This window comes from Paenibacillus dendritiformis (genome assembly GCF_945605565.1).
Lineage (GTDB): Bacteria > Bacillota > Bacilli > Paenibacillales > Paenibacillaceae > Paenibacillus_B > Paenibacillus_B dendritiformis_A.
Map to the genome: position 1 here is coordinate 3,903,610 of NZ_OX216966.1, position 57,671 is coordinate 3,961,280.

A 57,671-nucleotide genomic window follows, 5' to 3' on the forward strand; every position below is an offset into this window, starting at 1 on the left:
TAGCCTCTAGAAGCGAAATTCCGAGAAAATCCTGCAAAACTACATCATTTAGCCGTTTTGAACGCTATCTGTGCCTTACCGTAGGGTAATTGATGTATTTTTGCAGCATTCCTATTTTCGCTACCTCGTGCCAATGAAATTGCTGCATTCTTGCAGTATTGGTGGAGCAGATGCCGAAAATGATGGAGAGATACTGCAGCATTAGCGGAGTGGATAACCGAGGTGCGGATCATACTGCAGCATTAGCGGAGTGGATAACCGAGGTGCGGATCATACCGCAGCATTAGCGGAGTGGATGACCGAGGTGGGGATTATACTGCACATTAACGAAGTGAACGAGCGGAGGCGCGGATGATACTGCGGCTTTGGTGGAGCGCATGACCGGGTACGGGAGATTACTGCGGAATAGTGAAACGGGTGCGAAAGCCATTGGCAACCAATGAGTCTGCTGCGGCTACCGTTGCATCCGAATCGCGGAATATTGGAGAAGTTCAGGGGGGCTCTCCCGAATCCGGATGATTTGAAGGACATGCTTGCGCGGGTGATGAGGCTGCTGGCCAGGCAAGGCCTGTCCGACAAGGAATTGGTGCATACGGAATGGAATCCGACCGCCTATCATCGGGAATTGACGAACATGGAAATGTGACCTATACCCTTCCTCAAAACGTAAGAGAGCTTCGTTAAAAAGCATGAATACGTGTACGATGAGCATGATGACGGTTACCTATGTCCAGCAAATGCGGTACTGTATTACAAAACTGCGAACCGTGATGGTTATAAAATGTATCGCTCGAACCCGGCAATCTGCAGAGCTTGTCCGTTCCCGGCCCAATGGACAGAGAGTAAGAATGCAGCAAAGCGTATTAGTCGACATGTTTGGGCTGAATGCTGAATCGGGTGAAGAGGCGGAGCAGCTTCGCCATACAGAAGAAAACAAACGGATCTATGCGCATTGGAAAGAAACAATAGATCGTGTTTTGCTGATGCAAAGGAGAAGCATGGTATGCGGTGGACGACCATACGAGGGTTAAAAAGAAGGTCCGCGCAGGCCGATGCTTGTTATTGCTGCCATGAACCTCCAACAAATGGCGACCTGGCTCTGGAAGACCGGTCGCACCTCTCCTATCTTCACTTTCGAGTTTGTAAATATGGTTAAAAAACGTCGAGAACTCCCGCGGTTGCAGTATTTCGCGGGAGTTTGCCTTCAATCTGAGGCTGCCGGAATGTCCTGCAGTCTTTTGCGCGCATGGACGCCGAGCGGCCTCGGGCGAGTCGCGGGTCTGATCGGTCGCATTCCGGAGATTTCTTGATATCGTTCCTCGCAAGCGCAGCTCCGAGTCTTTCATTTCCGTCACATTGATAGCGGACAAGCCAGTTATCCTGTAATATGATCATGGACGACTCGATCACCAAGCGGCCATACGCTTTGTTCCGCCTGGTGGCATCGAGCTTGTCCCAAGGTTAGATCATGGTTTCAGTGACCGCCAATAACGTTGTGGAGACGGTGAGAAGATGGAAGAGATTCGCGTGCTTATAGCCGATGATGAAAAAGAAATTCGGGATTTGGTGAAAAAGTATCTGGAACGAGAAAGGTATCAGGTCGATACGGCGGTCGATGGAGAGGAAGCCCTTCGCCTGTTCGAGAGCCATAAATATAATTTAATCCTGCTGGATCTGATGATGCCGAAGATCGACGGCATTGAAGTGTGCAGGAGACTGCGCAATATGACGAATATTCCGATCCTGATGCTGACGGCCAAGGACCAGGAGATCGATAAGATTTTGGGGCTGGGCATCGGAGCGGATGATTATATGACGAAGCCGTTCAGCATCAACGAATTGGTTGCGAGAATCAAGGCCCATTTGAGACGGTTTTTGGTGCTGGGCAGCGAGGCCGGCAGCAGCGAGGCCCAGGAGGAGGCGCTCATTCGCTATAAAGGCTTGACTGTCGATCTGAAAAAATATTCGGCGGCGATAGAAGGAGAAGAGATTGCGCTGACAGCCAAAGAATTTGAGCTGTTGAAGTTTTTGGCCTCCCATCCGGAGCAAGTATTTACGAAGACGCAAATCTTTCGCCAGGTGTGGGGCAGCGCCTATGTGGAAGACGACAATACGGTGATGGTCCATATCCGCAAGCTCCGCAAAAAGATCGAAGCCGATCCGTCCGATCCGAAATGGATCCAGACCGTGTGGGGAATCGGGTACAAGTTTGCAGGTGAAAGAGATGAAGCGTGACAAAACGATCCTTCTTCTCGGCGCGCAATTATTGCTGATGACCGGTCTTATTGCGATAGAGGCAACGAACCAGCCCCAACGATTCCTGCGCGGGGCTTTATTTATTGCGCTTGCGGCGATCACGGTCATTCTGCTGCTCATGCGATTCCGATTCAGGACCAGGCTGACCGGCATGGCCGCGGCGCTGAAGCGGGCGGGAAGCGGTAATGTGAATACCCGCCTGCTGGCGAATGACGAGCCGTTCATCAATGAAGTCATATTCGCGATCAATGAGCTGATCGAGCAATTGGATAAAATCCGGGTGCAGACGATTAAGTCCGAGGCGGCGAGAAAAAGTCTGTTATCCAACATTTCCCATGATATTCGGACGCCGCTGACCTCGATTATCGGATATGTGGATGCCCTGAGCGACGAGATTGCGGCCTCCCGCGAAGAAAAGCAAGAATATGTCGGCATCATCTCGAGGAAGGCAACGGCCTTGAAGCAATTGATCGATGAAATCTTCCATCTGGCCAAGCTGGATGCCGATGAAGTTCCGCTGCAGCCGGAGAAGCTCGATTTGGCTGAAATGGCGCGCGAGGCAGTCATCGCGTTTTTGCCCGAGCTGAAGCAGGCGGACATGAAGCTGACCGCATCCATTCCGGAGGAGAGATGCTTGGTTACGGCGGACCGGCTCAGCCTGCAGCGAATCATGAACAATATGATAAAAAATGCGGTCCAGCACGGACGCGAAGGACAAGCACTGGGCATCGAGCTGACAGAGCATGCCGGCTCGTATCATCTGACCATCTGGGATAAGGGGCAGGGCATCCCGGAAGATGAATTGGCCAAAGTGTTCGAACGGATGTACCGGACTGAGCGGTCGCGCAACCCGATGTACGGAGGAAGCGGCCTGGGACTTGCCATCGCGAAGGCGCTGGTCGAGAAGAACGGCGGGAAAATATGGGCGGAAAGCGAGCCGGGACAAAGGACCTCGTTCACCTTTTCCATTCCGAAACACAGTTAAGATTTAATTAAGAACGGATTAAGAGGCATTTAAAATCGCCCGCTTATTATAGAGCTATGGGCTGGCGAGCACATCGCGCCACAGCAGGAGGTGCAGCAATGACCGCAATTATCAAAACGACCCAGTTAACGAAAACCTATAACGAACAAATCGCGGTGGACAACCTGAACATGACGGTAAAGCAAGGTCAGATTTACGGCTTTCTCGGCCAGAATGGCGCAGGCAAAACAACGACCATTCGCATGCTGCTCGGCTTAATCAAGCCGACGCGCGGGGAGATCGAAATGTTCGGAGAACATCTGTACGCCAAGCAGAAAGAGATATTGAGGAGGGTGGGCTCTATCGTCGAGTTTTCAGGCTTCTATGAAAATTTGACGGCCCGGGAAAATCTGCTCATCAATGCCAAGCTCATGGGCGTTCATAAAAAGAATGCCATCGAAGAAGCGCTCGAGATCGTCGGGCTGCAGCATGAGCCTGCCAAGCTGGTCGGCAAATATTCCTTGGGAATGAAGCAGCGGCTGGGCATCGCCCGCGCCATCCTTCATCATCCGGAGCTGCTCATACTGGATGAACCAACTAACGGCCTGGATCCGATCGGCATCAAGGAGATTCGGAAGCTCATAAAGTCGCTGGCCGAAGAACGAAACATAACGATTCTGATTTCGAGCCATATTTTATCCGAAGTCGAGCAATTGGCGGACGAGATCGGGATTATTCATCAAGGGAAGCTGCTCGAGGAGATCTCCTTCGCCGAGCTTCGGCGGCGGAACCGCAAATTTCTGGAATTCCAGGTCTCGAATGATAATCGGGCGGCCATGCTCATGGAACAGCATTTCGCCATTTCCGACTACGAGGTGCATGACGGGGGGATCATCCGTGTGTACTCGCATATCGGTCAACAGGGGCAGATCAATAAGATGCTGGTTGATCATCAGATCGAAGTCACGCGAATTGCGCTGAGCGAAGATGGATTGGAAGATTATTTCATTCAACTGATAGGGGGCGGGACGATTGGTTAATCTGGTGTACACCGAGCTTCTGAAGCTGAAGCGGGCCAAAATGTTCATGGTCAGCCTGATTGGTGCGGCCGCGGCCCCAATTATGGTCTTTATCGGATATCTGGATTACATGGCCAAAAAGCCCGGCATGCCCGTCTTATTCAGCGAGGCATGGTCGGAGACCAATCTGTATACGACCCTGCTTATCGGGACGCTGCTGTACGGAGTCATCACGGCTTATCTGTTCAACCGCGAATATGCGGAAGACACCTTGAAAAATCTGTTGACTATCCCGGTGTCCAGAACCGGTCTCATTGCCAGCAAGCTGGTGCTGCTGTTCCTGTGGATCATGGTATTGACCTTTACGTCGTGGGGGCTGACATTCATCTTCGGATTGCTCGCGCAGTATGAAGGCTTGACTGCCGGCGTCGTGCTGCAATCGCTGAAGAAGTTTTTGATCGGGGGCAGCCTGCTGTTTCTCTTGTCGACTCCGACGATGTTCGTCTCTTTTCTGTTCAAAAACTATGTGCCGACCATTATTTTTACGGCTGTGATCACGATGGGGAACGTGGCGCTGGCCAATCGGGATTATAAGGCGATCTTTCCGTGGTCGGCGGTCCATGTTATCGCAGAGAACGGCTTCGTTCCCGCTTATCCTCCGCTGTATTCCTATACGGTGATTATAGCTGCCGCGGTCATCGGACTGGCTGCCACGATCGTGTACTTCAAGAAAACGGATATTCATTGAAGTCGAGCTGTTGATTCTGTCGTCTTATAGAAATAGAAATACATTTAGAGGAGGAATGTCATCTTGTCTCAATGGAATATAGATATCTTTCGCGCCATTAATGATCTGGGCAAGCAGTTCGCTTCCCTCAACCCTGCCGCCGTCTTCGTGGCGGAATATATGCTGTATGTGCTCGCCTTGGCCATGCTTGTCTATTGGTTCACCCGCAGCGGCCGGAACCGAATGATGGTCATCCAGGCTGGACTTGCTTTTATCTTGGCGGAAATCATGGGCAAAGCGGCCGGCAAGCTCTACTCGCATCATCAGCCGTTCGCGGAGCTTCCGGAGGTCAACAAGCTGATCGACCATGCTATCGATAACTCGTTTCCGAGCGATCATACGATTCTCTTCTTCTCCGTCTGTGTCTCCTTCTGGCTCGTGCGCAGGAAGGAAGGGTGGATCTGGCTTGCGCTCGCATGCTGCGTAGCCGTCTCCCGGATCTGGGTAGGGGTTCATTATCCTGTAGATATCGCGGCGGGAGCGCTTCTAGGCATTGTATCCGCCTTAGTCATGTACTGGCTTGTGCCGAAGCTCGGGTTCATAAAGCGATTGCTAGCTCTGTATGAACGAGCGGAACGGCGCATCCTGCCGAGCAACAGCAAATCCGATAGCTTTTGAGATTCAAGACCCCCTTGCTTATTGAGCAGGGGGGTCTTCGCGTTCCTGGGCAGCAGAACTATATAACATTCAAAAACAGGCATCAACGCAGAACTGTTTAAAGGTATCTATAAAGCATTCATTATATAAAATGTATCTCTCCTCATCTATTGGGTTAAAAGTGGGTTAAATCGGCTCGTAGAGCGTTATAATAGTGTGAAAATTATGTGTTCACCATCAATTTCAAATATGATATAGTGGGGAAAATGAATTCAATAGCAAAATATGGGGAAGAGAGGGGAGGAGGGGAAGTTGTTTCAGCGGATAGAACGAGACGAATAACAGAAGGAAGGTAGCAATGAAACAGGATATGAACGACCGCTTTGCGAATGAGCGCATTCCAAAATTGATCCTGTCGCTGAGCATGCCTGCCATAGCAGCACAGATGATCAATGCCTTGTATAACGTAATCGACCGCATGTATATCGGGCGGATGCCTGATACAGGCACGCTAGCGCTTACCGGGATTGGCGTCACCTTCCCGATTATTATGATTATTTCCGCTTTTGCCGCATTGATCGGCTTTGGAGGCGCTCCGCTCGCTTCCATTAAGATGGGAGAGGGGAAGCAGGACCAAGCGGAGCAATTATTGGGCAGCTGCTTTTGCATGCTGCTGATTGGTTCCGTCGTCTTGACGGTCACTTTTGGGGCGATCAAATCTCCGCTGCTCGTATTATTCGGGGCCAGTCCCGACACACTGCCGTATGCGGATTCTTATACAGGCATCTACTTGATCGGCACGATCAGCGTGCTCCTCTCATTGGGTTTGAATCCGTTTATCGCTGCACAGGGCTTTGCCAAGACCGCGATGGCTACGATAGGAGCAGGCGCTGCGCTTAATATAATCCTCGACCCGATTTTTATCTTCGGGATGGGCATGGGAGTTCATGGCGCGGCCATTGCTACGGTAATGTCGCAGACCGTATCAGCGATATGGGTACTTTGGTTTCTCGTATCGAAGCATAGCCGTCTGCGCCTGAGGTGGAAGAACATCCGCGTCGGACCCAAGACAGCCTGCAGTGTGCTTGCATTGGGGCTATCACCTTTTATTATGCAATCAACCGAGAGTTTGATTCAGATTGTCTTCAACACTTCCCTTGCACGCTACGGTGGAGATCTATATGTCGGCGCCATGGTGATTATGAGCAGTCTTATGCAGCTTTTTTCACTGCCGCTGCAAAGCTTTGCCCAAGGGGTGCAGCCCATTATCGGATACAACTATGGATCCGGCGACTATGGGCGAGTCAAGGCAACAATCAAATACTGTACGATTTTCTGCGGGATGTTGGGCTTGTCGATGTGGGGCGTGGCCATGTTTCTCCCCCGGCTTCCGATTATGATTTTTACCGATAACCCCGAACTGATCGATCAGACGATGCGTCTGATGCCGATATTTTTCCTGGGCACGTGCATCTACGGGTTTCAGCTGGCGTTTCAACAAATATTTATCGCCTTGGGACAAGCAAAGGTATCGATTTTTATTGCTGTACTCCGAAAAATCATATTGCTCATTCCGTTAGTGTATCTTCTGCCGATATTTATCTCGCCGCAGGCCACGGCCGTTATTGTTGCGGAACCGATCGCGGATATTTGTGCGGCGGCGACCTGCTGTGTTCTATTTGCCTATACAATAAACAAGCTTCTATCGGTGAAAATAGAGGAACATAAAACCTCTCTATAGCCGCAGCAACTAAGCCGATCTTCCCAGGAGGAAAATCGGCTTTTATCATTATATTTTCCTAGTCTACAGCAAGGAGCTCTATGATAAAATTACCTTCAATGAGCATTTTTCAACATTGGGGAGGACACTGCGTGCATAACCGACAAGTGAAACTGCTAGCTAGCGGCAAATATTTGCCAAGACGAAAACTGACATCCGCCGATATGGATCGGCTTCTTGGCGTGCCGGACGGCTGGGTGCAGAAAAAATCCGACGTAGTGGTCCGCCATTTCATTGAAGATGAAACGGCTTCTTATATGGGGGCACAAGCCGCCCGGGAGGCGATGCGCCAGGCCGGACTTCGTCCGGGCGACATCGATTGCATTGTATGCGCGAGCGGCACCCAGGAACAGCCGATTCCTTGCAATGCAGCTCTGCTGCAAAAAGAGCTGGGACCTGAATGGTCCGGCATACCGGCTTTTGATATGAATTCGACTTGTCTGAGCTTCCTCGTCGCTCTGGATGTTATATCTTATATGATCGAAGCTTCCCGCTACCGCCGGGTGCTGATCGTCTCGTCGGAGATTGCTTCCACCGGCCTCAATTGGCAAGACAAACAGAGCGCCGCCCTGTTCGGAGACGGGGCCGCGGCGGTGATTGCCGTCAGGGCGGAGGAGACGGAATCGTCCCGGATCGCGCATACCGCGATCCGCACTTACGCGGACGGTGCCGAGCTGTCGGAAATACGCGGCGGCGGCTCAAGGCTGCATGCGACGGCCTGCAATGGGGATAATCGGGAGGATTTTTTGTTCCGGATGGACGGGCAGGCCATATATCGGATGGCTTCGAAGCTGCTGCCGGATTTCACGAAGGAGCTGCTGGACGCGGCCGGCACGCGCATGGCTGACTTCCGGCTTGTCATCCCGCATCAAGGCAGCGCGATGGCGATGAGGCTGCTGCGCCGTAAGCTCGGAATCGCCGAGGAACAGCTTCTGTACATTACGCCGAATCACGGCAATACGATTGCCGCTTCGATCCCGATGGGCCTGCATGAAGCGATGACGCAGGGGCGCATTCGGCGCGGGGACCGCATCCTGCTGCTCGGGACGTCGGCGGGGATGACGCTTGGAGGAATGATTATTGACTACTGAGGCGGAGCCAACCGCCGTTCTCATCACCGGAGCAAGGGCGCCGGCCGCGCTGGAGTGGGCCCGTCTGCTTCATGCGGCGGATTGCCGGGTCTATGTCTGCGACAGCCTGCCCGCATATGTGAGCCGCTTCTCGCGCGCGGCAGCAGGCGCCTTCACCGTGCCCGCGCCGAGAGACGGTGGGGAAGCTTTTGCCGATGCCATTGCAGAAGCGGTTGCGAAGCATTGCATTGCGCTTGTCGTTCCGACATGCGAGGAGATTTTTTATTTGGCCCGATACCGCGAACGGCTGGAGGAGGCCGGCGCCGCTTTGTTCGCGGACAGCCTGCCGGCATTGCTGCGGCTTCATCATAAGCTGGACTTTATCCGGACGGCTGCCTCCCACGGCTTCCGTGTTCCGGATACGCGTCTGATCGAGACGCCGGCCGACTTGAGGGAAGCGCTGTCCGCTTGGTCTGACCGGGAACGGGTCGTGCTGAAGCCGGTCTATTCCCGGTTCGCTTCTCAGGTGCAGATCGGCAGCCCCAGGCCGGGCCGGGCCCAAATTCAAGCGCCCGCGAATCTGTCGCCCGCGAATCCGTGGGTGCTGCAGCAATATATCGAAGGAGCGCCGATCTGCACCTACAGCATCGTGCGCCACGGACACGTGGTGGCGCATGCGGCCTATGAGGCCCGCTATCGGGTCGGGCTCGGAGCGGCCGTGCAGTTCGCTGCGCTCGAACACCCGGGCGCGCTCCGCTGGGTTCGCCGCTTCGCCGAGGCTGAGCGGCTGACGGGCCAGATTGCGTTCGATTTCATAGAGGCGGCCGACGGGATGCTGTTCCCGATCGAATGCAATCCGAGGGCGACGAGCGGAATTCATCTGTTCGCCCCGGAGGACGGGATCGCGGAAGCGGCGCTGCGCCATGCCGATCCGGCTCGCGAACAGGGGCTGATCGCTCCGCCGGACGGACGCCAAGCGATGATCGGGTTCGCGATGGCCGCATGTCTGCTGCGCCGCGGGCTGACGTGGGCGGAGCGCAGGGAAGCGCTTCGCGCGCTGCGCAGGAGCCGGGATGTGCTATTCCGGGCTCGCGATCCTTGGCCTGTCCTGGGGCAAGTCCCGGCGATGTTCGCCCTGCTTCGCCTTGGACGGGAGCATGGCGTGCCGCTGATGGAAGCAAGCACAATCGATCTGGAATGGAATGGTGATGCGATATGAAGGCATTGGTAACAGGGGCGACGGGTTTTCTCGGCATGTGCCTCGCCCGGCGGCTGCATCAGGCGGGCTGGGATGTCACCGCCGTCGGCCGCGACAAGGGGAGGGGGGCGCGGCTGACGGCCGCCGGCATCCGGTTCCTTCCATTGGATCTGGGCGACCAGGATGCCGTGCTGCGCGCGGGCGAACAGCAGCAAGCGGTGTTCCACTGCGCGGGGCTGTCCACCGTGTGGGGCACGTATGCCGACTTCCATGCGGGCAACGTCACGGCCACCGAGCATCTGCTCGAAGCCGCGCAGCGTCACGGGGCGCAGCGGTTCGTATTCGTCTCGACGCCGAGCGTCTACTTCGATTATACCGACCGCCTTGAGGTCGGCGAGGACAGCAAGCTGCCCGCCCGCTTCGCCAACGATTATGTCCGCACGAAATATATGGCGGAGGTACGGGTGCGCGAAGCGATGGACGGCGGACTGTCCGCGATCATTCTGCGCCCGCGCGCACTCTTCGGTCCCGGCGACCGGGCGCTGTTCCCGCGCTTGATGAGGGCGAACCGCGAGCGCGGAATTCCGCTCATCGACGGCGGCCGGGCGCTGCTGGACTTGACCTATGTGGACAATGTCGCGGAGGCGTTGATCTGCTGCGCGAGCGCGCCGGAATCGGCCTGCGGGCAAGTGTACAACATTAGCAACGGCGAGCCGATCCGGTTCATCGACGCGGTGAACCGCTTGTTCGCGGAGATGGGCGAGACGCCGCGGTTTCGCCGCGTTCCGTACCGGGCAGTCATGGGCATGGCTGCGGGAATGGAGGCGGTATACCGGCTGTTCAAGCTGAACGGGGAGCCTCCGATCACGCGCTATTCGGTCGGCGTCGTCAGCCGCAGCCAGACGCTGGATATCCGCAAGGCGAGAGAGCAGCTCGGTTACGAGCCGCAAGTCAGCTTGCAGGAAGGCTTCGCGCGCTTTGCGGCATGGTGGAAGAAGGAGCACGCGTCCCATTGAATGAACGGGATGACCGATTAACCTCATTTTTCAGAATAGACAGGACGGAAGGACAGGATGGAGTGGAAGCCATGAGCAGCATCAATCGCACCGCAGTTCGGCTTACCTGGCTGATGACAGGCTGGTGCACGCACCCGGAGTGGGTGACCATAAGGAACGGATCGCTTCGCAAGGCCGTGTTCCCGGCGGGCTTCGCCGTCATCGAACACCCCGCGAAGGGGATTGTCCTCTTCGATACCGGTTACGCTTCCCGCTTCTTCGAGGCGGCGGCGGGATGGCCTTATCGCTTGTACCGGATGATCACGCCCGTCCGGTTCGAAGAGAGGGAAGGCGCCGCCGCACAGGTGAAGGCACGGTTCGGGTCGGAGGCGGCCGATGTGGGAACGATCATCGTCTCCCACTTCCATGCCGATCATATCGGGGGATTGAAGGATTTCCCGAACGCCCGCTTCCACTGCTTCCGATCCGCATACGAGGCGGTTCGGGGCAAGCGCGGGTGGTCTGCGCTGCGCGCCGGTTTCTTGCCGGAGCTGATGCCGGATGATTTCGAGGCGCGTTCGGTTATGATTGCGGATACGGGCGAAGGAGCAGAACGGATGAAGCTGCCGGACGGGCTGCCATTCGCTTATGGCTTCGACCTGTTCGGGGACGGCAGCGTCGTGGCGGTTGACGTGTCCGGGCATGCGCACGGACAGATGGGGATATTCGTGACGACGGAGCGCGGAACCTTCTTCCTGTGCGCGGACGCTGCCTGGTCCAGCCGGGCCATCCGGGAGCGCCGGCCGCCTCATCTGGCCGCCGGGATCATTATGTCAAGCCGCTCCGATTACCGGGACCGCTTCGAGCGGCTGTGCCGGCTCCATGAAGCGCGCCCGGATATTCGCATCGTGCCGAGCCATTGCCGGGAGGCGGACCGGCATGTCAATCAGGAGGGGAATCCATGAGAGCGACACCGCTCATCGCATTTGCTTCACGTTATCTCCATACGCTGCGCATCGGGAGGATTCGCTCCCGGTCTGCGCTGGAGCGGTGGCAGGAGCGGAAAATCGTGCGCCATATCGCGACAGTGCGCGCGCGATCCTCTTTTTACCGCGAGCTGTGGGAAGGATGGCCCGACACGGAGTGGAGACAATTTCCGATTATCGAGAAAGCGGAGATGATGACGCATTTCGATCGGCTGAACACGGTCGGCGTCTGCAAGGAGGAGGCGCTGGAGATCGCGCTGCGGGCGGAGCGTACCCGGGATTTCCGCTCCGCCATCGGCTCGGTCACGATCGGGCTGTCGTCGGGAACGAGCGGGAACCGCGGCCTGTTCATCGTCAGCGAGCGGGAACATCTCGCCTGGGCGGGAACTGTCCTGGCGAAGCTGCTGCCGGGAGCGCTGCTGCGCGGCGAACGGATCGCCTTCTTCCTCCGGGCGGACAGCAAGCTGTATCAGAGCGTGCGGCAGGGCCGGCTGCAATTCGCCTTTTTCGATCTGCTGTCTTCGTATGACGAGCATATCGAACGGTTGAATGCGTTGCGCCCGACCGTCGTCGTAGGGCCGCCATCCCTGCTGCGGATGCTGGCGGCCTCCCGAAGCGCGGGGGAGCTGCCGATCCGGCCCCGCAAGATCATCTCGGTCGCGGAAGTGCTCGATCCGCTCGACCGCGCCTTCATCGAAGCCGCCTTCGAGCAGCGGCTTCACCAGGTGTACCAATGCACCGAGGGCTTTCTCGCGTCGACCTGCGCTTACGGCACGATTCATATCAATGAGGATATCGTTCACATTGACAAGGAATACGTTGACGCGGCTCACGGCAAATTTGTTCCGATTGTGACCGATTTTTCCCGTCTTGCGCAGCCCATTATCCGCTATCGGCTGAACGATATGCTGACGGAGAAAAAGGACGTTTGCCCGTGCGGATCGCCATTTATGGCCATCGAATCGATCGATGGCCGCTGCGATGATCTGTTCTACGTGCCTGCCGCCGAGGACAGCGGGAAGACGATTCCGTTATTTCCGGACTTCATCTCCCGGGCGATTATCGGGGCGTCGGACCGGATTGAGGAATATGAGGCGGTGCAGTTGTCGCCGGAGCGGATGCGCGTTGCCCTGCGCATCGATCCCGCTTCGCGTCCGCAGGCAGAGGAAGCGGTGCGCGCGATGCTGGGCGACCTGTGCCGGCAAGCGGGCTGCCAGCCAATGGGGATCGAGTTCGCGCCGTATGTGCGAACGGCGGGAGACCGGAAGCTCAGACGAGTGCGGAGGAGTTGGACATGAAGACCGATTCCATTTTGCTCTATGATGCGTCCACGATCTCCGCTCTCGCCTGGCCGGATACCGCGGACGGGCGGTACGCCAAGAGCTTCCTGCTTCCGCTGATGGAACCGGGCGTGTCCGCGTATATCCGCAACGCGAACACGAGACTGATGGCATTGAGCGTGGACGGCATGATTCTGCCCGCCACGGTCGGAGACGGGGAATACGGCGACAATACGTTCGTCTGCTCCCCGTACACCCATTATGTCCGTTATGCGAAGCAGGAGCTCGACAGGCTCCCGAGCCGGCCGCTGCGGGCGGGCCTGTCGGTTCTGTTGAACGGGATCGGCGCCGGGCTGCGAGCCGCGCGGTTCGACTCCTGCGTGATGGTCAACAATTGGCTGTTGTCAACCAATCTGTATCCGGAACGGTTTGCGGCGAGCCATATGCGCGATGTCGTCCGTGTATTGAAGATGCAGTTCCCGCGGCATGCGATTATGCTCCGCTCGCTGACTTCTTCCCTGCATGCCCCTCTGCTGGAGGCTTGCCGCCAAGAAGGCGCCTGCCTCGTGCCGAGCCGGCAGGTATATCTGCTTCGTCCCGCCGATCCCGAATGGCAAAATGCCAAGGCGCGCTGGCTGCTAAAGCGGGATTATGCGCTGATCGAACGGCATGGCTACGCGATCGAAGGTCCCGAGCATATTCAGGAATCGGATGTGCCCCGAATCGAGGAGCTGTACGGCAAGCTCTATCTGGAGAAGTACTCGCGCTTCAACCCGGACTTCTCCGCCGACTTCATTCGCCTTGCCCTGCGGGACGGCATTTTGCAGCTTCACGGCTTGCGCAAAGATGGCCGCTTGGATGCGGTGCTCGGATTTTTCTGCCGAGACGGGGTAATGACGACGCCGTTGTTCGGCTATGATACGGCGCTGCCGCAGCAGCTTGGCCTGTACCGGATGCTGTCGGCGGCTCTTCTGGAGCTGGCGCGGGAAAATGGGCATCTGCTGCACGAGAGCTCGGGAGCGGCGCAGTTCAAGCGGAATCGGGGCGCGCGGGCGGATATCGAGTACAGCGCCGTGTTCTGCGATCATCTGCCGCCAGGCACGAAGCTCGCGTGGAGATCGCTGGCCGGTCTGCTGACACGCGTCGGCATTCCGGTGATGCGCAAATACAAGCTGTAGGGAAGGGGAGACCGATGGAAATGACTAAGCGCGATGCAGGCAAAGCGGCGGATCACCCCGTGGCCTTCGTCACGGGCGCTTCGAGCGGGTTCGGCATGCTGGCCTCCGTGAAGCTGGCGGAGCAGGGATACCGGGTAATTGCGACGATGCGGGGCACGTCCCGGCCGGAGGCATTGGCCGCACTGGCGGCGGCACACGGCGTGGAGTCCCGCTTGGAAGTGCGCCGGGTCGATGTTACGGATGCGGCTTCCATCGAAGCGGCCGTGGCGCATGCGCTCGGGGCCTATGGCCGAATCGACCTGCTCGTCAACAATGCGGGATACGCGCAGGGCGGCTATGTGGAGGACGTGACGATGGAGCAATGGCGGGCGCAATTCGAGACGAACGTGTTCGGTGCGATTGCCGCCGCGAAGGCAGTGCTGCCCCATATGCGGGAGCAAGGCCGCGGCACGATCATCAATATCGGAAGCATCAGCGGCCGGATCGCGTTTCCCGGCTACGCGCCGTATGCCGCGGCCAAGTTCGCGATCGAGGGCTTCAGCGAGTCGCTTCGGTTGGAAATGAAGCCGTATGGCGTCGATGTGGTCCTGATCGAACCTGGCGCGTATCCGACGAATATCTGGGAGAAGGGATTCTCGTCCATGGCGGTAGACGATGCTTCCCCATACCGGAACCGTCTGGAGAACATCCTGCGCTTCTCCAGGCAAAGCGCCTCCTCCAAGGCCGATCCATGGGAAGTCGCCCATCTGATCGCGCGCATCGCGGCGGACAAGCGGCCGCGCTTCCGCTATCCGATCGGGAGCGGGGCGCGCCTTCTCCTTGCGGCGAAGGCGCTTCTGCCATGGGCGCTCATTGAGAAGGCGGTCATGCGCATCCTTCGCTGATCGGGCTTCCGTGGGAGAAGGCGATCAGGGCTCTCTGCCAAAGCTCTCTGCCAAATAATTCGCCGCTCTATGCAACCTTCTGCGAATCATCTCCGTCTGAGAGTGTGAAAAAGCGGTCAACCAATTGCGCAATTGGAGTCCATGATATGACCTGCACTCCAGAGAGGATGACGTCGAATGAACAAAACCATCACCGCTTCTCTCGCTTTGGCGATCGCTCTGATGAGCGCACAATCTTTGGCCGGGCCGGTGAGCGCGATGAACGAACAAGGAACGGCAGTTCCCGTGGCACAAGAACGTAATTTTTATGATGCATATGTGAAGCAGTTCGTCCATAACGATAACGGAGAGATCATCGGCACGACCCGCGAGACGAGCCTCAATCAGGACTGGCTGAAACTCGTCTCCGAGCGGTACAGCTTGACCGTTGACGGCCAGAGCGTCGATGCCGGCGCTGTCCTGGACGGTAACTACCTCCTCATTCCGCTGCGGCCGGTCATGGAGGAGATGGGGTACGAATTGACATGGAACGCCGAGAACAAGTCGGTCGAAGCCGTAAAGGGTGCCCTATGGACGAGCGTGGAGCTGAATAAGGATCAGTACAATTACGCGAAGATTCCGATCCAGCTTGGCAAAGCTCCCGTGATCAAAGAAAATAGGATGTACGTGCCGCTGCAATTTGCAGGCGGAGTACTGAAGGCGGATGTGAGCTTGAATGAGCAAGGCGATATCACGATCCAGAGCCGGCCGGATCAGATCCCGGAAGATTCCTTCGGCGGCATGCATTGGGTGATCGTCGTCAATGGCGAAGGCATCGGCGTCCCGTCTGAGGACGTATTCACGACGGAAGATGACGTGATGGTGCCGGCGGAAGCGATCGGGAAGGCGCTTGGCTATACGGTCGAGAATAACAAGGAGACAGGCGCCTGCGAATTCGTGCGCGGCGCGAAATGGATCGCCTTGAAGGAAGGCGGGACCACGGCCGCCGTCGGCAAAATGAACGTCGAATTGAAAACGGCCCCGATCGTCAAGGACGGCAAGCTGTATCTTCCGTTCAGCTCGCTTGCGGATGTATTCAACGTGAAGACGGGCATCGATCCGACCGGCGTCATTGGAATTCAGGAAGAGTTCTCATCATAGACAACAAGAGATAAACATACTTAAGATATGAAAAAGGAAAAGACATGCTTCGGAGAAAATCCCGGACCAAGGGAAAGCTCCTGGCATGTCTTTTATTGTGCAATGACGAAGGAAGAGCAGCAAATACAACAATCCTGCATCTGCTGCGCTTGAATACACGAATTGAAGTACGTTTTCTAAACCTAGACATATGATGTTATTACAAACGCCTATGAAACGTCTATGGAGGGAATGACCAAAATGTACTATGTTCCTCAAACGTACTTATACCCATATTGCGCGAATCCTGACACATCAATATATCACCCGGACTATACGCTAAGAACTCAACAAGAATACTTTCAACAAGTATTTGATGCTATACTTTCCGGAATACAAAGAGAAGCTTCAGCTATTGATCTTTATCGTCGATTAGCCGATGCGGCGCCAAACTATAACCATAGAAATAACATTCTAAATGCCTTGGAATACAAAAAAATGCATTTAAAACGATTTACAGATCTTTATACCTCGCTTACTGGAAGACAGCCTATCTACCAAATGGATAGAGTGTTTTTTCATAGTTATAGAGAAGGTCTAATGCAGGCCCATGAAGCAGGATTGCAGGGTTATGAAGAATATAGAAAGAACTGTTCGCTTACTCAGTACCCGCTGGTTCAAAATGTCTTTTTACATGCCTCTTCTCGAGAAAAAGAAAATGCTGCCCGATTTGCTTCTTTGCGTGAGGAAGTCTTGAAGGATTATGGATCCACGCCGTTTGTCGTTAATATCGAGAAGGTTACTAAGCAAAATAATACGTACCGTACCGCCTTGTGGACAGGAAACTATTTTCAGGTGACGGTAATGAGTATCAACGTTGGAGATGACATCGGGTTAGAAGTTCATCCGGCAACCGATCAATTCATACGTATTGAAGAAGGACACGGACTTGTTCAAATGGGTGATAGCAAAGACAAGTTGGACTTCGAGCAAGAAGCCTATGATGATTATGCAATCATGATACCTGCTGGAAAATGGCACAATTTGACCAATATAGGCAATAAGCCACTTAAAATTTACGTTATCTATGCGCCGCCTGAGCATCCGTATGGTACAGTTCATGAAACCAAAGCAGTTGCAATGGCTTCTGAAAAAAACCACTAATTAAATTGAATTAATAAAGGGAAGCCATAAGAGTGGCTTCCCCGTTCTATTTTCCCGCCTCTTATGCGCTCTGCTCCTTGCCGGCAGCTCCAGGCTTCGCCGGCGCGAACCGCCGTCCCGACAAGCTGGTCGCCATCATGCCGATAATGACAATGATCATACCCGCCATGGACCAGCCCTGCGGGAATGAGCCGTTCAACAGCAGCACTTCGCCCAGCACGGTAAATACCATCGTGCCGGATTGGGTCGATTCGACCGCGGCCAACAGCATCGCGTTATGCTTCGCCATATCGGTGGCGAGGAAGAACAACAGGCTGGCGATCACGCCGGAGCAGATGGCGAGCAGCAGCGCCTGCAGCAGCTGCGGGCTTGTCGGCCAGCCGACGGTTGCCGTTCCGTACGAGCCAAGCAGGATCGCGATCGGCAGACTGCTGATCGCCATGCCCAGCGTGCGCTGGAAGGTGTCCAGCCTGCCGTGGCACAGCTCCATCATCTTGCGGTTGCCGAGCGGATAGAGGAAGGCGGCGACGAGCACCGGAAGGAAGCCCGCCAGCAGCTCGGACATCGTAATTTGCCCCGCTTCGGTCACTTGCATGAGGATGACCCCGATTAATATAATGACAGATATACGCAAGCTTTTATAGGGAATGGCCTGCCGCACTTGGCGCGGCCCATCCGGCCCAGGCACGGTAACGAAAAAGAGCGGCGACAGCAAGGCTCCCGCCAGTATTGTAATCTGCCACGTTCCGGAAGTGAGCCAGGACGGGGCGTAGACCGCCGCGAAGCTGAGCAGCGAGTAGAAGCCGACGCCGCCAAGGGTGCCCCAGAGCAGCCATTGCAGCGGATGCTTGCGCATCTCGCGGAACAGGCCCGCCAGGTTGCCGCGGAAGGCGACGATGGCGATCAGAAAGGGAAGCGCCAGCAGAAAACGGAGCGACGCGGTCCATGCCCAACTCGTGCCGGACAGGTTCATGGCGCGATTGATGATAAAGGTCGCCGAGAAGAACAGCGACGATAATATGCCAACGATGATGGCTCTCATTTGTCTCACCTCATTGATAATCATTTTCATTTAACTACAGTAAAGAATAATATACTATAATAAACAAAAAGTAAACTATAATATTTAATTAATCTATGGTAAAGGTGTGGTGCGGCATGAAGCCTGTCCATGAAGATGAGACGAAAATGCTGATGCAGTCGGTCGGCTGCAACCTCCGCAAGCTGCGCAAGGAGCGGAAGCTGAGTCTGGAGGAGCTCGCGGCGCTAACCGGGGTAAGCAAATTAACGCTCGGCAATATCGAGCGCGGAGACACGAATCCGACGATCGGGATGATGTGGAAAATTTCCAAGCAGCTTGAGGTCCCGTTAATGGCGCTGTTGAAGCCGGGAAATGCGGTATCGATCTCCCGTGCCGGCGAAGGGCCGAAATATGACAGCGACCATCCAGGCTGGACGCTTGAGCCGATGTTCAGCGATGTCAGGGAGAAGCTGGAGATGCATCGCGCGTATGTACAGCCGCATACCGTCTACATCCCGGAGAACCATCACGCCGGCACGATCGAGATCGTGACGGTTATGGCAGGGTCGATCGAATTAACGATCGGAGAGAAGACGTATTCACTGCAAACCTTTGATTCCATCCAATTCTCGGCGACGGAATCCCACCGCTACCACAATGCCGGCGGGGAAGAAGCGGTATTGCATTTGACGATGTGTTACCCTTGACGGGAGAGGGGAAGCGAAAACAACAGCCTATGAGGTACAGCTTGCTGGGAGCACGGCGTGCGCCCAATACGCAAAAAAAGAAACCGTTTTATCGAGATTCCGGTTGAACTGGGCATTCACATATACACTTTACCCATGACAGTAATACAATGTGGCAAAACCAAGAGGAGGTTTATCATGGCGAGTGTTAGAGCGAGTGCGCAGTTCAGAAGATTATGTAATCAGTTTACCAGAATATTAGGAGGGGTGGGTGAAATTACTCCTGGGCCCGTCTGTTTTGTCAACCGTGCGAGAAGGCTGAGAGTGACAATTCTGGGGAGACGGACAAATTCTCCTTTGGTTGGTCATCAGCTCTTCTCCTTCGAATCGCTGGATCGATCCGGACGCGCCCTTTGTCTAGGTGAAACAGCTGTATTCCAGAATCAGGCGAACCGGTTAATTCGCAATCTTCAACGGAACGGAATTACAGTAACGGCACTCCACAACCACTGGTTAAATGAAAGCCCCCGTTTGATGTACATCCACTGGCAGTCCATTGACAATCCGATCGACTTTGCAAGAAAAACGAAGCGATCGATTGCTTTCTTGGGCTAACCTCAATGTAGGGCCATTCCATGCCTGGGAAGAGGCCGCCTTTCTCCAAGCGTGCCGACCCGCATCCTTGCGGTGCTTGGTGAAGACGGCTCTCCCTCCCAAAGCATTTCGTTTAAACCTCCCGACAGTTCTTTCAGGGGTCTACAGCTGGCCAAGCAGCCGCTCCCATTGCTCCATCACTTCGGCAGTCGGCCGTACATACTGTTCCGGTGTGCCTATTTTGATCATTTGTTCGAGAATGTATGACAGCAGGCAAGGGCAGATGCAGGAGATTAACTAAAACTGGAGAATAAGATAACATGCAGTAGACGCTGCCAGGAAATCGCAAGTTATTCATGGCATTAACTATTTCATTGAAAGGGCATAGGAGAAGATGCGCGATTTGAACACAGATGGTGGTATTAGGGCTAGCTTTCATACCATCAATAACCTTAGACTGTACAGTAAATTTTCACGGAAAGGCAAACCGAGCGTCATCTTCATCGCCGGATTAGGCGATAGCTCCGAGACATGGAACGGGGTCCAGCACCGGATATCGCAGGTAACGTCTACTTTGTCTTACGACAGGGCGGGCGTTGGCAGGAGCGAAGCGGCGCCCGCACCGCGGACTTGCCTGGATCTGGTCGATGAACTGTCCGAGTTATTGCTGGCGCTTGATATGGAGCCGCCTTATCTGCTGGTGGGGCATTCTTTTGGGGGATTGGTCGCCCGATTGTATGCCAGCCTATACCCGCAGACCATATCCGGCATCGTCTTGGTTGATGCTGCGCCCGAATTTAAAGAGCTTGCGTATGAAAACGTGTTGCCAGAGCATCTGATAGCCGGAAACCGCGAATATTACGAAAATCCGATGTTGAACCGGGAGAAGATCGATAAGGTTCAGAGTTACCGGCAGGTCGCCGAGCATGCCCGGACAAGCAGCATTCCTCTCGCCATTATTACAAGGGGCTTGCCGGATGACAGCGGGGAGGACTGGCCATCTCAAGCCATATTGGCTGTTGAGCAGAAGCTGCAAGCCGAATTCATGCGCTGGTCCACGTCAAGCAAGCAGCGAATTGCCGGCCGCAGCGGACATGATATTCATCATGATGAACCGGATGTTGTCATTGAGGAGATCTTGAGTATGTTAAAGGGGTTGGGGAAGTGAGCGAGCAAAGGACGACATTCATGCATGACCTGCAAAGAATTCAGAAGGAGGATTACCGGCTTCGCGAAGGCGAGCGGCTGCAAGAGGTTGCAGATCTGATGCTGCAATATATCGGCGATCCGGACCCGGAATTGCGGGATGATCTTATTTATTCGACATATTATCACTGGATAATCAAGAAGAAATTGTTTACGGAAGCGGAGCTGCGCGGCTTGTTGACTGTGCTTACGGATGACCAGCATTTATTCTATCATATTGGCAGCGAGAACGACCCAACTGTCTTTACAAGGTCATTCTCTGTCTTGCCGATCGCTCTGATTGTACGGCGCCACAGGCAGGAGCCATTCCTTGATCTTGCGGAATTCCAGCATGTGAAGAATTCATTGATACGCTATGTGCAGGAGGAGAAAGATCTGCGCGGCTACGTGCCCGAGGGAGGCTGGGCTCACAGCGCCGCCCACGCGTCGGATGCTTTGACGGAACTGGTGCAGTGTCCGGAATGCGATGCAGCGGCACGGCTTGAGATTCTTCCCGCTGTTCAAGGAATGCTGCATAACGGGAGCCATATTTTCAACGAGGAGGAGGATGAGCGGATTGCCTGCATCGTGGATACAATCATGGACCAAGAGCCTTCCTCAGGAGGAAATAGAACGTTGGATATTCGGCCTGGCCGAATGCGGCACTTGGTCGAGAGCCCGCCATAATAGGTTCGCCCAGGTGAATAGCAAAAACATGGTGCGCTGCCTTTATTTCAGAAGAAAGCAGGAATGCAGGAATGGCCTTGCGCCGGCACTGGTTGCCGCCGAGGCAAAATTGAACTGGTTTGCCGCCGCCGTCCAATAAGGGCGGTGGTTTTTTTCGGCGAGCGATCCCGTCACACATACGGCGCACCCAAAACGTAACCTCGCTTCGTGACAAAACAAAGACTCTGATGGCTACATGGCCGCCAGAGTCTTTGCTTGTTCGATATTCGACGCGGATGATGCGGATGATGCCAACGGCAAGCGATGAATGGTTATTTCAGGCCGGCTGCCTACGCGAATATTCACTCCGGTTTGACCTAAGCCTTCACTGATATAGAATGGTTTGCCGTCATGGACATGCAGCCCTTTAATCATATTCATGCCGACAAGCTCGCCCATGGCCGCTAAATGATACGGTTTCGGCCAATGAATTTGCCCTCCATGAAAATGGCCGCAAAGCAAATAATCAAATGAATAGCGTCTCATCTTCAGCACAATATTCGGATCATGCGTAAGGACAAGACGGTATCCCTGCCCGATTCCATGGAAGGAAGCGGCGAGATCGCTGCGTTCCGTGCTGGAATCATCGATCCCGATAATATTGAGCTGCGTTCCGTTGATGTCAATGACGTCATTCTCGTTCCGCAGCGTTTTACAACCGTTCTCCTCCAATGTTTGTTGTAACAAGGCAAAGTTTTTACCCTTCAGCACATAATCATGATTCCCGAACACCGCGTACATGCCGTATTCCGGTTCCAGACGGTTCAGCACCTTCAGATAGGGAACCAGCTTCGGTATGGAGCGCGTACGGTCGAGAAAATCGCCGGTAAGAGCGATGAGATCAATCTGTTCGTCCTTGAGCCTGTCGAATAATTGATTCGGCGAAATGGAGATGTTCTCCAGATGCATATCCGATAGATGCAGAACATGAATGGCCTCTCCAGACCGATGCTGTGCGCCGCTCTCCAAGCTGATCTTGTTCATATTTACTTGCCGCGTATTGAGATGAGCTTTATATAAAAGGCATGCCAGCATGCCCAACATGATGATTGCGATAAACATAAATAATGTCATGGCCTATTCTCCTTTCTATAGTCCAGTATACAAGGAGCGGCAGGTCCATGTCTGCGGTAATTCATGGAGCGGTGATTGCACTCGGGCTTTGACCCAGGCGCTGTATGTATGACGGCCGGTGATTTCGCGCAAATTAAACATTCAAGAGAAAGCTTTGGTTAGCGGAGGAAATCACATGGCCAAAAAAGTTCTGCTACTGCCCTTTTTGCAAATCAAAATGGGACATCATCAAGCGGCCGATGCGCTGGTGGAGCATTTGATATCGATTGATCCGTCCATCGAATGCGAGATCGTTGATATTTTAGACTACAGCTACGGCAGCCGTGTGGAAGGCTTGGTGTCCTCTACTTATTTGAAATGGATACACTTCCTTCCGGTCACTTACAGCTGGATGTACCGGAAAAACTGCGGCGGCCAGCTCCACAATAACAGGCGCTATCGACTCTATGAGATGATATTTATGAAAACAATGCAAAAATTGATACGGGAAAAGCAGCCGGATTGCATCCTGTGCACTCATTCTCTGCCGTCTTACTTGCTTGATCAATTGAAATGCAAAGGGCTGCTTTCCATACCGGTCATCAATGTGTATACGGATTTTTTTGTCAATGATGTGTGGGGGAGGGACAGAATCGATTATCATTTCGTTCCGGATTCGCATGTCAAGGATTGGTTGACGAGCCGTTCCGTTCAGGCCGAGCATATCTTCGTAACCGGCATTCCGGTCCATCCCCAGTTCACCGCCTCGGGCCCGGAAATGAAGCCAACGAATTCCGAATTCACGGTATTGATTACAGGGGGAAATCTCGGTGCCGGAGTCATGAAATCGATGTGCCGCACCATCGGGAAGACAGAAGGAGTGCGTTATATCGTACTATGCGGGAAAAACAACGCTCTGTATCGCCATCTGAAGAAGAAAAACTGCCCGAGCATCGTTCCGATGCCGTATATTGAATCGAGAGCGGAAATGAATGATTTATATAATCAAGCCGACGCGGTACTGACAAAGCCAGGGGGAGTAACGATTAGCGAATGCCTGTATAAAAAAGTGCCGATCTTCGTCTACCATGCCTTGCCCGGGCAGGAAGAAATCAATCTGCAGCATCTATTGCATCAACAGTTGATCGTGTATGTGAAGGATTGGGCCAAAGAGACGATGGACAAGCAAATGAAGCTGCTGCGGAACAAAACGGTGATGGATCGTCTGGCCGCACAAATGAATGAATACGGCCGGCAAATGTCGGATCTGAGATCAACGCTTAGGCATGTGCTCAAGCTGCAGTAGGAGCAGGAAGCATTCATGAGCGGACAGAAACCGACGGAACAAGTGAGCAAGCTGATTCAGAACAGAGTAATGCCGTTCATATATAGCACAAAGCCGCATTGCTGCGGCTTTTTTTGTGTGTGCATTAGCAGAGCGGCTTGCCGGATCCATCTCCTGGCGCAAGACATGGATTGACGAACGCGACAATACAGCATATAATTTGTTTTAGTGATTTAGTAAATAAGTAATTTACTAAACAATGAATGCAGGGATTATTATTTCGCATTACTCGAAGCGGTTCAAGAGGAGGAGGATTATGAATCACGATGGAGAATTTCGCTTGTCAGCTGCAAGGCATCTGACAGATGCCGAACAAGCGCTTGTCTGGACCAAGCCGCGCTCTCATAAGGAGAGCGAAGAAGAATTGCGGATATGCAAAGAAGTGAAGCGCAACTGGAATCGCGGCGAGATGAAAATCGCCAATATATTGCTGGAGGGCGATGCCGGTTCGGGCAAAACGCAGCTTGCCAAAGCATTGTCGGCTGATTTCGGGCTGCCCTACACGAAGGTGACTTGCTTTGCCGATATGGATAAATCCGATGTGATTGGGGCGATATTGCCGGTGATTGCATCCGAACGAGCAGCAAAGCTGGAACCGGAAGAACAGTTTGTGTTGAACGCCTTGTATGAGAGCGACGGGTTCCGAAGCGCCACGGAAATATTGACGGACGCGCTGGGGGTTACACCCGAACAGGCTGCCGTTAAGATGAAGCAATTGCTGAAGCGGGTTGCGGAACATACCGAGGGTGAGGCGGTGAAATATCGATTTTACCCCTCCGAGATCGTCAGAGCCTATCGGCATGGCTATTTGCTGGAAATCCAGGAGCCGACGGTAATCCGCGACGCCGCCGTGCTCATGGCCTTGAACTCTGCTCTGGAGCTGGATGGGAGCATCAACCTGCCTACAGAGGTGATACGCCGGCATCCCGACTTCATCGCGGTCATTACGACGAACCGGAGCTATGCAGGGACGAGGCCGTTGAACGAAGCGCTGCGCGACCGGGTCCAGCATACCGAGAAGATGGATTTGCCGACCAAGGATGTCATGGTAGGACGCGCCATGGCCAAAACGGGCTATCGAAATCAATCGGTGTTGGATGTATTAGCCGACGTTATCATTGTTCTGGACAAAGCGGCCCGGGCCAATGCCATCAAGGGCGTGGCCGGGATGCGCTCGTTCTTCTACTGGGCGGATGCGGTCGCCGGAGGCGCTTCGGCTCTTGAGTCGCTCTATTATAAAGTCATTTACAAGATGACGACCGATTCCGAAGAAATCAAACTGTTGGAAGACGCGCTGCAAAGGCATGAGTTGTTAGCAAGTCTGGGTGATATGGATGCGGCAGCAAAAAAAAAACGATTCTTGACACCGCTGAGATAAGAACTTGGGCGGCTGCCGGCGATATTGATGCCGCGGATGACAATCCGGCAGAGGAAATGGGCGTCGCCTTCAGCAAAACGGCGGATAGCGACGACAGCGCGATTGACGCAGCGGCTTCCGATGATTCAGCCGATACGGCAAGCCGGGATATGGGAGAGGAGGGCGCTCCCCTGTATCATCAGGCCAATCCGGATACGGTGCCGGACGACGTGAAGGCCCAGAACCGGAATTTCCGAAAAAGACGGAATCAAGAGGCGAGAGAGGTGGCGGCCCAGTCGATTCATAAGGGGATCAGGCTCATCGTCCATCGTCCGGACGTCCTGGAGGAGCATCGACAAGAATATGCCCTTCTGAGCAAGGAACTGATGCCTATCGTGCGGGAAATGGCAAGACAGGCGCTTCCGCTGTTGGAGTACGAGAGTTCTACGGAATGGGCGAGGAATCGGTATTACGGCAGCAAATTTGTGGCAGACAGTATTGCTTATCGGGATTATAAGTATTTTGCCAAGCTGCGTCCTCCGACGGAGTCCCCGTCCCTTGCCGTCGGGCTCAGAGTGGACGAGTCGGCATCGATGTCCGCTTCCGGCAGGCTGGTGGCCGCCAAGCGCGCGGCGCTCGCCGTCTATGAATTTTGCCGGATGTGCGCGATACCTGTCTTGATCTACGGGGATACGGCCGACGCTTCCCGCTTGGAGCAGATGTCGATATTTGCTTACACCGACTTCGATACCGCCGATCCCGAAGATCGGTTCAGGCTGATGGGGATGCGGGCCAGAAGCAATAATCGCGACGGCCTGGCTCTTCGCATCATCGGAGAACGGTTAGCAGCCGCTCCGCAGCAGACCAAGCTGCTGATCAGCATTAGCGACGGCCAACCGAAAGCAATGGATGACTATACCGGTAGCTATGCGATCCAGGATATGCAGCAGACCATCGCCGAGTATGAACGGAAGGGAGTGGCCGTGCTGGCTGCCGCCATCGGTCAGGATAAAGAGGTCATTAGTCAAATCTATGGAGCCGAGCGATTTTTGGATATGACCCATTTGCAAGAGCTTCCGGTCAAGCTGGTCCGCATTATCGCCCGGTACTTGTGATTGCTAAATAATGGTGAATCACCCCGGAAAGGAAGCAAGCCGATGGACAAGAACAAGCCCATGGAGCTGCGGCAAATCGTAAAGCCGTGGCTGGAGAAGCTCCACTCCAGCCTTACGGCGACCGGGGCCGCTGCCGGCAGCGTTCCGGGAATCCGTTCACGCTGTTGGCAGGCTATTTGATGGGGGAATTTGCCGTTATGACGCCATAATGCCGGGTAGACACGGAGCTCTATCGGGAGTGAGCCTCCTGAAGTGCCGCCTTTTCTGTTTGCGGCTTCCGGAATAACTGATACAAGCTGTCCCAATTGACAAGCACGGTGCCCGTAATGACTGCGAGGGCCCCGATTCCTGTAATCCAAGTAACCGACTCTCCATAGAGCAGGACACCGATGACAATGGCGACCAACGGGGATACATACAGCCAGGTAGAGGCGAAGACAGGACCCGTCTTGGCCACCAGCCAGTAGAACAGGCTGTGCCCGATCATCGAACCGATAATGATCAGGTAGAGCAGGGAGCCGAGCGCTTGTGCGGACAGCAGGCTCTGGAAGTGCCACGGTTCTGTGCAAGCAGACAGCAACAGCAGCAGGAGTCCGCCATAGATCATCTGCGCAGCGTTAAGCGCAATTGGCGACACCTCCGGGAAGCGCTGCGTAACGCGCTTGGAGTACACCGCGCCCCATGAATAGAACACTTCGCCAGCAATAATGACAATGCTGCCAATGAGCAGCCCGAGACTGGCGGATAACGTCATGCTTGGCCAGATGATAAGGAAGACGCCGACTAATCCGGCAAGGCAGCCAAGCAGAGAACGGCCGGCCGGCTTTTGGCGCAGCATGATCATTTGCAGCACCAGAATCATCATCGGCCCTGTGGCCGATAAGACGGCAGCGATTCCGGAAGCGACATATTGCTCGCCCCAATACAAGGCGGCAAAGGTGCCGAAAGTGAGCCCGATACCGGTAAGCAGCATATCTTTATGCAGCAGGAGCGAAAAGCTTGCTTTTTTCCTCCACACCATCCAGCCGAATAATAGCACCCCCCGCGATGAAGAATCGGATTCCTGCCGATAAAAACGGCGGGGCAGAGACATCGACACCGATTTTGATGGCGAGAAAGGTCGTGCCAAAGATGAGACAGACAAGTAAGTAATTCAAGATGATCATGAGTGCTCCTCCTTTTCTCATCATGTTATACGGACAGGAATAGAACAGATGCATGCCAATAGAACAGATGGGAGCGGATTAGGGTACAATACGATTGAGAAGTCTTGTTTGAACAGACTTTGGAACAACCTCGACAGGGGGAGCGGCTGCATGCTTTTTAGACAAGTGTATGATCACATCATGACGCGAATGGAACGGGGGGAATGGAACGCAGATGACAAGCTTCCTTCGATTCGCTGCCTTGCCCTTGAATTGGGGGTAAACCGGCTGACGGTATTCAAAGCCTACCAACTGCTGAAACAGAACGGAAAAGCTTATGTCAAGGAGAAATCAGGGTATTATGTCTGCCCCGAAGGCGAAAGCCAGCTTGGTGACAGGCATGATGAACAACAGATGGCCACCTCCTCCGCCGTTCAAATGAACAGTAAGCTGTCCGACATTCACCAGGTAACGGCCGCCTATCGATTTTCCCAAGCGGTGATCGATCCGAATTTACTGCCGAATCTGTTTCTATCCGAGTACGTGAAGAAGGTGTTTGACATCTACCCGAAGCTAATGGGAATCTATTCCACTCCGCAGGGGGATGAAGAGCTGCGTGAAGTCCTTAGCCGGTACCTCATGCGCCATTACCGGGTTCATCTGCATCCAAGCGAGGTGTTGATCACGACTGGAGCGCAGCAGGCGATCGATTTGCTGGCCCGAATCTTTATCCGGCCAATGGATGCCATATTGGTGGAACGCCCGACATACAGCGCGGCGCTTGATATATTCCGGGCGCAGGGAGCCCGATTGATTCCAGTCGCGTTTTCTCCCGCAGGTTATGATATGGACATGGTCGAAATGCTGATGAAGCAGCATCGGCCGCGATTTTTCTATATGAATCCCACGTTCCACAATCCGACGGGCTATACCTTGCCGACCCTGCAGCGCAAGCAGCTCGTCGAGCTGGCCGAACGGTACCGCTGCGTGCTGATTGAAGATGATGCGTTTCACGAAATGTATTTTGAAGAACGTCCGCCGCAGCCTTTATTCACCTATGATACCGAAGGATGGGCAGTCTATCTCCGCAGCTTCAGCAAATATGTGGCGCCGGGCTTGCGGATATGTGCCGTATTTGGCCGCCAGTCGGTCATCGGGCCTCTGATCGCAGCCAAATCGCTGGCTGACAACGGAAACCCGTTAGTGACGCAAAAAATATTTGTGCATTATTTTCAGTCGGAACGGATGCAGCAGCATTTGGAAAAATTGCGCATTGCTCTGCAAATTAGAAGAGATATTATGGAGGAGGAATTGGCAGCCGCGTCTATTGATTGGCGGTGGACCACTCCCAAGGGGGGACTAAATATATGGCTTCGGCTTCCGGATACGGTTTCCGCGTCCGAGCTATTTGACGAGAGCATCCGGCAATCTATTTCCTTCGTTCCCGGTCAAATCTGCGATCCGCTTCATGAGATGCAATCCTGGATTCGGCTGAGCTATTCATTGGTGAATGAAGAGCAATTGCGCGTTGGCGTTCAACGGCTTGCAGACATTGCACAGCGCATTCAGAAGCGATGATCGGCTAATCCATTCTTCTGTGAACAGATTGTCAGTTTCCTGGAATCTTGCTATAATGCTTCATATGCTTTAACCCCCTATAAGATAAAAGGTGAACTGTTATGCTCTCATTTTCCAGATTGTGCAAATGCAAACCCCCTATCCCGTAATTTCTTTGCCGCGAATCGAGATTTTCGAATTTATAGGGGGATATTCGCAGTGCAAAGAAAAATCTCAACACCATCATTATTGTTGCTCATTGTTTTAGTTGGTTTTCCGCAAATTAGCGAAACGATATATACGCCGTCCTTGCCGGATATCGCTAATCATCTGCAGGCAAGCGGCAACATGATTCAACTGACGCTAAGCATATACTTCCTCGGTTTCGCCTGCGGCGTTTTTTGCTGGGGAAGGCTCTCGGATTCCATCGGGCGGCGTCCCGCCTTGCTGTGGGGAATCTTCGTCTATGGGCTGGGAAGCTTGGGCTGTTATCTGTCTCCTTCGGTGGAATGGTTATTGGTAAGCCGTTTCATTCAGGCCTTTGGAGCCAGTACCGGTTCCGTTGTGACGCAGACCATTTTGCGGGAGAGTATCGATGGAGCCAAGCGTCATGCCGTGTTTGCTCAAATTTCCGCAGCGCTTGCCTTCACGCCCGCAATCGGGCCCTTGATTGGCGGATGGATGGATCAAGCGCTTGGTTTCCGGGCGGTGTTCGCCACCCTGGTTGTGATGAGCATTGCTATCTTTATGTACACGCTGGCGGCTCTGCCTGAGACAAGAGTGTCCGCCACGGCGAAGGTCAGCACATTGGCGGTAGCCAAGCGCCTCGCTTCGGACGGCAGAATATGGGCCTTTGGTTTTCTCATTGGCGCCACCAATGGCATCTTGTTCAGCTACTATGCCGAAGCGCCCTTTATTTTTATTGAATTTTTTGAGATGAACCCGGGGATGTTCGGTTTTTTCGGTATTATGGTAGCGATGTCTTCCATAGTCGGGGCGATGTTGTCGAAAAAACTGGTCGCCAGATTTCCGGCAGAACGAATCATCCTGATGGGTTGTAGCGTGACGGCTGTCGGAGCTATATGCCTTACGGCTCTGGCTCTGTACGGAATAAGCCCGTCCGCTATTTACTTGGTTCTTATGGTAGCCTGCATCTTTATCCTCTTGCTGGGGATCGGCATGGCGATTCCGAACTGCCTGAGCTTGGCGCTCGTCCAATATGGCGATGTGCTTGGTACGGCGGGCGCCATTTTCGGATTAGGCTACTATGTGGTGGTCAGCCTGATTACGAGCGGCATGAGTTACTTGCATAATGATTCCTTAGTCACGATGCCCGCTTATTTTCTCGTATTGGCCCTCATGATGCTCCTGGTCAGCCGCAAGGTGGCGAGACCCGTGACGAAGTAAGTTGGGACAATTGAATAAGTAACGAAGAAGGGGCTGTCTCATTAAGTAGTATTTAGCTACAGTGAGACAGCCCTCCTGATTCTCAAGCCTCGACTTTCGAAAAAATGCAAAAAACGCAGTTTTCCCTTATGATGTTTACTCCGTTACAGGCATTCCTGCAAAATCGCATGAATTTCAGCCAATGCAATAGATAGAAAGCAAAAATCTGCGGAAATATTGTACTTTTGCAGGAATTTCGTAAAATATCGGCTCAAATAGCGAAAATTCCTGCTTTGACCAGGCTGTTGGAAAACCCCTGTTTTTTTGCGAAGGGGTGGAGATGGTCCATTTTCCTCATCCAAACTTGGCTCTCAGAGCGTTTTTAAATCGATTTTTTCTACCGGGTGAAGAGATCCATCACAGGTAAAAAGTCCCAAAGACTACTCAATAGCCTGATTTTACGGGATCCAAGCGACCGCGTCGGATGCTGGGGGCATCATCGCCTTCAGGAAGCATTATCGGCCTGCTGGAAGCATCGTTGCCTCCTGGGGCTTGGACGTGCGGAGGAAATTGCTGCTATTTAAGTCAATTTCATAATTCCTTTCGTTCAAAGGGGTTGGACTAAGCCAAAATTGCAGATTCATTTTTTTTTTTGAAGATTACGCAACCTTCTTAGCTTCAAGGATGCTTTTGTTTAGGCGGTCTAACGCAAGTTTGCATAGGGTGTATGTCAGACAACTCAAGTCTAGATCGACAAAAGCACGTTTCTTCAGTTTTCTGCTTGAGCCCAATTCCATGTACAGCTTCAAATAGGCAAAAACACGTTCAATCGCTACTCGCTGCTTGAATAGTTCAGTAAACTTTTTGCTTCCACGTCCGGGTGCAGTGTATTTCCGAACATCTTCATCAATGCGAAATTTGAAAACTTTCTGGCAGCCGTCCGCTTGAAACGGGCAGGAGGCACATTCCTTTGGCCTTGTGAATTTTATGGTATCTCGCTTGGCATCGTAACTGTCGTAGACGTACGCATGACCTTGCTTGCAAGTCTGGCGAAAGTGCTTATCCACCCCTTCAGGTAGCTTGCTGCGATGGATAAGCGGGATGATCGGTAACGCACCAATATCCCGGATTTGGCGGTAAACCGGTTCGCTGTCATACCCCTTATCAGCTAGCACATAGTTTGGTTTGAGAGAGGGAAATCGCTCCTTCATATATTTCAGAAGAACAATCGCCGCTCGCTGATCGTTCACATGAGCAGAACAGGTCACTCCGGCCACAATGTACTGGCTTTGGCAATCCACCAAGAGATTCTGTTTGTAGCCATGCCAATATTTCACCCGGCGCCGCCCTCCCCGTGGGTCACCCTTTGCACCTACACTTGCGTGTTGCGGCATATCAGCGAGAAGCTGCTCGTAAGTGGCGGGCAACATATCGGCGACCTCCCGTTCAAATAGGCTGAGCGAGGCCTCGTACGCTTCAACTTCGGCACGCCAAGCCGCTTCTTCGGCTTTCGGAACGCGTCCACGCTTTGCACGCTTGGGTTTCTCTGGTTTAGGTTTCTCTTCTGCCTTGCTGGCAGACTCGTCCAGAAAAGTAGGTTCGTCGGTTTCGGGCGAGAGCTCCGGTAATGATTTACCGGCGTCCAAATGGGGATTGCGATCAAAGGACTCGATGTGAGAAGAATCTATGGCCAGTACATTTCCCTCAAGAAACCCTTCCGTGATGTTCTCCTGTGTCGTTCGAAAGAAACCGCATTGACTGAGCTTTGTAGTGAGCCGGGAATAGGCTGCTTCGCTGGGCACTCGATCGGAACCGGTAAAACGGCAGCGAGTACGAAATTCAAGACTTTCCTTCAAACGGCTGACCAAATCCTTGGTAAAGCGGATGTGCTCCATTTTGCCGATGACGAGTGAGTAGATCATCGCTCTTGTATTTAAACTTTCAGGACGGCCCCGACGATTGTAGCTGCTAATGGCGTGAAGAATTTTTCCGATCGGCAGATGTTCTAAAACGAAATCCGCTTTAGGGGCAGGCGCCATTTTCATCATTTCCTCAAAGGAAAACAGCTCTTCTTGTCGAATATGATACATGGGAGTACTCCTTTCTCAGTTTTTTGGTTTAGTCACCTATAACTTCGAGAAAATGGGGAGGTACTCCTTTTTTCTGTGCCTAAAACTCCAGCAACCGCAAGGGTTTCGAATTATGAAATTGACTTATTTTACAGGAATTTCGGCTTAATGAGTCCACATCCCGAGGAATTGCTGCAAATCTACATCATTTTAGGCCCTTTTGCTTCAAGCCGAAGCGAAACCGAGGAAATTCCTGTAATTTTGCAGGATTCCCTTTCTGGAAAAGTTGTCCATATCGAATTGCTGTATTTATGCAGGATTTCGCGTACCGAATAGGCGTGTCTTGAGAAATCGTGGAGTTTTGCGGATTTCGCCTGCCGGATGGGCGTGTCTAGGGAAATGGTGCAGTTTTCAGGCCGGTAGAAATATCCATTTCCTACTCAAAACTTCTTTCTCAACAGCCTGATTGCCGCAGGATTTCACTGCCTCATCCATCTTCCGCCGCTTTTCCTTCCATCGTTTTCCCGCCTCTATATTCTCTGTTGCCCCGTCTTGCCCTGCATCCTTGTGCACTTCCAATGGCAGCCTCTTTTATTGGTTTCAGTTATTAACGAAGCTCCGTGCTAATCCTTTCCCTCCATTTCAATAGATTTGCGATTGCATTTTGTTCACCGCCCATGTAGATATCTTCAATGGTCATGGACCAATGTTTATAGCTCCGTTTTCTTTCTTGATTAGGAAGAGGATTGGTGATTTTGCCTGCGTTGCTTACGAGCTCACGATTTCTTTTCAGAATATAGGCCGTGTCCCATTCATTATCATAGGCGTCGATAAATAAACGAACCAGGAGCCGGTAACCTTCCTCTGTAAAATTGGAAGGATGCTGTATCATGTAACAGGCAACAAGCCAAAAATGCAAGGCATATAGTTCCGGATCACGATGCTCCCAAGCAAGAGGGAAACCGAATAGGTCATGGCAAGAAAACCCATCGATTCCTTGCGCCCCGCATTCCACACATCTTCCTGACTCCATCATTGTGCTGTTATCAACCACTATAGAATACACCTCCGATCAAAACTGCTGCTTACCCAAGTTTACAACCATGCCGTTACGTTTGGTCAAGCTCATTTTTGTTTATTGACGCTGGCGTTTCATTTCGACGGAGAAAAGGTTCGGACTCCCGCGATGGAGAACCGCGAACTCCAGATGGAAGACAGCGGACGGAGTACGCGATTTTTACAAGCACGGGCTGCCCTCAAGCAGCAAGGAATGCCTCTCGGTGAAGCGCATCTCTATTTTGGATACAGGAACGAAGCGGATTTTATTTACCGTGGAGAACTCGAGCAATATGAAAGAGAGGGTATCGTCACGCTTCATACCGCTTTTTCCCGTGCGCCCGGGGTATCCAAAACCTATGTGCAGCATTTGATGAACGCAGCGCCGCTGAACTCATTTCTATGCTTACCGGCCAAGGGCGGCTTTATATTTGCGGGGACGGCGGCCATGCTAAGATTGATCGCATATACAGCAGCATCCCAATTTCTCGAACCGAGAGGCTGGGATGCTGCTGTCTTAGGCAAGTCTTATGAATCAGGCTGATCTGCCTGCTTCGGTGTGCGAATCAGGAATGCCAGGATGCTGATGATGGCGGTAAAGACGAAGAGCAGATTGAAGCCATTCTGAATGCCGAACGCTTCCGATACTTGTCCGATCAGAATACCGACAACCGCTCCTCCCAGGCCGGATGCGACATAGATGACGCCCTGCAGGGAGCCCGCCTGCTTCGTCAGCTTGGAGGCGATCCCTTGCGCGGTCGGGAACAGGACGGACATGGCGAGCCCGAATAGCATAATCAAGTAGCTGAAGCTCGTCATGAACATGCGCCCGAGCACGAGGGAGGCAAGCGCGAACAGCGAGAAGGCAACCAAGGTGCGCCGTTCGCCCAACTTGTAGATGATGAACCCGCCGACGAAGCGTCCGATGGTGAACAAAAAGGCGAAGCTGGCAATAATATACCCCGCAGTCGAGGCCTTCTGATCCGCAGTCATTCCTGCGATATCCAGAGAATTGTACAGGATAGGGAAGAAGTTCAGGAACCCGGCTTCCGCCGCGACATAGAACAGAATGAAGAGGATGACGAACAATATCTGGCGATCCTGGAACAGCTGCAAGACCGATGTCAGACTGACTTTATCCTGACCTTGATCTGCGGCTGTCTTCGCTGGCTTGAAGGACAGCAGAGCGAACAAGATGAGAACAATGAGAGCCGATACCCCGATATAGAAATATCGCCAGCTCATATTTTGCGCAAACATGACATTCAATAGAATCGGCGTGACGATCATGCCGACACCGAACAGCGCATTAGCCAGATTGAAGATGACACCCGCGCGTTCCTTGAAGTAGGTAGGGATGATGGTAGCGACCGATACGGTCATGGAACCGATGCCAAGCCCGACAATCAGATAGAAGCCGAGAAAGAATGCGACGGTAAAGGAAGCGCTTGTTCCGATAAGTCCGATGATCATCAGCACGGTGCCGACGCTCATGACGGCTTTGATGCCTTTGCGGTCAGCGAAAATGCCGGCGATGAGGCTGGCCAGCAGAAAGCCGATTTGGAAGATCGATACCATGACACCAACCTGGCTAATATCGAGTTGAATATCATGCTGGACCCGTTCCAAAATAATCCCTTTCGTATTTTGAATGCCGCCCAATACAAACATCGTCGCAAAGATGAGGAAAAAGATGATAGAACGCTGTATTTTTGGCATGATTAGTTCGTTCCCTTCTCTCGATGACTTTGAATCGCTTCGAATAGTTCGCTGGCAGCCCAACCATAGCAATAATAGAGCAGTTCGTCGGCAGCGCTGTTCTCCCCGGCCTTGACGGCCTCGATCAGGTTGTCCGGCGTTATATTCCACATCTGTATGCCACTGAAGATCCGTGTGCCCGGGGCCGACTGAGCCCGTACGATATTATTCTGATCGGCCACGAATTGAATCGGGAAGCCTTCGGTCTTGAACGTCTCATACGACAAATCATATGGCAGCTGGAAAAAGCGCTTGAATGCCCGGAATGCGGCTTCCTGCTCCTCGGGCGTATGGGCCAAATGATGAATCAGCCCTTGCACGTCCGCGCCGCCTCCCAGCTTATGATAAGGAAAATGCTTCAGGGCAGGGGAGAGCTTCGTCAGGCTGGCATAATTCTGGCCAAGCATCCAACTGTATGCGGGCGGCCACAGATCGAGCCAGATCGTGAAGTCTTCATTCACTTGTCTGACCCGGGCGATCAATCGTTCCACGAAGCTGGATACGCTTTCTTGACGGAATGCAATCCATGATTGAAGCCGTTCATTCTGCCCGGCGAATTCGACAGCCTCGTCGAACTGCTTATCCTGCAGCAGCCGGGCCCACGCGCGCAATGCATCCTGAATCGCGCCGGCATCGAGGCCTTGCTGGTTCATTTTCTCCTGGCAATGCGGGCAGAAGCAGGTCAAGAGGCCTCTCGGATTGACATCCTCTCCCGCCCAATCCGGATAGCGGATGCGATCGATCATATAGGAAGTGAAGCCGTAGCGCTTGTACAGATCGACAAATGCCTTCTCCCAAAAGTCAATCACATCGGGAGCGTTCGGGCACAGCCAGTGGGGAATGGCCCGTCCGTCCATGTCGGTGACGAGATTGTTCTCCAGCAGCGCCCCTTCGAAATGGCCGTTCAATATATTGAGCCATGGAATGACTTCGAACTCCTCGTCCTGCAGCGCTTCCTTGATTATGAGAAGCGGATCGCTCTCTTCCGACAGAGACGGCTCCCGATGCTGATCCAGCCCGGATTCGAGATACGAAGGCAGGATGGCATGCATCGTGCCTGTGCCGTAGACGACGTCATGCACGGGATTGCGAGGCAAGATCCCGACCGGATACGGATTGCGTTCGAAGATCGTATTCACTTCAGGGAAGATGTACTTCACATCTTTCAATTTACGAATGTAATCAATGATCTGCGGCATACCTTCATCCAAAATATCATGCGGGTGTAATTGAATGCCTGACATGGTGCTCCACGCTCCTTCGATTAGTAAAGTTGTTTGTCTTGCATAAATTGCAAAGCGGGAAATGCCTGGTTCAAGCCTAATATCGCAATGCCCTGCAGCGCCGAATGATGCTGCATGCCGGATATTTCAATCGATACGTCCGTCACATCGGTCGTATGGAGACGTATTTTGCGATGGAGCCGTTCCAACCGCAGTGACTGGGTCACGCCTCCCATCAGCAATATTTTCTCGGGATTGAGCAGCGCAATAATATTGAGAATGCCAATTGCCAATTGATCCTCGAATTGGTCTACCAGATAGCTGGCTTGCAAGTCGCCCTGTTCCGCGAGCAGGAACACATCCTTGGCGGTTACCGGGCGATGAAATAAAGCGGTTGCAGCCTCTTCCAGTCCGGAGCCGGAGCAGAGCTTCTCGAAATGGCCCTTCGCGGAAGGCGAGTACAGCTGAGGCTTCCGGAACAGCATATAGCCGATTTCGCCCGCCGCGTTGTTGGCCCCTCGAATCACTTTGCCGTCGATGAGCACTGCCGAGCCAAGTCCAGTGCCGATTCCGATCAGCACCGCGGAGTTCAGATGGCGGAACGCCCCGGCGTACATCTCGCCGACAAGGGCGGAGCGTACGTCATTCTCAATCGTGACGGGCACATGGAACCGCTCTTGGAAAAATTGCGCTAACGGCACGTTCGTCCACTCCGGCAGATTGGGAGATCCTTCTAATACGATGCCCGCAATCGGGTCGACGATACCCGGAGTCGCGATGCTGATAAAAGCGAGACGCTCGGCCGGTTGTCCCGAATGCGCAATAAATGCGCTGATATCGTCCGCCATTTGCGATAAAAATTCCCGGCTCGAGGCGAGGCGATAGGTAGCCACCGTCCTGTCCATCATGCATTCGCCAGCAAGATTGTACAGTCCAAGATGGATGGTTGTCCCGCCCAGATCAACGGCGACGCCGAAGGCGGCGTTCTTGGAGAAATGAAGCCGCGTGCCGCGCTTGCTTGCGTCGGCCTCATCCTTCTCGTCGAATATAAGCTTCTCGTCGATAAGCGCCTTCACGATATCGGATACGGTCGCCTTCGTAATTCCTGAATGCTTCGCGATATCCGTCCGGGAGAGGGGGCCTTTGTCCTTAATAATATTGAGGACCAATTCCTTGTTCAGCTTGCGGATCGTACTTGGTAAATTTGCCTGCATCGTTCCTGATCAACTTCTTTCCCGTTGTAGTCCCTTATTCTTTTAAGTTTATAATATAAACTTAAAATGCTTTTAAAAAAGGATTATTGAACTTCTTCGCATAAATGTAAGGGCTTTATTCTCTATATAAGTTTATAATACATCCTTAAATCAGGGATCGTCAATCTCAAAAGGGTTGTCTAAATGTTCCAACAACAGGCCTGAGCATACCGGCCTTGCACAGCATCAACGATAAAATCGGCTGGATAACATGATCCGTGCGCCCTCCGATGATAAAATGGACTGTATTATGATGGCTTGAGAGGAGGATCTTAATGAATCCGATACCAACGATGCTGAAGGCGCATTATGATATCGTCAGGGCGGACGTCTTCCCGCAGCAAGGCGGATGGTCCGCGCTTGCCTATAAAGTAAGTACGGCGGAACGTGCCTATTTCTTGAAAGTGTATGACAAGAGCAGGGCATCGACTCCAAAATGGACGGCTCTGATTGATCACTATGTGCCTATCTTGTTGTGGCTCTTGCAGCATAGCGGCTTGAAGGGGAAAATCCCCGTGCCGCTGCTAACCAATCACGGCCATTATCAATGCGAAAATGAAACTGGGATCTATCTGCTGTATGAATATATTCACGGGGACACCATTGGCGATAACGTGTTGACGAGGGAGCAAGTCAGCCAGCTTGCGGACATCATGGCGGAGCTTCATCGCTACGGCGAAGAAATTCCTATAGATACGGATGCGGTGAAGGAAGATTTTCAGCTTCCGTTTCTGCAGCCGCTGACGAACATGCTGGATAAGGAATGGGCCAAGATTCCTAGCGATGCACGGGAACGGCTCCGTCCTCATATCACGTCTATTCAAGGGCTGGCCTACAATGTTGAGAGGCTATCTGAACACTTGAGACACGGCAAGGTCAACATGGCCCTGTGCCATACCGATCTTCACCCCTGGAATATGATGCAATCCGGGCAGCAGCTGATGTTGATCGACTGGGAAGGCCTGAAGCTGGCGCCCGTGGAGGCAGACATGATGTTTTTAGTTAATGAACCCTTCTTTGAACCATTTATGGGCATATACCGGAAGCGCCATCCCGATTATGCCGTCAACGCCGACGCATTGCAATTCTATCAAGGCAGACGCAAGTTAGAGGATATTTGGGAATTTCTCGAACAGCTTGTGTATGACGTCCAAGAGGCGCCGCAAAGAGAGGCTGCCTTAAACCATTTGTCCCAAGAACTGCAACAGATAAATAGTTGATTTTTTCCGATCCTCTTGATAAGAAGGCGTGCGGGTAACGTTACATCACCTTGTATCGTGGAATGATGTATTTCCATAAACCATGTCCAAATAGTGCGCTTATGAAGCTTGAAGGAATAGAACAGCAGAAGCGGGAGCCCTCCTTTATAACTTCTTCACAACTTGCAAATACGTTCTTCATATCTCTCCTTTATATTATAACCATAAGGAGGAGATACTAATGAAAAAAGTATGGCTAGGCATAGCAACCGTGGTCTTGGTTATGGGAATTGGAACAGCTGGCGCATATGCTGCATCAGGCGACAACAATACCGGCGGCGACCGCAGCTTCTTTGAACAGATGCTGCCGCACGCGAAGCAAATGCATCCCGAGCTCTCCGATCAACAAATTGAGCAGATGTATAATAGCTGCCATAATGGCAATGGCATGGGACGGGGAATGATGAACAATTCTCAATGGCGCGGCAGTATGATGAATTTCAATTAATACTGTGCTATGATAGGCCTCGCGAATATCGCTAGGCCTATCTTTTATATATGGTGAGGTTGATACGTATGGACCGTGCAAAAATATTGATTGTGGATGATGAGGCGGATATCCTTCAGGTGATTAAAGCCTATCTGGAGAAAAATGAGTATCTGGTGTATGAGGCGGATACCGGGAAGGGAGCGCTGAGTCTATGGGAGTATCTGCAGCCAGATCTGATCATATTGGACTTGATGCTGCCTGACATGTCCGGCGAAGAAGTCTGCAGAACTATCCGTAAGACATCCAACGTTCCCATCCTGATGCTGACCGCCAAAAGCAGTGAGGATGATATGGTGAATGGAATTCTGATCGGCGCCGACGATTATATTATGAAGCCGTTCAGCCCGAGAGAGCTGGTTGTGCGCGTGATTAGCTTGTTACGCAGAGCGCAGCTTCCCGTTGCGCCACAGCAAGAAAAGTCTCTTTCCTTCGGCAACAACCATCTGACCATTGATTCCCATCGGCATGAAGTAAAAGTCAGGGGAGAACTTGTCTCACTCACTCCCATTGAATTCAAATTGCTTGAGCTTCTGGCGAAGCATCCCAAGCGAGCGTTCAGCCGCTTGGAACTCGTTAATCTTGTCCAAGGGGACACATTTGAGGGATTTGAGCGCACGATCGATGTTCATATTAAAAACATCCGCCAAAAAATAGGGGATAACCCAAGAAAACCGACATTTATTGCGACGGTTTTTGGCGTCGGTTATAAATTCCAGGTGAATCCGGATGAATAAGGGCGGACTTCGGAAAAAGCTGTTGTTGTCGCATATCGGGGTCGCGCTCACATCGCTGCTTACCATTACGATCCTTGTCTATTTGGTCATGACTTTTGCCTTCGGCCAGTATATGAAGAAGCAGCAGCAAGCAGAAGCCGACATGCTAATTAATGATTTGGAGGCCTCCTATAACGCGGAAGCAGGCGGGTGGGCGATGGGCTCACTCATGCAGATTTCCCATCAAGCCATGCACCGCAATTATAACGTCAAAATCTACGATGCCACGAACCGATTGATCTGGGATACGAGCAAAATGGGAATGATGATGCACACTTCTCCGGGAGCAGGATTCAGCGAGCACGATAATGTCTTTTCCCGAAATATGATGAAAAACGGGCAAAAAATCGGCATGATCGAAATTCAAGGAATCGAGAGCGCCTTTGCCTCGCAAAATCAAGAGTTCCTGCGGTTGTTTAACTCTTTATTATGGGGTGCACTCCTTATTGTGATTGTTGGCGTCTCGCTCTTCAGCGTCCTGATGGCGAACAGCTTAAGCCGGCCTCTCCTGCGAATTAAGCAGATTGCCACCCGAATGAGAACAGGGGACTTGTCTTCACGGGTTGCCCTGGCGAACCCTGCAACCGAAATCGACGAGGTGGGCTTGGCGTTGAATCATCTGGCGGATGCCCTGGAGCAGCAGGATAAGCTGCGCAAAAATTTGACTGCGGATATCGCCCATGAATTGCGCACTCCGTTAGCCACGATTCAAAGCCATATCGAAGCATTCCAGGATGGGGTGTGGCAAGCGACGCCTGACAAGCTGGAAGTATGCCATGAGCAAGTGATCCGATTGGTGAAGCTCATCCATGATCTTGAAAAATTAACGGCGGTTGAGAATCCGATGCTGCAGCTGCAAAAAAATGAAGTGTGCCTGAATGAAGTTATCCGGGATTCCGTAAACACGGTAACCGGGCAGTTTGAAGATAAACATATTTCCATTGATATACAGCAAGACCAAGCTGTCTTTTTGACCGGCGATTATGGAAGGCTCGTTCAAGTTTTTGTGAACCTGCTGAATAACGCCTATAAATATACGAACGAGGGCAGTATCCGTGTCGTTATTTCCGAAGAGCCGTCTTATGCGAAGGTCACCATTACGGATACGGGAACAGGCATCGCTCCAGAGGAGCTGCCGTTTATATTTGAACGATTTTATCGGGGCGAGAAATCCCGAAATCGCAAAACCGGCGGAGCCGGGATCGGGCTGGCCATCGTAAAAGCGATCGTCGAAGCGCATGGAGGGAGTATTGAGGCCGCAAGCGCGGTGGGCCAAGGCAGCGAGTTCTCTGTTCGCCTTCCCAAACAATAGTTAACGGTATAAAGTAACATTTGTGGAGAGAGAATATAGCATGTTTGAACAAACCGTTCTGAAAGGAAATTGTGAAAACATGTTCCCGAAGAAAATGTTGCTGCTCCCCCTCGTTTTCGTCACTTTACTGGTCTTGTCCGGGTACCGTACGGAAGCAGGCCACTTGCCGGAGACTGAGAATCGAGCGATCATAGAGGCACTCCGGAACGGCGGCTACATCCTGTATATGCGGCACGGCGAAGCGACGATGGGCCAAGATTTTCCGCATGTGATCTTTGACGACTGCGGAACGCAAAGAAATTTGAGCGAAGAAGGCAAAAGGCAGGCCCGGGAGATAGGCCAGATGATTAACAAACTAAACATACCGATTCAATATCCCGTATGGACAAGTCCTTATTGCCGTGCTCGAGATACGGCCCGGATTGCATTTGGGAGCCAGAACGTCAAAGTGATTCCCCTTTTGGCTGACATCGTAAAAGTAAGCACTCAAGATGTACCGGTCGAAGAAAAGCAAAACATTGTTGCAAACATTAGTAGAGTTCTGGAAATCGCTCCCGCTCGCGGCTCTAATCAAATCATCATCGGACACAGTTTTCCTGCCGGTACGGCGTTGGGCGAGATTCCGAATATGGGTACGGCCGTAATTAAATCAAGAGGGCAGGGGAATGGTTATGAAGTAGCACGAATAATGAGCCTAGAAGAGTTCATGAAGCTTCAATCATATTGAACTAGACGATACATGTGCAATGCAACCCTCACTTCCGACAAGGTGGGGGCTATTTGCATTCGCAAAAAATCATCCCTATTAAATTGAAGCGTAAATCGTTTATTCGAATCTGGAATCAGGAGTAACGAATAGACAGTATGTATTTGGGCTCCAAATACGAGGGGAAAATGTTCAGCTCGTTCAACCACTGTAATAATATTGCTGGATATGGAGTACACATCTTAATATCACAGAGAGACCATGGTGAAAGGACTCGATAGTTTTGAAAGCGGTACAGTTTAATGTCGGCAAACCACAGTATGTCTTGTGTAAAGCGCTAGGGTCGCTTATTCCATCCATATATATTGGACGATTATCATGCACTCGTTATCGGGACGTCCCTGAACCGAAGCTGCCCGATGAAGAATGGGTACGAGTTAAAGTAAAATACGGCGGAATTTGCGGCAGCGATCTGAACCTTATTTTTCTTCACGACAGCCCGGCAACCTCTCCATTTGCTTCCTTTCCCTTCACCATCGGGCATGAAGTGGTCGGCGTAATCGATGAAGTGGGGCAGAGTGTGTCTGGTATTCAACGAGGGGAACGAGTGATAGTCGATCCGATCTTATCATGTATGGCAAGGGGATTCCATGAACCTTGCCCGGCGTGCCGACGAGGTGACTTGAGTCTCTGCGAACGCATGGCTTCGGGGCCCATCTCTCCCGGACTGCTTATCGGAGCCTGCCGGGATACGGGGGGAAGCTGGAGCCCGTATCTGGTCGCTCACCACAGTCAAATCTTCAAAGTGCCCGCTAATGTCAGTGATCGGAATGCAATCATGACCGATCCGTTTGCTACTGCGTTGCATGCGATAATGCGGGATCCGCCGCGCGAGAATGATACAGTACTCGTGATTGGAGCAGGAGTTATCGGCATTTGCGTGGTAGCAGCCCTGCGTGCCCTTGGTTATTCCAATCGAATCATTGCATTGGCGAAGCATCCTTTTCAGATGAAAATGGCCCGGCTGTATGGAGCCAGCGAGATTTTTCAATTGACATCCGGTTCCGAATGTTATGAACAATTGGCTCAACTCCTCGGCGCTAAGGTATTGACACCTCTCTTCGGCAAACCTGTCATACAGGGAGGGGCAGATATTACCTACGAGTGTGTGGGCAGGGATCGAAGCATTGATGATGCCTTGCGTTTGACGAAGAGCGGCGGGAAGGTAAAGCTCTTGGGAGTGGCGAGTTTCCCTCGTGGCGTCGATTGGACTCCAATCTGGCTGAACGAATTGGAAATCCAAGGGAGCTTCGCCGTCAGTACGGAAAAATTCGGGGAGAAGCGGCCTCGTACTTATGCTCTGGCATTGGACTTGATGAGTTCGGGCAAAATCGACCTTGCTCCCTTGGTAACCCACCAATTCCCGTTGGATCAATATCGACAGGCCATTGCGACTGCTTCAGGCAAAGGAAAATCAAAGGCGATGAAAGTTGTCTTTGAACTATGAAGGGGGAACACATATGAATTTCTCCATTGCAGGTGAATTGAAAAGCCCAGCTTTGAAGTGGTTTGCAGCCGGATTGAAAAGAGAACTGATCGATAATGGATACCATTATTGCAAGGAACCTGTCAATGATATCCGTTTTGTATTGAATTTCGTGGACACCAACCAATTAAAACCTTTTCGCAGAAAAGCACAAGCTACCTACTCCGTAGCGATTGCCGAAACCTATGAGCTTCCCCATGACATTTTGAAGTCAGCTTACCCCATACTCATTCGCACGCTTTCCAATCTGTTGATTTATATCATACATACTCGGGATGGGCAATGTAACACGTATTTCATCACGCTCGAACAAGGATGTTATCTTGTGCCGTTTGAACAAAATAACGATGAATTGTTTTTCGGCAAGGTGATGGAAAGATTACATCCCTTAGCATCCTCCCGGTTAGTCATTAATAATGAGTTCCACCACGATCTCCCTCCAGATTTATGGGATGGGGACGAAATAACGGCCCAGATACACGAAGCAGGCAAAAAATTGGATGCCCTGAACCTTTTACCGGCCCCTTTTCCTCTCGAGGAACTCCTGTCGCCCCAAGATTTACGGCATGTCAAACGGCTATACGGAATCGGCGGATTGAGTTATGGCAATCTGAGCGCACGCAAAGACGGCCAGCAATTCTGGATGAGCGGAAGCGGTGTAAACAAGGGGGATATGAGAATCATCGGACGGGATATCCTCTTGGTCATGGGCTACAATGCCGAACGGACGGCTATGCTGCTAAATGTGCCGCCGAATATAAAGCCTCATCGGGTATCCGTCGATGCCATCGAACACTGGATGATTTATAGGCAGCACCCGGAAGTGGGGGCGATCGTCCATGTTCATGCATGGATTAATGGAATTCCATCCACAGAAATCAATTACCCTTGCGGGACGTGGGAATTGGCACAAGCCGTATCCGATCTGGTGAATCGATCGGAAGATCCGACAAGAGCCATTATCGGGTTGAAGAACCACGGTTTAACGATTACGGGTCCTGATCTTGATGACATTTTTCAACGTATTGAGGGGCGTATCGTCCAACAAGTCCCTATGACATAGGACCATTACGGTTCATCCCGATCCATGAGAACAAGCTTCTCATGGTTTTTTGTGTTCAGCCATGCGAGAAATCAAAGACGTGAACCTAACCATTGAAAAACGGATTCAATCGCTTCATCCTTGCGATGTTCATTCAATGGGCAGTGACCGACATCTTCGAACAGAATGGAATGTTTATCGCTTGCAGGAATCGATTGCATAAATAACTCTATATGTTTCGAATCTGCCACGGAATCCTGCAGGCCATACAGGCACAAGGTCGGTACCCGAAATTGATTGACTTCCGTTAAAGCCTGGGCTCCGTGGCGCAATAATTCCGTGATCCAACGTGGAGTGTACTGCACCGTAGTTGACGGATCGCTCAAAAGTTCAGAAGTCCAGCTCGGCAAATACGCTTGTAACCAACGCAACTTTTTTAAGGATTCATTCCATCTGATTAATTCAAGCGGAAAGCTCGGTGTTAGTCTTGAAAAAAGCTGAGCGCATTTGCGAAAAAAGTAGGGAATCCTCGTATGTATTCCTAATGCAGGGGACGATAATATGACCCCGGCCAATTTATCGATCGCCATAGTGAAGTGCTGAACATATCGAATGATGATCAGACCGCCTAAACTATGACCAAAAAGATAGATGGGGATTTGCGGAAATTGCTTATTAAAGTAATCTATCAATTGATCCAGGTCATCCAAGTAAGTATAAAACTGATGTATGTGACCGGGCTGGCCATCGGATTGTCCGAACCCCCGAAGGTCGGGAGCGACAAAAGCAAATTGCCTATTTGCGCTTTCTTCACCGATGTCAAAATAACGGCTGGAATCCTCTCCTGCGCCATGAATAAAAAGCAAGAGGCCACGAGGATTCATCGGAAACCAAGAGCGAAAATTCAGTTTGAAATTATGCTCTTTCAAATTATACGTGTTGATGTTGCAATCGTTACCCATGAAAGTCCTCCTGGTTCGTGTCATTAGCTGAGAAGTTTCATAATCGATCGGGCTCCAGCAAGCGGATTGATTTTTTGCTGGTAATGTTCCATGTTGCTCTGCAGGAATTCGAATGGTTCAGGAGAAGAGAGCAGCTTCTGAATCCAATGGTCCACCTCATCCTGATGATTGATTCGGATCGCTAATTCCTGATTAACCAAGCGATTGGAATTAAATTCTTCATGACCGGGAATCGGTTGGAAAATGAGCATCGGAACTCCTTTGCTCAAGGCTTCGAAGCACGTGAGTCCGCCTGGCTTGGTAATTAACAGATCTGCTGCATCCAGGAGCGTATCGATCATGTCGACAAAGCCCAAAATCATAATATGTTGATGCTGGAAGTGCGCGTTGCTTTGCAAGGCACACCTTAGCGACTCATTGTATCCGGTGCAGATCAATATCTGAACGAACTCCCTCCACTTGATAAGCGAATGGGCAAGTTCCTGAATTCCGCCCAGGCCCAATCCTCCCCCCATAATCATTACGGTAGGAAGATCTTTTAAACGCAATCTTCTTCTTGCCTCTTGCTTGTCTGTTTTATTCCAGAAATTCGACTTAATCGGTATTCCCGTCACCGCAATTCGATAATTCGGAATTCCCATCTGACGCAATTGTTGATGAACATCTTCGTCGGATACGAGATACAGATCCACCTCGGGTTGAACCCATACTCCGTGGGCGTGAAAATCGGTGATGACCGTGCAGAGGTTAATCGGATAGCCCCTTTTTTTTAACCGTGCAATGGAAGAACTGTTGAACGGATGCGTACAGATGACCAGATCCGGTCGGATTTGGTCCAACATTTGTTCCATGTTGCGATGAAATAACTGATAGATCGTGAACTGAAGCCATTGCGATACAGGCTGATTTTGTTTCGACTCATAGATTTTTTTCCATAACAAAGGATACATCGTAATCAATTTCTTATACGAGCGAAACAAGATAGCCGTTCTCGTCGGATGAAGCATCTTGCCGATTTCAACAATTTGCGTATGAATGGACGGTTCCAACTGCGCAATGCCCTGCGCCAATGCTTCTGCCGCTTGGGTATGTCCACTGCCAAACAGTTCGGAAAGGATTAATATCTTTTTTTGCATAATTCCTCTCCTTGCCCCTCAAGTTTCTATTTTATTTTGATACATCGAACGAAAATTATACATGATTTCGAAGATCGAATCCCGAGCCCTATCCTCTTGGTATACATGGCAAGCAATTCGGAAAAAGTGTAGATAGATGGATAGGGGGATTCGTATGTATCTATTTATTGTGAACAGAATATCCGGCAACGGTAAAGGGATCAAAACCTGGAGAAAAATCGAGCCAATACTTCAGAACAAACAAGTTCATTATAAAGTGGAGTTTTCAGACAGCCCGTCCCATGCTGCCCTTCTTGTACGGCAATATATGATCAAGCATGACATGATGAAAGCTTTTGTCATTGTAGGAGGGGACGGTACAATCCAAAGCGTAGCTCATGAAATCGCAGAAAGTAACATTCCCTTGGGAATCATACCGGCAGGCTCCGGCAATGATTTGGCCAGGGGACTGCATATTCCTTTAAACGCCAAAAAAGCGCTGGAGTATTTATTGACGGGGACAACGAAAAAAATAGACATTGCCCGGATTGGAAGCAAATGCTTCACCACCGTTGTCGGTATCGGGATCGATGGGAAGGTCGCACAAACCGTTAACCTCTCACGTTATAAAAAATGGTTTAATCATTTGAAAATGGGGAATTTGTCTTACATATTCAGCTTCATTCAAGTCTTATTGCGTTACAAGCCTGCCGATGTTCATATTACAGTCGACGGTAAGGAAATGATCTTTTCCGATGTATGGCTAATCGCCGTCGCTAATTTGCCTAACTACGCCGGTGGAATGAAGATTTGCCCGGAAGCTTGTTATACGGACGGTTTTTTTCATATTTGCATCGTTCAAGGAATTTCCCGTTGGACGTTAATGAAAATATTCCCGGATGTATTTCGGGGGAATCACATTTTTCATCCAGGTGTAACAACGTTGCGAGGAAGAAAAGTTGAAGTCTATACGGAATCACCGATGATCGCACATGGAGATGGGGAAATGATCGGGGAGACGCCTCTTGAAGTGACCGTTTATCAGGATGGGATTCATGTCATTTTCAATCCTCAGTTCATTCCGTCCTTAGCGTAACAACAAATCTCAAGCAGAAGAGTTACAGCCATGTCATAAATTATGACATACTGTAACTCTTTATTTTAGCCTTATTAATTTTGGGAAAATACATGGAAAATAAATTCTGGCATTTCATCCTGCGTTTTGACAAATAATCTGGATTGACATGTTGAAAGGAGGTCACTTTCGTGCCGCAATGGCTTGAGATTGCTTGGCGTACATTCGTGGCAGTCATTGTTCTTTTCCTGATGACCAAGCTGTTAGGGAAAAGGCAAGTGACGCAGCTTTCCGTATTCGAATACATTACCGGAATTACCATCGGGAGCCTTGCCGCTTATGTTTCGATGGATTTGGAAGCCACATGGTATTTAGGACTTGTTTCATTAGGTGTGTGGGTAGCTGTTGCGTTAGGTATTGAATATATACAGTTGAAAAGTAAAACCGTCAGGGATTTTGTTGAAAGCAAAGCGACGGTCTTAATTAAAGACGGAAAAATAATGGAAGACAACCTGAAAAAAGAACGGCTTACCACCGATGAACTGTTAGAGCAGTTGCGTCAAAAACAAGTATTCAAAGCGGCCGACGTTGAATTTGCCATAATGGAGCCCAGTGGAGAAGTCAATGTCCTGCTCAAAAGGGAAAACCAGCCGCTAACCCCCAAACATCTGGGCATTAAGGTGGCGCCGGAACAAGAACCGCAAGCGGTAATCATGGATGGCAGTATTATGGACGAGCCGCTTGCTACTATCGGCTTGAACCGGCAATGGCTGAACACGGAACTAGAAAAAACAGGAGTTGCTGTCGAAAATGTGTTTCTTGGGCAAGTGGATGCGCACGGACAATTGTATGTCGATCTGTACGACGATCAAATCAAGGTTCCCGAGCCCCAAAAACGTGCCGTTCTCTTCGCAACATTAAAAAAATGCGAAGCGGATTTGGAAATGTTCGGTCTGGCAACCCAGAACACCGAAGCCAAACAAATGTATGAGCAGTGTTCAAAGCAGCTTCTAACCGTAATAGCGGATCTAAAACCATTATTGCATCGGTAAAGAGAAAGGCCGCCTCAGCTGTGCAGGCGGCCACACTAGTTTTGATGCTTCGTTATTACTTGAATCGCCCATATGCTTTGGCATAGCGCAGAATCCGGCGATAGGCCGAAGGATTGAAAGTCCGGTAGACATATATGGCCGGACTTGTGTTGACTTCCAGGATCCATGGCCGCATGTTTTTATCGAGTGCGATATCGAGCCCTATTTGTTTTAGGCCTCGATATTTTGTACTTAATTGCTTGCCGACCGATAATCCCATTTGGTTCAGTTCGCGGCGCAGCTTGCGAATGGAGGACTGATTCATATGAGGACGCAATAGGGTAGACAGCGATTCCATGCTCCCGCCATTACTGACATTGGTGACAATCTTATTGGCTGCTGCCTTGCGGCCTAAGATGGACATGGCCTCCCATTGATTGTTCAGATTCTTCTGAACCAAGACCCGAAGATCGAATTTCCTCCCACGGTGGCTCATCATATGAATGCCCTGCTGCACCAAATATTTCCGCTTCCCGATTCTGGACTTGATGCCGGATTGCAACTGGTTCATGGAACGGAACACTTTGCTGGAAACTCCTTCTCTCAGCTCAAACGATGCTTTGGAGCGCTTTTTTGCGCGCATGACTCCTTTGCCGTGAGTACCCGCGTCCGGCTTCACATACACCATGTTATAGCGGTTCAGCATCTCTTGCAAGCTGCTGGAGCTGTATACGGCTGTCTTCGGGATGAAACGCTTCAACGATGAGTTTTGCAGAATGCGTGTCTTTTTCCATTTGCTAAATACATGTTGGACAGGCAAAAAAGCATCACCCTTTTCCAATAAATTGATTGCATCTGATTGATAGTAACTACAGGGACTAGGAATAGATCATGTGATATCAATGTATGACGCTGTCCCTCATTGGGAGTGGACAATAACCTATTGGGACGGCAATGGCGTCATAGGGTAAAGGTATAGACCAAATTTTTTTATAATGCTAAGATGACGGCGAAGCAGCAACAAGTTGATTTTAGAAAGGTTAGACCAAAAAATTTATGCCAGAGAGGTGGTAAATGTGAAATCCAATGTTCAGAAAGAACCGATGATTTTTGATATCCATGTGGCAGAAGGAAGCCATTATGAAGTGGGGAAGCAGCGGGCGATTACATTGAAGCAAAATTATCCGGAAGATATTCTCTATTATATCAGTCCTATGGAGGGACAGGATTATATATCTGCAGCAACCGCACACAAGAGGATGATGATGATTGATAAAATATGTCCCGGTTTTACAGATGAGGTACAAGGTTTTGCCGATGAAGTAAATACGGATCCGGAAAAAATAATATGTTATGCAAATTCATACCACAACTCACCACATTGCTGTCAATTTGCAGTGCTTCCTTCAAACACAAGCGACGGACACTTTTATATAGGAAGAAGCTATGAATATTTCGTAAGGGACGAAAGAAGTTTATGCATTACCCGGGTAACCGGAAAACCGAAGCATATTGGATTCTCATTACAGAATGCAGGAAGAACGGATGGGATGAATGAATATGGACTCGTCGTCTCCATGTCCAGTACCGCTTACTTGAAACCTCTAGAGGGGGATGGTTGTGAATTTTGGATTGCTCTCCGAGCCATTTTGGACCGCTGCAAAGATGTATATGAAGCTCAATGCCTGCTTGAAGAAATTCCGTTATGCACCAATGCGAATATTATGGTAGCCGATGCTTCCAATGATGTTTCCATATTCGAGATGGCCAGCTTTTCATCAAGCAAAAAACGGATTTCTGTACGGAAACCCGTTGGCGGTCTAATCGTAGCTACTAATCATTATGTGAGCCATGAAATGAAAGAATTCGATGAACATCATTTCTGGAATTCCGAAATTCGTTATTCATCCGTCTGGAATTCCTTATTACGGGAAACACCTTATATGAACGAGGGAAAGGTAAAGAAGCTGCTGTCCACTCCGTATCCGTATGGTCCATGCTGCCATTTTTATTCCAGCGGGATGGGGACGTTAAGAAGCATGGTCTTTAATATTACGGAGAAGAAGCTGCAGGTTAGCTTTGGTCCGCCGGATATGAATCCGTGGCACTCCATTGATTTTGATACTCCAGTCGGGCTTGATGAAATAGTAGGCCAATACGATAATGTAAATATCAGCGATCCGGAACAATTTTGGAGAGAGATGTGACACAAAAAATTTACTAGAATTATGGGGAAAAGAGTTTTTCCGGCCTTGCGGAGGCGGGATAGATAGGGGATTATGCGAATGATAAAGCGATGCGCATGGGTCAAGGAAAGTGAGCCTTTATACAGGGAGTATCATGATAATGAATGGGGTGTTCCCGTATACGACGACCGAATCTTATTTGAAATGCTGTGCCTGGAAGGAGCGCAGGCGGGACTCAGTTGGTGGACGATTTTGCAAAAAAGAGAAAATTATCGAAAAGCCTTTGATCATTTCGATGCGGAAAAAATTGTTCATTATACCGATGAAAAATTGCAATCGTTACTCAATAATCAAGGGATTGTTCGCAATAAGCTGAAAATTCAAAGCGTCGTCACGAATGCCAAGACTTTTTTAACAATTCAAAAAGAGTATGGTTCATTTTCCGGTTATATATGGAATTTTGTTGATAACAATCCTATCGTGAACCGTTGGGAAACCGTACAAGAAGTCCCTGTCTCCAATGAAATCAGCGATCACATGTCAAAAAAGTTAAAAAAGGACGGATTCTCCTTTGTAGGCAGTACGATTTGTTATTCATTTATGCAAGCGGTAGGGATGGTGAATGACCATACGTTGGACTGCTTCTGTCATCCTTCTCATCAAAAAGCACAACCCTAAAGATTGCTAGAGTCCAGCAGGCGGGTTGGCGTGACAACGCAGAACCCGCTTTTTTGTTTTCATTGTCTTGCTTCCGGACTTCTTGTTTTTCAGAACGAATGCTGGCGAACGATGGCTCGTCCTTGCCTTGATACATGGATATTTCAACAAATATGGGGGGATTCTACAGTATCGTTCTCTCCCTTTCCGCAGCTGCTGCATACGGAGAGACCGGATCGGGTCATCGGGAATTTGCTGGAGGGCAGAGTGGCGCTATTGGCCGAAGGCAGCCCGACGGCCTTAATCCTGCCGGTAACCTTTTCAGCTTTGGCATCGCCATTTGATCCAAAAGTGAAAGTAGAGATCGTCAATCACGGAATCATGAACTAGCCAGGAATGTGAGGCGTACGATTCTAAGAAGAGAAGAAGACTGCGCCGATGCCATGCAGGGCGAAAAGCAGCCGGTTCATATCGGCTGCTTTTTCAATGCTGGCTGGCAGGTTAATCTAGTCTTTCTATCTGCTTATGGAACGAAAACGTTATGCCTGCGCCAGCCTGGAAATTTAGCATATCGATCATTTCTTTGGTGCTTTGGCTCATTCCGCTTTGCACAAGGGGCGCATTGGTAGTCGGACTCTGATCGCTTCCCCCGGCTTCTGTCTCCATCAATTGTTGTGTCTCGCTTAGCAGCACTCTGCTCCCATCGGGCCTGACCATATATTGCCTGATATATGCGCCTTCACGAGTGGTAACGAGCTTCCCTTTTTTGTCCTCTTGTTTTTCTTCTTCCTGTTTCGCCACATCTTTCAGGACGGATTCAAATAATAATTCATTATTTTGATTTTTCCGTTGGGTTGAAGACGGAAATCGATAGTTGGAATCAATACGCATGATAATCCTCCTTTCCCGATGTCCCCCCCTCCATTGGAATTGGGGGATGATTCTATTATCGGAAGGAGGGCTTCATTCAGTTAGCTTTTAGGAGAATCTATCTCACGTTGTATACTTTCAAATCACCAATGGTACATTCTACTATTTTGTGTTATATTTTGAAGAGAACAGCATCCGAATGACTTCATTTAACGGGGAACGCTATCAAGTAGCAGCCGTTTTTATTTTTATTATTTTTCTTCTAGATCAATCCTCCCCATGCTCATCGTGAGATTGGAACAGACCACACTCCAAAGAGCGCAAACATCCATCAATGTGATATCTCAAGAACATGCATGAACCGGTGTGTCACAGCGACGTTCCAGGACCCAGCGGATACACCTGACAAAATAAGGTTCGATTAGGGTTCATTGCGGCACCATGTTATTGCAGTTGGCATTGCTTCGGGCCGAAGCACTTCCTTGCCAGCTCTTATGGCGAATTATATTAAGAATTTGGAATAAAGACCTGGATAAGAGGATACAAGTATTTTTTTGGTCAAAGCTTCATAGTCATTTTTCATAAACTAATCAATGGAGGTTGTTATGCTGCTTAATGTTCAGAACCTGACTAAAGTTTTTTCGGGGAAAAAAAGTACGAAAACCGTTGCCAATGATAACCTTAGCTTTAGTGTGCAGGAAGGAGAAATTTATGGGTTACTTGGACATAACGGAGCAGGGAAAACGACCTTGGTCAATCAGATTATCGGACTGATGAAGCCGACTAGCGGCGAAATTTCGTTACTGGGCAGGTCTGTCATTGAAGACCCTGCCTTTGCCCGTTCTATGTGCTCTGTGCAGCCGCAGTCTCAATTGCCTCTCGGTTACTTGACGCCGGTACAGGCCGTATCCATCATGGGGAAAATGAGATCGGGCGATAAGCAGGAAGTATTGAAGCGGATGAACATGCTTTTTGAAGCGCTTGATATCGGAGAATGGGTGAACAAAGAAGGCGTTCATCTGTCAGGGGGGGTTCGCCGGCTCGTCGCTTTTTGCATGGCGGTGGTTGTGCCCGGGAAGCTGGTGATACTTGATGAACCGACGAACGATGTGGATCCGATTCGGCGCCGCTATCTTTGGGATTTGATCCGCCAGTTAACCGTAGATGGAACATCCGTCATCTTGGTGACGCATAACGTGATTGAAGCCGAGAAAGCGGTGGACCGGGTAGCCATATTGAATAAAGGCAGGTTCCTGGCAGAAGGCACCCCTGCAGAAATCAAAAGCACAGTAAACAACCTGATTCGGGTTGAGGTCAGTCATGTGACGAGCATTCAGCAGCTGCAAACTCCCGCGTGGGCGCTATCCTCGAATTCTCAAGCTTCCCGCTCCGTTTTTTCGGTTAATCCCGATTCCGTGCCCGATGTAATCGAGTGGGCAAGAAATAAAGTAGACGAAGGTGAAATCATGGACTATTCTTTATCGCCGACAACGCTTGAAGATGTATACGTTGAGCTGACAAGCAAGGGGGAGATCGGTGCATGAAGATAGCGAACGATTTCAAGTATGTCTTTCAAATGCAGCTGTTTCGAAGTATCGGCCCGCTTATGTTTTTTACCGTGATTCAAATTTTCATGTCGCTAGGAATTATTGTCGGATTCAGGTATCTGTTCGATGATCTGGATAATCAAAGCTTGCTGTATCTTGCCACTGGAGCTCCTACATTCATTCTCGTCCTCACCGGTCTTGTTATCTTGCCAATGCAAATCGGGAACGCCAAAATAGAAGGCTATGTTGAATTTACCCGCACCTGGCCCGTTAACCGTGGCGTGATCATCGGAGCGGATACGTCTATCTGGCTCGGAGTAACGATACCGGGATTATGCATCGCAACCCTGTTCGCACATTTAATGTTTAATCCCGGATACGACATCTCATGGACAGTCATTCCGGCTCTGCTGTTGATTGCCTTAACATCCATCGGTGTAGGCTATGGATTTTCGTATTTGTTTCCACAGGATGTGACTTTTGCGGTTTCCCAATTTATTGCCTTCGGCGCCTTAATGTTTTCTCCTCTTAATTTTCCCATCGAGCGGCTGCCGGAATGGTTTCAGGCGGTACACCACATTTTGCCGTTCCACTCTATGGCCGAGGTCATGCGCGCGTCATTAGCGGCTTCCACCTTCGAGGCTTCGGTGTGGAACTATGTCACCTTATCCGTGTGGTGCATGGTTGGATATGGCGGCGCGATCTGGATTCTGAATCGGAAGTAACACGATGGTTGCTTCCCGATGGAGCGGGAAGCCGTGGCACGGTTGTTCTCTTCATCCCCCACTTAAACCAAACGCTGTAAGGTTTTTGAAGTGAGGGACTTCTCGATTCAACACGTTAAAATATACGGAAACAGAGGAGTGACGGGCATGGCGGGATTGGCCGATCTATTGGAGGTATTGAACAAGGAAGCGGGGTTCGCGAAGCTGCTGCAGGGAGCGCCGGAAGACAACAGTTTGATTTCGCTGGATGAGATTTTGGAGCAAATTAACCAACAAAAGCACGAATGGGAAGAGAGGTCGGTATGAGCATGATCGATCTGTTCTGCATTCCTTATGCCGGCGGCTCAGCGCATGCCATCTATGGCAAATGGGTTGAAAAGCTTGACCCTGGAATCAAACTGCATCCTTTGGAGTTGGCAGGGCATGGCCGAAGAATGGGAGAGCCCTTTCACGCCAATGTCACGGAAGCGGTCCAAGACTTGTTGGACAAGATGCGTCCTTGGATTGGAGAGCGTCCGTATGCCGTATACGGCCATAGCATGGGAACCGGCTTAGCCTATGAACTCGCCGTAGCTGCCCGAGCTTCCGGTCTGCCGCAGCCGGTGGCGCTATTTTTATCCGGCCGCATACCGCCCCATCTGAAATATAACGAAGAGCCCATGCACAAGCTGTCTGATGCGGACTTTTTGGAGAAAATCCGCAAGATAGGCGGAACGCCGGCACAATTCTTCGAATCTAAGGAGCTGCTGCAGCTCTTCCTGCCGATTCTGAGGAATGATTACCGGATGATCGAGCAATATCGGGTGAACGGAAAGCCGCAGCCGGTGGATGGGGATATTGTCTTTTTTCTAAGCGATGAGGATCAATATGTCAATTTGCCTGATATTTTGGAGTGGGAGCAATACAGCAGGCGGTCATTTGAATATCATCCATTTCAGGGCGGGCATTTCTTCATTCATGAAGCATGGGATCAAATCTGTATGCGGATTAACCGCAAGCTGCTGGGACAGGGCTGCGCGAACCATTCGAAAGGGTGATGTGCGAGCAAGGCTTCACGGTAGAAGGGATTGATATTTCATACCGCTATCCGGCTCCAAGGACGGAAGAGCAGCTGCGCGATGGCTTTCCTGATCTCAGCACTTTGACCAAAATTAACATGTAGCTTCAGAAGAGGAGAGGGAGATGCCTGCTGGCACCTCCCTCTGATGTGATTATCATGGTTATGATTTAATCACTTGAATCCCTTTGACAATATTCCAAATAAAGAAGTATACGCTAATGATACCGCAAAGCGCGACGGTGATTACCGAGCCAATCCCCAAGGTTACCTCTACCTCCCGTACGCTAAGGCTAATAACTCCTAACGCGGCAAATCCTATAATGGCTGTAATCGTAGGAAGAATATGCGTCCACAGCGCTCGTTTGGCATGGCTCTTGCTCTCAGAGTCTCCGACAATCCAGACGAGAATCGGGAATAAAATCGGAGCAAAGAGAACACTCCAGTAAGAAAGAGCAGATACTAATTTGTTTCCGTTCATATCTATCACCTCAAGCAAGTTTGTCGTTGTTGTTCTATGGCTTAAATATACAGCAGAAGGTACCTGCATACTAATCGATCCAGCTTTCAAGAGGCTTATGAAATTGTAAGATTGATCGCGCTAGTAACCGGGGCAAACCGGGGAATCGGCCGTTGTATTGCGTGGCGTCTAGGATGGCTCGCTGGTCGCCGTGCATTGAGATGAATGCCGGAACGTGCAATATCCGGATGGACAGAAATATGCGGCAGGTCTTTCCGCTTTCAACAGGTGGGGGGAGCCGGAAGATGTGGCGGATGTTGCTTCCTCTTGCTTCATCGTAGTAGGAGGCTTTTTTATGAAGCCGGATCAGGCAAGCTCGTGCTGCAGCAGCTGCTTGAAGACCGGAGTCAGCTTGTCGGCCATGCGCATAAAGCCAAGATCGGTTGGATGGACGCCGTCTACCGTGCATTCAAATCGGGTCTCATCGGTGCCAAGCAGTGTACTGCCGTCGTAAAAATGGAGATGCGAATCGCCTTGCTGACGAAGCTTCTCGACAGTTTCACGTTGGATCCGGCCCATTTCCAGCCGCAATGTCCGCATGTCCGGCACGAAAGACTCGCTGGCGAACTCCATTTTCGAAATAACGAGGATGGGAACAACGGGATAAGCTGCCCGGTAAATACGAATAAACTCCGGCAATGTCTGCTTGAGCAGGTCCGGATTGATAGCATTGGCTTCGTAATCTAGCACCAACATCGCCGGGTTGTCAATCTCGGTTATGATATGCGCCATCTCCGGCTCTCCGCAGCCACTGCCGGAAAATCCGAGATTCATAATTTCCAGAGGAATGCGGCGGCTCAATATATTCGTGTAGGCCATTCCAGGCCGGGACGCACAGGCGCCTTGCGTGATCGATGTGCCATAGATGATTACTTTTCTGTCATTGCGGTAGGGCAGCGGCGCTTCGATTGCCGCCTCAGAATCTACTCCAATCGCCAGCGCCTTCACTCCTTGGTAGAGCGGAAAGTTCAGTGTCACATGGCGCATCTCGG

Annotated in this window: 56 protein-coding genes and 5 pseudogenes (1 of these 61 running past the window's edge); 47 read left to right on the forward strand and 14 right to left on the reverse strand. The window is 51.1% G+C overall.

The window, feature by feature from the left end:
- Positions 1-439 precede the first annotated feature (439 nt).
- The 17 genes and pseudogenes from NNL35_RS17260 to NNL35_RS17340 all read left to right on the forward strand — a co-directional run bounded on the left by NNL35_RS17260 (position 440) and on the right by NNL35_RS17340 (position 17,277).
- Positions 440-646, forward strand: coding sequence for a hypothetical protein (locus tag NNL35_RS17260; protein WP_040731672.1), 207 nt, complete (start codon positions 440-442; stop codon positions 644-646).
- A 330-nt stretch (positions 647-976) separates the two neighbouring features.
- Positions 977-1,106, forward strand: a pseudogene (locus NNL35_RS30810) (transposase); the annotation flags it as partial.
- Positions 1,107-1,512: 406 nt separating this feature from the next.
- A complete protein-coding gene (locus NNL35_RS17270; protein ID WP_254553620.1) occupies positions 1,513-2,235 on the forward strand; it encodes a response regulator transcription factor in 723 nt (240 codons plus the stop codon).
- Complete coding sequence (locus tag NNL35_RS17275) at positions 2,225-3,241, forward strand: sensor histidine kinase (protein WP_006677410.1); 1,017 nt, start codon at positions 2,225-2,227, stop codon at positions 3,239-3,241. Before NNL35_RS17270 ends, NNL35_RS17275 begins: the two co-directional genes overlap by 11 nt.
- Positions 3,242-3,339: 98 nt before the next feature.
- Positions 3,340-4,260, forward strand: coding sequence for an ABC transporter ATP-binding protein (locus tag NNL35_RS17280; protein ID WP_006677409.1), 921 nt, complete (start codon positions 3,340-3,342; stop codon positions 4,258-4,260).
- Positions 4,253-4,987 carry an ABC transporter permease gene (locus tag NNL35_RS17285; RefSeq protein WP_006677408.1) on the forward strand — a complete coding sequence of 245 codons (735 nt, stop codon included), beginning with the start codon at positions 4,253-4,255 and terminating at the stop codon, positions 4,985-4,987. Before NNL35_RS17280 ends, NNL35_RS17285 begins: the two co-directional genes overlap by 8 nt.
- A gap of 63 nt (positions 4,988-5,050) precedes the next feature.
- Complete coding sequence (locus NNL35_RS17290; RefSeq protein ID WP_006677407.1) at positions 5,051-5,644, forward strand: undecaprenyl-diphosphatase; 594 nt, start codon at positions 5,051-5,053, stop codon at positions 5,642-5,644.
- A gap of 349 nt (positions 5,645-5,993) precedes the next feature.
- Positions 5,994-7,364, forward strand: a complete 1,371-nt coding sequence (locus NNL35_RS17295) for an MATE family efflux transporter (RefSeq protein ID WP_100226361.1) — start codon at positions 5,994-5,996, stop codon at positions 7,362-7,364.
- 131 nt (positions 7,365-7,495) lie between these two features.
- Complete coding sequence (locus tag NNL35_RS17300; protein ID WP_006677405.1) at positions 7,496-8,494, forward strand: beta-ketoacyl-ACP synthase III; 999 nt, start codon at positions 7,496-7,498, stop codon at positions 8,492-8,494.
- On the forward strand, positions 8,484-9,692 hold the full coding sequence (locus NNL35_RS17305; protein WP_006677404.1) for an ATP-grasp domain-containing protein: 1,209 nt from the start codon (positions 8,484-8,486) through the stop codon (positions 9,690-9,692). Before NNL35_RS17300 ends, NNL35_RS17305 begins: the two co-directional genes overlap by 11 nt.
- Positions 9,689-10,687 (forward strand): NAD-dependent epimerase/dehydratase family protein, encoded by a 999-nt coding sequence (locus NNL35_RS17310; RefSeq protein ID WP_006677403.1) that lies wholly within the window; start codon positions 9,689-9,691, stop codon positions 10,685-10,687. The genes NNL35_RS17305 and NNL35_RS17310 overlap by 4 nt, the downstream gene beginning before the upstream one ends.
- Positions 10,688-10,758: 71 nt before the next feature.
- A complete protein-coding gene (locus NNL35_RS17315; RefSeq protein WP_006677402.1) occupies positions 10,759-11,631 on the forward strand; it encodes an MBL fold metallo-hydrolase in 873 nt (290 codons plus the stop codon).
- Positions 11,628-12,950 carry a F390 synthetase-related protein gene (locus tag NNL35_RS17320; protein WP_006677401.1) on the forward strand — a complete coding sequence of 441 codons (1,323 nt, stop codon included), beginning with the start codon at positions 11,628-11,630 and terminating at the stop codon, positions 12,948-12,950. The genes NNL35_RS17315 and NNL35_RS17320 overlap by 4 nt, the downstream gene beginning before the upstream one ends.
- On the forward strand, positions 12,947-14,110 hold the full coding sequence (locus NNL35_RS17325) for a GNAT family N-acetyltransferase (protein WP_006677400.1): 1,164 nt from the start codon (positions 12,947-12,949) through the stop codon (positions 14,108-14,110). The genes NNL35_RS17320 and NNL35_RS17325 overlap by 4 nt, the downstream gene beginning before the upstream one ends.
- Positions 14,111-14,124: 14 nt before the next feature.
- A complete protein-coding gene (locus tag NNL35_RS17330; protein WP_254553621.1) occupies positions 14,125-14,994 on the forward strand; it encodes an SDR family oxidoreductase in 870 nt (289 codons plus the stop codon).
- Between the two features lie 177 nt (positions 14,995-15,171).
- Positions 15,172-16,134 (forward strand): stalk domain-containing protein, encoded by a 963-nt coding sequence (locus tag NNL35_RS17335; RefSeq protein ID WP_006677398.1) that lies wholly within the window; start codon positions 15,172-15,174, stop codon positions 16,132-16,134.
- A 240-nt stretch (positions 16,135-16,374) separates the two neighbouring features.
- Positions 16,375-17,277 (forward strand): cupin domain-containing protein, encoded by a 903-nt coding sequence (locus NNL35_RS17340; RefSeq protein ID WP_006677397.1) that lies wholly within the window; start codon positions 16,375-16,377, stop codon positions 17,275-17,277.
- Between the two features lie 61 nt (positions 17,278-17,338).
- On the opposite strand, the gene NNL35_RS17345 is transcribed toward NNL35_RS17340, so the two are convergent.
- A complete protein-coding gene (locus NNL35_RS17345) occupies positions 17,339-18,319 on the reverse strand; it encodes a DMT family transporter (RefSeq protein ID WP_006677396.1) in 981 nt (326 codons plus the stop codon).
- A 116-nt stretch (positions 18,320-18,435) separates the two neighbouring features.
- On the opposite strand from NNL35_RS17345, the gene NNL35_RS17350 reads away from it, so the two are divergent.
- The 4 genes and pseudogenes from NNL35_RS17350 (at position 18,436) to NNL35_RS17365 (ending at position 21,589) form a co-directional block, all read left to right on the forward strand.
- Positions 18,436-19,005, forward strand: a complete 570-nt coding sequence (locus NNL35_RS17350; RefSeq protein WP_006677395.1) for a helix-turn-helix domain-containing protein — start codon at positions 18,436-18,438, stop codon at positions 19,003-19,005.
- A gap of 177 nt (positions 19,006-19,182) precedes the next feature.
- Complete coding sequence (locus NNL35_RS17355) at positions 19,183-19,599, forward strand: DUF1259 domain-containing protein (protein WP_006677394.1); 417 nt, start codon at positions 19,183-19,185, stop codon at positions 19,597-19,599.
- Between the two features lie 373 nt (positions 19,600-19,972).
- Positions 19,973-20,746: an alpha/beta fold hydrolase gene (locus tag NNL35_RS17360; RefSeq protein ID WP_050979425.1), complete on the forward strand. Its 774-nt coding sequence runs from the start codon at positions 19,973-19,975 to the stop codon at positions 20,744-20,746.
- Positions 20,743-21,589 (forward strand): annotated as a pseudogene (locus NNL35_RS17365) (DUF2785 domain-containing protein). Before NNL35_RS17360 ends, NNL35_RS17365 begins: the two are co-directional and overlap by 4 nt.
- Positions 21,590-21,681: 92 nt before the next feature.
- Here NNL35_RS17365 and NNL35_RS17370 read toward each other — a convergent pair.
- Positions 21,682-22,563, reverse strand: coding sequence for a metallophosphoesterase (locus tag NNL35_RS17370; RefSeq protein ID WP_006677391.1), 882 nt, complete (start codon positions 22,561-22,563; stop codon positions 21,682-21,684).
- 175 nt (positions 22,564-22,738) lie between these two features.
- On the opposite strand from NNL35_RS17370, the gene NNL35_RS17375 reads away from it, so the two are divergent.
- From NNL35_RS17375 to NNL35_RS17390, 4 genes are all read left to right on the forward strand, one after another.
- Positions 22,739-23,848: an MGDG synthase family glycosyltransferase gene (locus NNL35_RS17375; RefSeq protein WP_006677390.1), complete on the forward strand. Its 1,110-nt coding sequence runs from the start codon at positions 22,739-22,741 to the stop codon at positions 23,846-23,848.
- 295 nt (positions 23,849-24,143) lie between these two features.
- Positions 24,144-25,265, forward strand: coding sequence for an AAA family ATPase (locus NNL35_RS17380; RefSeq protein WP_040731667.1), 1,122 nt, complete (start codon positions 24,144-24,146; stop codon positions 25,263-25,265).
- A gap of 56 nt (positions 25,266-25,321) precedes the next feature.
- Positions 25,322-26,359 (forward strand): vWA domain-containing protein, encoded by a 1,038-nt coding sequence (locus tag NNL35_RS17385; RefSeq protein ID WP_040731663.1) that lies wholly within the window; start codon positions 25,322-25,324, stop codon positions 26,357-26,359.
- Positions 26,360-26,401: 42 nt separating this feature from the next.
- Positions 26,402-26,539 (forward strand): hypothetical protein, encoded by a 138-nt coding sequence (locus tag NNL35_RS17390; RefSeq protein ID WP_158000452.1) that lies wholly within the window; start codon positions 26,402-26,404, stop codon positions 26,537-26,539.
- 49 nt (positions 26,540-26,588) lie between these two features.
- Here NNL35_RS17390 and NNL35_RS17395 read toward each other — a convergent pair.
- A pseudogene (locus NNL35_RS17395) lies at positions 26,589-27,525 on the reverse strand (DMT family transporter).
- A gap of 150 nt (positions 27,526-27,675) precedes the next feature.
- Between NNL35_RS17395 and NNL35_RS17400 the strand changes: the two are divergent.
- On the forward strand, positions 27,676-29,082 hold the full coding sequence (locus NNL35_RS17400; RefSeq protein WP_006677389.1) for an aminotransferase-like domain-containing protein: 1,407 nt from the start codon (positions 27,676-27,678) through the stop codon (positions 29,080-29,082).
- A 198-nt stretch (positions 29,083-29,280) separates the two neighbouring features.
- The gene (locus NNL35_RS17405; RefSeq protein WP_040731659.1) at positions 29,281-30,468 is read left to right on the forward strand and encodes a multidrug effflux MFS transporter; all 1,188 of its coding nucleotides are present in this window, start codon (positions 29,281-29,283) and stop codon (positions 30,466-30,468) included.
- 638 nt (positions 30,469-31,106) lie between these two features.
- On the opposite strand, the gene NNL35_RS17410 is transcribed toward NNL35_RS17405, so the two are convergent.
- On the reverse strand, positions 31,107-32,537 hold the full coding sequence (locus tag NNL35_RS17410) for a transposase (RefSeq protein WP_254553622.1): 1,431 nt from the start codon (positions 32,535-32,537) through the stop codon (positions 31,107-31,109).
- A gap of 147 nt (positions 32,538-32,684) precedes the next feature.
- Here NNL35_RS17410 and NNL35_RS17415 point away from each other — a divergent pair, with 147 nt between their 5' ends.
- The gene (locus NNL35_RS17415) at positions 32,685-32,852 is read left to right on the forward strand and encodes a hypothetical protein (RefSeq protein ID WP_254553623.1); all 168 of its coding nucleotides are present in this window, start codon (positions 32,685-32,687) and stop codon (positions 32,850-32,852) included.
- A 271-nt stretch (positions 32,853-33,123) separates the two neighbouring features.
- Here NNL35_RS17415 and NNL35_RS17420 read toward each other — a convergent pair whose 3' ends face one another.
- Entirely contained in the window at positions 33,124-33,570 is a 447-nt protein-coding gene (locus tag NNL35_RS17420; protein WP_006676161.1) for a DUF5946 family protein, read from the reverse strand.
- Positions 33,571-33,702: 132 nt separating this feature from the next.
- Here NNL35_RS17420 and NNL35_RS17425 point away from each other — a divergent pair, with 132 nt between their 5' ends.
- A complete protein-coding gene (locus NNL35_RS17425; RefSeq protein ID WP_006676160.1) occupies positions 33,703-34,116 on the forward strand; it encodes a bifunctional P-450/NADPH-P450 reductase 1 in 414 nt (137 codons plus the stop codon).
- Here NNL35_RS17425 and NNL35_RS17430 read toward each other — a convergent pair.
- The 3 genes from NNL35_RS17430 to NNL35_RS17440 are packed head-to-tail and all read right to left on the reverse strand — an operon-like array spanning position 34,101 to position 37,767.
- The gene (locus NNL35_RS17430) at positions 34,101-35,291 is read right to left on the reverse strand and encodes an MFS transporter (RefSeq protein WP_006676159.1); all 1,191 of its coding nucleotides are present in this window, start codon (positions 35,289-35,291) and stop codon (positions 34,101-34,103) included. The two genes, NNL35_RS17425 and NNL35_RS17430, sit on opposite strands and share 16 nt — an antisense overlap.
- Before the next feature lie 2 nt (positions 35,292-35,293).
- Positions 35,294-36,574 (reverse strand): hypothetical protein, encoded by a 1,281-nt coding sequence (locus tag NNL35_RS17435; protein WP_006676158.1) that lies wholly within the window; start codon positions 36,572-36,574, stop codon positions 35,294-35,296.
- Positions 36,575-36,594: 20 nt separating this feature from the next.
- A complete protein-coding gene (locus NNL35_RS17440) occupies positions 36,595-37,767 on the reverse strand; it encodes an ROK family transcriptional regulator (protein ID WP_006676157.1) in 1,173 nt (390 codons plus the stop codon).
- A 314-nt stretch (positions 37,768-38,081) separates the two neighbouring features.
- Between NNL35_RS17440 and NNL35_RS17445 the strand changes: the two genes are divergently transcribed.
- The 7 genes from NNL35_RS17445 to NNL35_RS17475 all read left to right on the forward strand — a co-directional run bounded on the left by NNL35_RS17445 (position 38,082) and on the right by NNL35_RS17475 (position 44,955).
- Entirely contained in the window at positions 38,082-39,026 is a 945-nt protein-coding gene (locus NNL35_RS17445; RefSeq protein ID WP_006676156.1) for a phosphotransferase family protein, read from the forward strand.
- Between the two features lie 220 nt (positions 39,027-39,246).
- Positions 39,247-39,513 (forward strand): hypothetical protein, encoded by a 267-nt coding sequence (locus tag NNL35_RS17450; RefSeq protein ID WP_006676155.1) that lies wholly within the window; start codon positions 39,247-39,249, stop codon positions 39,511-39,513.
- A gap of 68 nt (positions 39,514-39,581) precedes the next feature.
- Positions 39,582-40,289, forward strand: a complete 708-nt coding sequence (locus NNL35_RS17455; RefSeq protein WP_006676154.1) for a response regulator transcription factor — start codon at positions 39,582-39,584, stop codon at positions 40,287-40,289.
- The gene (locus NNL35_RS17460; protein ID WP_006676153.1) at positions 40,282-41,640 is read left to right on the forward strand and encodes a sensor histidine kinase; all 1,359 of its coding nucleotides are present in this window, start codon (positions 40,282-40,284) and stop codon (positions 41,638-41,640) included. The genes NNL35_RS17455 and NNL35_RS17460 overlap by 8 nt, the downstream gene beginning before the upstream one ends.
- A 40-nt stretch (positions 41,641-41,680) precedes the next feature.
- Entirely contained in the window at positions 41,681-42,367 is a 687-nt protein-coding gene (locus tag NNL35_RS17465; RefSeq protein WP_006676152.1) for a histidine phosphatase family protein, read from the forward strand.
- A 262-nt stretch (positions 42,368-42,629) separates the two neighbouring features.
- On the forward strand, positions 42,630-43,853 hold the full coding sequence (locus NNL35_RS17470; protein ID WP_040730693.1) for a zinc-dependent alcohol dehydrogenase: 1,224 nt from the start codon (positions 42,630-42,632) through the stop codon (positions 43,851-43,853).
- Positions 43,854-43,866: 13 nt separating this feature from the next.
- On the forward strand, positions 43,867-44,955 hold the full coding sequence (locus tag NNL35_RS17475) for a class II aldolase/adducin family protein (protein ID WP_006676150.1): 1,089 nt from the start codon (positions 43,867-43,869) through the stop codon (positions 44,953-44,955).
- Positions 44,956-45,026: 71 nt separating this feature from the next.
- Here NNL35_RS17475 and NNL35_RS17480 read toward each other — a convergent pair whose 3' ends face one another.
- Both NNL35_RS17480 and NNL35_RS17485 read right to left on the reverse strand, forming a co-directional pair.
- Positions 45,027-45,896, reverse strand: coding sequence for an alpha/beta hydrolase (locus NNL35_RS17480; RefSeq protein ID WP_006676149.1), 870 nt, complete (start codon positions 45,894-45,896; stop codon positions 45,027-45,029).
- 23 nt (positions 45,897-45,919) lie between these two features.
- Positions 45,920-47,032 (reverse strand): MGDG synthase family glycosyltransferase, encoded by a 1,113-nt coding sequence (locus NNL35_RS17485; protein WP_006676148.1) that lies wholly within the window; start codon positions 47,030-47,032, stop codon positions 45,920-45,922.
- 154 nt (positions 47,033-47,186) lie between these two features.
- On the opposite strand from NNL35_RS17485, the gene NNL35_RS17490 reads away from it, so the two are divergent.
- Positions 47,187-48,107, forward strand: a complete 921-nt coding sequence (locus NNL35_RS17490; RefSeq protein WP_006676147.1) for a diacylglycerol/lipid kinase family protein — start codon at positions 47,187-47,189, stop codon at positions 48,105-48,107.
- A 170-nt stretch (positions 48,108-48,277) separates the two neighbouring features.
- Positions 48,278-49,138 carry a DUF421 domain-containing protein gene (locus NNL35_RS17495; RefSeq protein WP_006676146.1) on the forward strand — a complete coding sequence of 287 codons (861 nt, stop codon included), beginning with the start codon at positions 48,278-48,280 and terminating at the stop codon, positions 49,136-49,138.
- Between the two features lie 55 nt (positions 49,139-49,193).
- Here NNL35_RS17495 and NNL35_RS17500 read toward each other — a convergent pair whose 3' ends face one another.
- On the reverse strand, positions 49,194-49,958 hold the full coding sequence (locus tag NNL35_RS17500) for a YheC/YheD family protein (protein WP_338111480.1): 765 nt from the start codon (positions 49,956-49,958) through the stop codon (positions 49,194-49,196).
- 235 nt (positions 49,959-50,193) lie between these two features.
- On the opposite strand from NNL35_RS17500, the gene NNL35_RS17505 reads away from it, so the two are divergent.
- The 3 genes and pseudogenes from NNL35_RS17505 to NNL35_RS17515 all read left to right on the forward strand — a co-directional run.
- Positions 50,194-51,324 (forward strand): C45 family autoproteolytic acyltransferase/hydrolase, encoded by a 1,131-nt coding sequence (locus NNL35_RS17505; RefSeq protein WP_006676144.1) that lies wholly within the window; start codon positions 50,194-50,196, stop codon positions 51,322-51,324.
- 78 nt (positions 51,325-51,402) lie between these two features.
- Complete coding sequence (locus NNL35_RS17510; protein WP_006676143.1) at positions 51,403-51,981, forward strand: DNA-3-methyladenine glycosylase I; 579 nt, start codon at positions 51,403-51,405, stop codon at positions 51,979-51,981.
- 171 nt (positions 51,982-52,152) lie between these two features.
- A pseudogene (locus NNL35_RS17515) lies at positions 52,153-52,305 on the forward strand (spore germination protein); the annotation flags it as partial.
- 156 nt (positions 52,306-52,461) lie between these two features.
- On the opposite strand, the gene NNL35_RS17520 reads toward NNL35_RS17515, so the two are convergent.
- Positions 52,462-52,851: a hypothetical protein gene (locus NNL35_RS17520; RefSeq protein WP_006676141.1), complete on the reverse strand. Its 390-nt coding sequence runs from the start codon at positions 52,849-52,851 to the stop codon at positions 52,462-52,464.
- A 584-nt stretch (positions 52,852-53,435) separates the two neighbouring features.
- Here NNL35_RS17520 and NNL35_RS17525 point away from each other — a divergent pair.
- The 5 genes from NNL35_RS17525 (at position 53,436) to NNL35_RS30410 (ending at position 56,264) form a co-directional block, all read left to right on the forward strand.
- Positions 53,436-54,374 carry an ABC transporter ATP-binding protein gene (locus NNL35_RS17525; RefSeq protein ID WP_006676140.1) on the forward strand — a complete coding sequence of 313 codons (939 nt, stop codon included), beginning with the start codon at positions 53,436-53,438 and terminating at the stop codon, positions 54,372-54,374.
- Positions 54,371-55,102 carry an ABC transporter permease gene (locus tag NNL35_RS17530; protein ID WP_006676139.1) on the forward strand — a complete coding sequence of 244 codons (732 nt, stop codon included), beginning with the start codon at positions 54,371-54,373 and terminating at the stop codon, positions 55,100-55,102. The genes NNL35_RS17525 and NNL35_RS17530 overlap by 4 nt, the downstream gene beginning before the upstream one ends.
- Before the next feature lie 147 nt (positions 55,103-55,249).
- On the forward strand, positions 55,250-55,408 hold the full coding sequence (locus NNL35_RS17535) for a hypothetical protein (RefSeq protein ID WP_158000434.1): 159 nt from the start codon (positions 55,250-55,252) through the stop codon (positions 55,406-55,408).
- A complete protein-coding gene (locus NNL35_RS17540) occupies positions 55,405-56,139 on the forward strand; it encodes a thioesterase II family protein (protein WP_006676138.1) in 735 nt (244 codons plus the stop codon). Before NNL35_RS17535 ends, NNL35_RS17540 begins: the two co-directional genes overlap by 4 nt.
- Complete coding sequence (locus NNL35_RS30410; RefSeq protein WP_276540138.1) at positions 56,136-56,264, forward strand: hypothetical protein; 129 nt, start codon at positions 56,136-56,138, stop codon at positions 56,262-56,264. Before NNL35_RS17540 ends, NNL35_RS30410 begins: the two co-directional genes overlap by 4 nt.
- A gap of 58 nt (positions 56,265-56,322) precedes the next feature.
- Here NNL35_RS30410 and NNL35_RS17545 read toward each other — a convergent pair whose 3' ends face one another.
- Entirely contained in the window at positions 56,323-56,640 is a 318-nt protein-coding gene (locus NNL35_RS17545) for a magnetosome magnetite crystal formation protein family (protein ID WP_006676137.1), read from the reverse strand.
- Between the two features lie 197 nt (positions 56,641-56,837).
- On the opposite strand from NNL35_RS17545, the pseudogene NNL35_RS17550 reads away from it, so the two are divergent.
- A pseudogene (locus NNL35_RS17550) lies at positions 56,838-56,944 on the forward strand (short-chain dehydrogenase); the annotation flags it as partial.
- Positions 56,945-56,985: 41 nt separating this feature from the next.
- Here NNL35_RS17550 and NNL35_RS17555 read toward each other — a convergent pair.
- Positions 56,986-57,671: the 3' portion of an SGNH/GDSL hydrolase family protein gene (locus tag NNL35_RS17555; protein ID WP_238535310.1), read on the reverse strand. 517 nt of this gene lie beyond the right edge of the window; only the last 686 of its 1,203 coding nucleotides appear in the window; its start codon lies beyond the right edge, outside the window — the gene reads right to left on this strand; it ends in the stop codon at positions 56,986-56,988.

Excerpts from the sequence above, each read along its gene's own strand:
- NNL35_RS17260 (WP_040731672.1), top strand. The coding sequence starts at position 440 with ATGAGTCTGCTGCGGCTACCGTTGCATCCGAATCGCGGAATATTGGAG.
- NNL35_RS17270 (WP_254553620.1), top strand. The coding sequence starts at position 1,513 with ATGGAAGAGATTCGCGTGCTTATAGCCGATGATGAAAAAGAAATTCGG.
- NNL35_RS17275 (WP_006677410.1), top strand. The coding sequence starts at position 2,225 with ATGAAGCGTGACAAAACGATCCTTCTTCTCGGCGCGCAATTATTGCTG.
- NNL35_RS17280 (WP_006677409.1), top strand. The coding sequence starts at position 3,340 with ATGACCGCAATTATCAAAACGACCCAGTTAACGAAAACCTATAACGAA.
- NNL35_RS17295 (WP_100226361.1), top strand. The coding sequence starts at position 5,994 with ATGAACGACCGCTTTGCGAATGAGCGCATTCCAAAATTGATCCTGTCG.
- NNL35_RS17310 (WP_006677403.1), top strand. The coding sequence starts at position 9,689 with ATGAAGGCATTGGTAACAGGGGCGACGGGTTTTCTCGGCATGTGCCTC.
- NNL35_RS17315 (WP_006677402.1), top strand. The coding sequence starts at position 10,759 with ATGAGCAGCATCAATCGCACCGCAGTTCGGCTTACCTGGCTGATGACA.
- NNL35_RS17320 (WP_006677401.1), top strand. The coding sequence starts at position 11,628 with ATGAGAGCGACACCGCTCATCGCATTTGCTTCACGTTATCTCCATACG.
- NNL35_RS17325 (WP_006677400.1), top strand. The coding sequence starts at position 12,947 with ATGAAGACCGATTCCATTTTGCTCTATGATGCGTCCACGATCTCCGCT.
- NNL35_RS17330 (WP_254553621.1), top strand. The coding sequence starts at position 14,125 with ATGGAAATGACTAAGCGCGATGCAGGCAAAGCGGCGGATCACCCCGTG.
- NNL35_RS17335 (WP_006677398.1), top strand. The coding sequence starts at position 15,172 with ATGAACAAAACCATCACCGCTTCTCTCGCTTTGGCGATCGCTCTGATG.
- NNL35_RS17340 (WP_006677397.1), top strand. The coding sequence starts at position 16,375 with ATGTACTATGTTCCTCAAACGTACTTATACCCATATTGCGCGAATCCT.
- NNL35_RS17345 (WP_006677396.1), bottom strand. The coding sequence starts at position 18,319 with ATGAGAGCCATCATCGTTGGCATATTATCGTCGCTGTTCTTCTCGGCG.
- NNL35_RS17350 (WP_006677395.1), top strand. The coding sequence starts at position 18,436 with ATGAAGCCTGTCCATGAAGATGAGACGAAAATGCTGATGCAGTCGGTC.
- NNL35_RS17355 (WP_006677394.1), top strand. The coding sequence starts at position 19,183 with ATGGCGAGTGTTAGAGCGAGTGCGCAGTTCAGAAGATTATGTAATCAG.
- NNL35_RS17360 (WP_050979425.1), top strand. The coding sequence starts at position 19,973 with ATGCGCGATTTGAACACAGATGGTGGTATTAGGGCTAGCTTTCATACC.
- NNL35_RS17370 (WP_006677391.1), bottom strand. The coding sequence starts at position 22,563 with ATGACATTATTTATGTTTATCGCAATCATCATGTTGGGCATGCTGGCA.
- NNL35_RS17375 (WP_006677390.1), top strand. The coding sequence starts at position 22,739 with ATGGCCAAAAAAGTTCTGCTACTGCCCTTTTTGCAAATCAAAATGGGA.
- NNL35_RS17380 (WP_040731667.1), top strand. The coding sequence starts at position 24,144 with ATGAATCACGATGGAGAATTTCGCTTGTCAGCTGCAAGGCATCTGACA.
- NNL35_RS17385 (WP_040731663.1), top strand. The coding sequence starts at position 25,322 with ATGGGCGTCGCCTTCAGCAAAACGGCGGATAGCGACGACAGCGCGATT.
- NNL35_RS17390 (WP_158000452.1), top strand. The coding sequence starts at position 26,402 with ATGGACAAGAACAAGCCCATGGAGCTGCGGCAAATCGTAAAGCCGTGG.
- NNL35_RS17400 (WP_006677389.1), top strand. The coding sequence starts at position 27,676 with ATGCTTTTTAGACAAGTGTATGATCACATCATGACGCGAATGGAACGG.
- NNL35_RS17410 (WP_254553622.1), bottom strand. The coding sequence starts at position 32,537 with ATGTATCATATTCGACAAGAAGAGCTGTTTTCCTTTGAGGAAATGATG.
- NNL35_RS17415 (WP_254553623.1), top strand. The coding sequence starts at position 32,685 with ATGAGTCCACATCCCGAGGAATTGCTGCAAATCTACATCATTTTAGGC.
- NNL35_RS17425 (WP_006676160.1), top strand. The coding sequence starts at position 33,703 with ATGGAGAACCGCGAACTCCAGATGGAAGACAGCGGACGGAGTACGCGA.
- NNL35_RS17430 (WP_006676159.1), bottom strand. The coding sequence starts at position 35,291 with ATGCCAAAAATACAGCGTTCTATCATCTTTTTCCTCATCTTTGCGACG.
- NNL35_RS17435 (WP_006676158.1), bottom strand. The coding sequence starts at position 36,574 with ATGTCAGGCATTCAATTACACCCGCATGATATTTTGGATGAAGGTATG.
- NNL35_RS17440 (WP_006676157.1), bottom strand. The coding sequence starts at position 37,767 with ATGCAGGCAAATTTACCAAGTACGATCCGCAAGCTGAACAAGGAATTG.
- NNL35_RS17445 (WP_006676156.1), top strand. The coding sequence starts at position 38,082 with ATGAATCCGATACCAACGATGCTGAAGGCGCATTATGATATCGTCAGG.
- NNL35_RS17450 (WP_006676155.1), top strand. The coding sequence starts at position 39,247 with ATGAAAAAAGTATGGCTAGGCATAGCAACCGTGGTCTTGGTTATGGGA.
- NNL35_RS17455 (WP_006676154.1), top strand. The coding sequence starts at position 39,582 with ATGGACCGTGCAAAAATATTGATTGTGGATGATGAGGCGGATATCCTT.
- NNL35_RS17460 (WP_006676153.1), top strand. The coding sequence starts at position 40,282 with ATGAATAAGGGCGGACTTCGGAAAAAGCTGTTGTTGTCGCATATCGGG.
- NNL35_RS17465 (WP_006676152.1), top strand. The coding sequence starts at position 41,681 with ATGTTTGAACAAACCGTTCTGAAAGGAAATTGTGAAAACATGTTCCCG.
- NNL35_RS17475 (WP_006676150.1), top strand. The coding sequence starts at position 43,867 with ATGAATTTCTCCATTGCAGGTGAATTGAAAAGCCCAGCTTTGAAGTGG.
- NNL35_RS17480 (WP_006676149.1), bottom strand. The coding sequence starts at position 45,896 with ATGGGTAACGATTGCAACATCAACACGTATAATTTGAAAGAGCATAAT.
- NNL35_RS17485 (WP_006676148.1), bottom strand. The coding sequence starts at position 47,032 with ATGCAAAAAAAGATATTAATCCTTTCCGAACTGTTTGGCAGTGGACAT.
- NNL35_RS17490 (WP_006676147.1), top strand. The coding sequence starts at position 47,187 with ATGTATCTATTTATTGTGAACAGAATATCCGGCAACGGTAAAGGGATC.
- NNL35_RS17510 (WP_006676143.1), top strand. The coding sequence starts at position 51,403 with ATGATAAAGCGATGCGCATGGGTCAAGGAAAGTGAGCCTTTATACAGG.
- NNL35_RS17520 (WP_006676141.1), bottom strand. The coding sequence starts at position 52,851 with ATGCGTATTGATTCCAACTATCGATTTCCGTCTTCAACCCAACGGAAA.
- NNL35_RS17525 (WP_006676140.1), top strand. The coding sequence starts at position 53,436 with ATGCTGCTTAATGTTCAGAACCTGACTAAAGTTTTTTCGGGGAAAAAA.
- NNL35_RS17530 (WP_006676139.1), top strand. The coding sequence starts at position 54,371 with ATGAAGATAGCGAACGATTTCAAGTATGTCTTTCAAATGCAGCTGTTT.
- NNL35_RS17535 (WP_158000434.1), top strand. The coding sequence starts at position 55,250 with ATGGCGGGATTGGCCGATCTATTGGAGGTATTGAACAAGGAAGCGGGG.
- NNL35_RS17540 (WP_006676138.1), top strand. The coding sequence starts at position 55,405 with ATGAGCATGATCGATCTGTTCTGCATTCCTTATGCCGGCGGCTCAGCG.
- NNL35_RS17545 (WP_006676137.1), bottom strand. The coding sequence starts at position 56,640 with ATGAACGGAAACAAATTAGTATCTGCTCTTTCTTACTGGAGTGTTCTC.